At 63.1% G+C, this 42,845-nt stretch carries 46 protein-coding genes, 1 tRNA gene and 2 pseudogenes; 27 read left to right on the plus strand and 22 right to left on the minus strand.

What is annotated here, in order from left to right:
* From LCM4576_RS35395 to LCM4576_RS29930, 4 genes are all read right to left on the minus strand, one after another.
* Positions 1–237: DUF4372 domain-containing protein (locus LCM4576_RS35395; RefSeq protein WP_407067412.1), on the minus strand; the 237-nt coding region annotated here is incomplete at its 3' end.
* 231 nt (positions 238–468) lie between these two features.
* On the minus strand, positions 469–1,074 hold the full coding sequence (locus LCM4576_RS29920) for a transglutaminase-like cysteine peptidase (RefSeq protein ID WP_071036015.1): 606 nt from the start codon (positions 1,072–1,074) through the stop codon (positions 469–471).
* 239 nt (positions 1,075–1,313) lie between these two features.
* Complete coding sequence (locus tag LCM4576_RS29925; RefSeq protein WP_071036016.1) at positions 1,314–1,931, minus strand: PilZ domain-containing protein; 618 nt, start codon at positions 1,929–1,931, stop codon at positions 1,314–1,316.
* A 175-nt stretch (positions 1,932–2,106) separates the two neighbouring features.
* Positions 2,107–2,745 (minus strand): PAS domain-containing protein, encoded by a 639-nt coding sequence (locus LCM4576_RS29930; protein ID WP_071036042.1) that lies wholly within the window; start codon positions 2,743–2,745, stop codon positions 2,107–2,109.
* Positions 2,746–3,170: 425 nt separating this feature from the next.
* Between LCM4576_RS29930 and LCM4576_RS29935 the strand changes: the two genes are divergently transcribed.
* Together LCM4576_RS29935 and LCM4576_RS29940 are read left to right on the plus strand one after the other, a co-directional pair.
* A complete protein-coding gene (locus LCM4576_RS29935; protein WP_071036017.1) occupies positions 3,171–3,908 on the plus strand; it encodes a rhomboid family intramembrane serine protease in 738 nt (245 codons plus the stop codon).
* Positions 3,909–4,133: 225 nt separating this feature from the next.
* A complete protein-coding gene (locus LCM4576_RS29940; RefSeq protein ID WP_040983461.1) occupies positions 4,134–4,565 on the plus strand; it encodes a CBS domain-containing protein in 432 nt (143 codons plus the stop codon).
* 53 nt (positions 4,566–4,618) lie between these two features.
* Here the strand turns inward: LCM4576_RS29940 and LCM4576_RS29945 are convergent, their stop codons facing one another.
* The gene (locus LCM4576_RS29945) at positions 4,619–4,876 is read right to left on the minus strand and encodes a YjhX family toxin (protein ID WP_041008562.1); all 258 of its coding nucleotides are present in this window, start codon (positions 4,874–4,876) and stop codon (positions 4,619–4,621) included.
* A 281-nt stretch (positions 4,877–5,157) separates the two neighbouring features.
* Here LCM4576_RS29945 and gatB point away from each other — a divergent pair, with 281 nt between their 5' ends.
* The 3 genes from gatB (at position 5,158) to LCM4576_RS29960 (ending at position 8,081) form a co-directional block, all read left to right on the plus strand.
* Complete coding sequence (gatB, locus tag LCM4576_RS29950) at positions 5,158–6,657, plus strand: Asp-tRNA(Asn)/Glu-tRNA(Gln) amidotransferase subunit GatB (protein ID WP_071036018.1); 1,500 nt, start codon at positions 5,158–5,160, stop codon at positions 6,655–6,657.
* A 4-nt stretch (positions 6,658–6,661) separates the two neighbouring features.
* Positions 6,662–7,150: a GNAT family N-acetyltransferase gene (locus LCM4576_RS29955; RefSeq protein WP_071036019.1), complete on the plus strand. Its 489-nt coding sequence runs from the start codon at positions 6,662–6,664 to the stop codon at positions 7,148–7,150.
* A 232-nt stretch (positions 7,151–7,382) separates the two neighbouring features.
* On the plus strand, positions 7,383–8,081 hold the full coding sequence (locus LCM4576_RS29960) for an AIM24 family protein (protein WP_041006316.1): 699 nt from the start codon (positions 7,383–7,385) through the stop codon (positions 8,079–8,081).
* 42 nt (positions 8,082–8,123) lie between these two features.
* On the opposite strand, the gene panC is transcribed toward LCM4576_RS29960, so the two are convergent.
* The gene (panC, locus tag LCM4576_RS29965; protein WP_071036020.1) at positions 8,124–8,975 is read right to left on the minus strand and encodes a pantoate--beta-alanine ligase; all 852 of its coding nucleotides are present in this window, start codon (positions 8,973–8,975) and stop codon (positions 8,124–8,126) included.
* Positions 8,972–9,811 (minus strand): 3-methyl-2-oxobutanoate hydroxymethyltransferase, encoded by an 840-nt coding sequence (gene panB, locus LCM4576_RS29970; protein ID WP_071036021.1) that lies wholly within the window; start codon positions 9,809–9,811, stop codon positions 8,972–8,974. Before panB ends, panC begins: the two co-directional genes overlap by 4 nt.
* Positions 9,812–10,087: 276 nt before the next feature.
* On the opposite strand from panB, the gene LCM4576_RS29975 reads away from it, so the two are divergent.
* The 3 genes from LCM4576_RS29975 (at position 10,088) to LCM4576_RS29985 (ending at position 11,688) form a co-directional block, all read left to right on the plus strand.
* The gene (locus LCM4576_RS29975) at positions 10,088–10,486 is read left to right on the plus strand and encodes an NADH:ubiquinone oxidoreductase subunit NDUFA12 (protein WP_040983126.1); all 399 of its coding nucleotides are present in this window, start codon (positions 10,088–10,090) and stop codon (positions 10,484–10,486) included.
* A 127-nt stretch (positions 10,487–10,613) separates the two neighbouring features.
* A complete protein-coding gene (locus LCM4576_RS29980) occupies positions 10,614–11,246 on the plus strand; it encodes a DUF2155 domain-containing protein (protein WP_244508403.1) in 633 nt (210 codons plus the stop codon).
* A 58-nt stretch (positions 11,247–11,304) separates the two neighbouring features.
* Positions 11,305–11,688, plus strand: coding sequence for a hypothetical protein (locus tag LCM4576_RS29985; protein WP_071036022.1), 384 nt, complete (start codon positions 11,305–11,307; stop codon positions 11,686–11,688).
* Positions 11,689–11,691: 3 nt separating this feature from the next.
* On the opposite strand, the gene aat is transcribed toward LCM4576_RS29985, so the two are convergent.
* The 6 genes from aat to LCM4576_RS30015 form a co-directional block, all read right to left on the minus strand.
* The gene (gene aat / locus LCM4576_RS29990; RefSeq protein ID WP_071036023.1) at positions 11,692–12,309 is read right to left on the minus strand and encodes a leucyl/phenylalanyl-tRNA--protein transferase; all 618 of its coding nucleotides are present in this window, start codon (positions 12,307–12,309) and stop codon (positions 11,692–11,694) included.
* Positions 12,310–12,321: 12 nt separating this feature from the next.
* Positions 12,322–13,665, minus strand: coding sequence for an acetyl-CoA carboxylase biotin carboxylase subunit (accC, locus tag LCM4576_RS29995; RefSeq protein ID WP_071036024.1), 1,344 nt, complete (start codon positions 13,663–13,665; stop codon positions 12,322–12,324).
* A gap of 19 nt (positions 13,666–13,684) precedes the next feature.
* Positions 13,685–14,149 (minus strand): acetyl-CoA carboxylase biotin carboxyl carrier protein, encoded by a 465-nt coding sequence (gene accB, locus LCM4576_RS30000; RefSeq protein ID WP_071036025.1) that lies wholly within the window; start codon positions 14,147–14,149, stop codon positions 13,685–13,687.
* Positions 14,150–14,175: 26 nt separating this feature from the next.
* Positions 14,176–14,610, minus strand: a complete 435-nt coding sequence (gene aroQ / locus LCM4576_RS30005; protein ID WP_040983116.1) for a type II 3-dehydroquinate dehydratase — start codon at positions 14,608–14,610, stop codon at positions 14,176–14,178.
* Positions 14,611–14,741: 131 nt separating this feature from the next.
* Entirely contained in the window at positions 14,742–15,569 is an 828-nt protein-coding gene (locus LCM4576_RS30010; RefSeq protein WP_071036026.1) for a DsbA family protein, read from the minus strand.
* Positions 15,570–15,628: 59 nt separating this feature from the next.
* Positions 15,629–17,041, minus strand: coding sequence for a M48 family metalloprotease (locus tag LCM4576_RS30015; protein ID WP_071036027.1), 1,413 nt, complete (start codon positions 17,039–17,041; stop codon positions 15,629–15,631).
* A 184-nt stretch (positions 17,042–17,225) separates the two neighbouring features.
* On the opposite strand from LCM4576_RS30015, the gene LCM4576_RS30020 reads away from it, so the two are divergent.
* Together LCM4576_RS30020 and LCM4576_RS30025 are read left to right on the plus strand one after the other, a co-directional pair.
* A complete protein-coding gene (locus tag LCM4576_RS30020; protein WP_071036028.1) occupies positions 17,226–18,374 on the plus strand; it encodes a pyridoxal phosphate-dependent aminotransferase in 1,149 nt (382 codons plus the stop codon).
* Between the two features lie 5 nt (positions 18,375–18,379).
* Positions 18,380–19,309 (plus strand): glutaminase, encoded by a 930-nt coding sequence (locus tag LCM4576_RS30025; protein WP_071036029.1) that lies wholly within the window; start codon positions 18,380–18,382, stop codon positions 19,307–19,309.
* Between the two features lie 101 nt (positions 19,310–19,410).
* Here LCM4576_RS30025 and LCM4576_RS30030 read toward each other — a convergent pair whose 3' ends face one another.
* Positions 19,411–22,404, minus strand: coding sequence for an Rne/Rng family ribonuclease (locus LCM4576_RS30030; RefSeq protein WP_071036044.1), 2,994 nt, complete (start codon positions 22,402–22,404; stop codon positions 19,411–19,413).
* 92 nt (positions 22,405–22,496) lie between these two features.
* Between LCM4576_RS30030 and LCM4576_RS36435 the strand changes: the two genes are divergently transcribed.
* From LCM4576_RS36435 to LCM4576_RS30070, 9 genes are all read left to right on the plus strand, one after another.
* The gene (locus LCM4576_RS36435) at positions 22,497–22,766 is read left to right on the plus strand and encodes a hypothetical protein (RefSeq protein ID WP_131803322.1); all 270 of its coding nucleotides are present in this window, start codon (positions 22,497–22,499) and stop codon (positions 22,764–22,766) included.
* 283 nt (positions 22,767–23,049) lie between these two features.
* Positions 23,050–24,303 carry an N-acetylmuramoyl-L-alanine amidase gene (locus LCM4576_RS30035; protein WP_071036030.1) on the plus strand — a complete coding sequence of 418 codons (1,254 nt, stop codon included), beginning with the start codon at positions 23,050–23,052 and terminating at the stop codon, positions 24,301–24,303.
* Between the two features lie 225 nt (positions 24,304–24,528).
* Positions 24,529–26,985, plus strand: a complete 2,457-nt coding sequence (locus LCM4576_RS30040; RefSeq protein WP_071036031.1) for a penicillin-binding protein 1A — start codon at positions 24,529–24,531, stop codon at positions 26,983–26,985.
* A gap of 127 nt (positions 26,986–27,112) precedes the next feature.
* Positions 27,113–28,244 (plus strand): peptide chain release factor 2 gene (gene prfB, locus LCM4576_RS30045; protein ID WP_116398047.1). Its coding sequence is split into 2 segments (ribosomal slippage): positions 27,113–27,178 and positions 27,180–28,244, totalling 1,131 coding nucleotides; the frame shifts between segments, so codons are not numbered across the junction.
* A gap of 16 nt (positions 28,245–28,260) precedes the next feature.
* A complete protein-coding gene (locus LCM4576_RS30050; protein ID WP_071036033.1) occupies positions 28,261–28,680 on the plus strand; it encodes a GFA family protein in 420 nt (139 codons plus the stop codon).
* Positions 28,681–28,977: 297 nt separating this feature from the next.
* On the plus strand, positions 28,978–29,355 hold the full coding sequence (locus tag LCM4576_RS30055; protein WP_040983454.1) for a hypothetical protein: 378 nt from the start codon (positions 28,978–28,980) through the stop codon (positions 29,353–29,355).
* Positions 29,356–29,507: 152 nt separating this feature from the next.
* The gene (locus LCM4576_RS30060) at positions 29,508–29,876 is read left to right on the plus strand and encodes a GFA family protein (protein ID WP_071036034.1); all 369 of its coding nucleotides are present in this window, start codon (positions 29,508–29,510) and stop codon (positions 29,874–29,876) included.
* Between the two features lie 136 nt (positions 29,877–30,012).
* Positions 30,013–30,663 (plus strand): OmpA family protein, encoded by a 651-nt coding sequence (locus tag LCM4576_RS30065; RefSeq protein ID WP_071036035.1) that lies wholly within the window; start codon positions 30,013–30,015, stop codon positions 30,661–30,663.
* 251 nt (positions 30,664–30,914) lie between these two features.
* Entirely contained in the window at positions 30,915–31,523 is a 609-nt protein-coding gene (locus tag LCM4576_RS30070) for a hypothetical protein (protein WP_071036045.1), read from the plus strand.
* A 79-nt stretch (positions 31,524–31,602) separates the two neighbouring features.
* On the opposite strand, the gene LCM4576_RS30075 is transcribed toward LCM4576_RS30070, so the two are convergent.
* The 5 genes and pseudogenes from LCM4576_RS30075 to LCM4576_RS30090 form a co-directional block, all read right to left on the minus strand.
* Complete coding sequence (locus tag LCM4576_RS30075; protein ID WP_071036036.1) at positions 31,603–33,156, minus strand: DEAD/DEAH box helicase; 1,554 nt, start codon at positions 33,154–33,156, stop codon at positions 31,603–31,605.
* Positions 33,157–33,346: 190 nt separating this feature from the next.
* Complete coding sequence (locus LCM4576_RS30080) at positions 33,347–34,120, minus strand: NAD kinase (protein WP_071036037.1); 774 nt, start codon at positions 34,118–34,120, stop codon at positions 33,347–33,349.
* A 427-nt stretch (positions 34,121–34,547) separates the two neighbouring features.
* Positions 34,548–34,697 (minus strand): annotated as a pseudogene (locus LCM4576_RS35400) (MBL fold metallo-hydrolase); the annotation flags it as partial.
* A 50-nt stretch (positions 34,698–34,747) separates the two neighbouring features.
* Complete coding sequence (locus LCM4576_RS30085) at positions 34,748–35,353, minus strand: carbonic anhydrase (protein WP_071030189.1); 606 nt, start codon at positions 35,351–35,353, stop codon at positions 34,748–34,750.
* Positions 35,354–35,464: 111 nt separating this feature from the next.
* Positions 35,465–35,701: a hypothetical protein gene (locus LCM4576_RS30090; protein ID WP_131803323.1), complete on the minus strand. Its 237-nt coding sequence runs from the start codon at positions 35,699–35,701 to the stop codon at positions 35,465–35,467.
* A gap of 108 nt (positions 35,702–35,809) precedes the next feature.
* On the opposite strand from LCM4576_RS30090, the gene LCM4576_RS30095 reads away from it, so the two are divergent.
* The 3 genes from LCM4576_RS30095 (at position 35,810) to LCM4576_RS30105 (ending at position 37,643) form a co-directional block, all read left to right on the plus strand.
* Positions 35,810–36,790 (plus strand): manganese catalase family protein, encoded by a 981-nt coding sequence (locus LCM4576_RS30095; RefSeq protein ID WP_041006287.1) that lies wholly within the window; start codon positions 35,810–35,812, stop codon positions 36,788–36,790.
* A gap of 5 nt (positions 36,791–36,795) precedes the next feature.
* Positions 36,796–37,014: a DUF3606 domain-containing protein gene (locus tag LCM4576_RS35405; RefSeq protein WP_052457751.1), complete on the plus strand. Its 219-nt coding sequence runs from the start codon at positions 36,796–36,798 to the stop codon at positions 37,012–37,014.
* 119 nt (positions 37,015–37,133) lie between these two features.
* Positions 37,134–37,643 (plus strand): ferritin-like domain-containing protein, encoded by a 510-nt coding sequence (locus tag LCM4576_RS30105; protein ID WP_071030202.1) that lies wholly within the window; start codon positions 37,134–37,136, stop codon positions 37,641–37,643.
* Positions 37,644–38,154: 511 nt separating this feature from the next.
* On the opposite strand, the gene LCM4576_RS30110 is transcribed toward LCM4576_RS30105, so the two are convergent.
* A tRNA-Thr gene (locus tag LCM4576_RS30110) sits at positions 38,155–38,230 on the minus strand.
* Between the two features lie 151 nt (positions 38,231–38,381).
* On the opposite strand from LCM4576_RS30110, the gene LCM4576_RS36130 reads away from it, so the two are divergent.
* The 3 genes from LCM4576_RS36130 to LCM4576_RS30120 all read left to right on the plus strand — a co-directional run bounded on the left by LCM4576_RS36130 (position 38,382) and on the right by LCM4576_RS30120 (position 39,420).
* A complete protein-coding gene (locus LCM4576_RS36130; RefSeq protein ID WP_095767587.1) occupies positions 38,382–38,549 on the plus strand; it encodes a hypothetical protein in 168 nt (55 codons plus the stop codon).
* A gap of 166 nt (positions 38,550–38,715) precedes the next feature.
* The gene (locus tag LCM4576_RS30115) at positions 38,716–38,913 is read left to right on the plus strand and encodes a hypothetical protein (protein ID WP_041010644.1); all 198 of its coding nucleotides are present in this window, start codon (positions 38,716–38,718) and stop codon (positions 38,911–38,913) included.
* Positions 38,914–39,114: 201 nt separating this feature from the next.
* Positions 39,115–39,420 carry a BA14K family protein gene (locus tag LCM4576_RS30120; protein WP_041010643.1) on the plus strand — a complete coding sequence of 102 codons (306 nt, stop codon included), beginning with the start codon at positions 39,115–39,117 and terminating at the stop codon, positions 39,418–39,420.
* A gap of 85 nt (positions 39,421–39,505) precedes the next feature.
* On the opposite strand, the gene LCM4576_RS30125 is transcribed toward LCM4576_RS30120, so the two are convergent.
* Positions 39,506–39,880: a hypothetical protein gene (locus tag LCM4576_RS30125; protein ID WP_244510956.1), complete on the minus strand. Its 375-nt coding sequence runs from the start codon at positions 39,878–39,880 to the stop codon at positions 39,506–39,508.
* A 207-nt stretch (positions 39,881–40,087) separates the two neighbouring features.
* On the opposite strand from LCM4576_RS30125, the gene LCM4576_RS30130 reads away from it, so the two are divergent.
* Complete coding sequence (locus LCM4576_RS30130; RefSeq protein WP_071030183.1) at positions 40,088–40,447, plus strand: hypothetical protein; 360 nt, start codon at positions 40,088–40,090, stop codon at positions 40,445–40,447.
* Here the strand turns inward: LCM4576_RS30130 and bhcR are convergent.
* Positions 40,444–41,265: pseudogene (gene bhcR, locus LCM4576_RS30135) on the minus strand (HTH-type transcriptional regulator BhcR). The gene LCM4576_RS30130 and the pseudogene bhcR sit on opposite strands and share 4 nt — an antisense overlap.
* Positions 41,266–41,468: 203 nt before the next feature.
* Between bhcR and gcl the strand changes: the two are divergent.
* A partial coding sequence (gene gcl / locus LCM4576_RS30140) for a glyoxylate carboligase (RefSeq protein WP_071036041.1) occupies positions 41,469–42,845 on the plus strand: 1,377 nt, incomplete at its 3' end.

Genomic DNA, 42,845 nt, shown 5'->3' on the forward strand with positions numbered 1-42,845 from the left:
GCTCGTCGCGCCGCTGAGCTGAGCATAGATCAACACCACCAGATGGTCCCAGCTCTTGAACGATTTGTCATAGGCATCGCCGTCATGGCTATCCACAATCGTCTGGAAGCGGCGACGATTGATCGGTTCAACCAGCTTGCCAAGAATGCTAGGCCTATAGCGCATGCCCCGTTCCCTTTCTGAGTCTCGACAACCAGAAGGTAGACGGAAAATCCCCGTCTTACGGGGCATGCACATGCGGCATTTCGATTCACCTGCGACCTTCCCCGGACAGCCCTGCCACGCTCGGGAAGGGCGCCCCGGCCAGTGGCGTTCGGCAGGCGCCCGAAATGGCGGAGCCGGYCCCGGGGACAGGGGCCGGCTCCTAAAACCCGGTCGTTGGGGACGGGGAGGGTGGGGACTCGACCGGGCTTTCTCCCTGGGCACGCCGCCGCGCGTAACCGCGCCGTGCCCGATCGCTTTGGCGCCTTAGCGGACGCTGGCGACCGCGTCCTCGCGGCCGTCGTTGATCGTCACCCAAACGCCCGAATTCTCGGTCGATTGACGCTTGAGATAGGTGTAGACCGTGTCGTTCCAGGCGAGCACCTTCGGCTCGAGATTGTCGAGGATGAATTCGCCGAGGCTGGTGCGCACAGTCAGCACCGCATGGCCATCGCCATTCGGCTGGCGCACCACCGTCATCAAAAGATCGCCGGCCGGCACGCCGATGGCCATTAGTTCGCGGCGCTTCTCCAGCGCGTAGTCCTCGCAGTCGCCATAGCCGTTGTCGGGATAGGCCCAGTATTCCTCGACGCCGTAGATCTCCATATCGGTGCGCGGCTTGACGCGGACGTTGACGGAATTGTTGACGTTGACGATCGTCGCCCAYAGCTTGCGCGTCAATTCGACCGGCGAACCCTTCGGCGTCCGTTGGGCGCACTCGACCGGAATGCGCTGGCAGAAGTCATAGTGACCGACCGGCTGGGTGGTGCGTCCGCCCGTATGCATGAAAGCAGGTCCCGCGCTTGCCGTGCCCCACGCGGAAAGCTGCATCGCTATTGCCAAGAGCAACAGCTTGCCCCTCGTCATTTTCATTGGTTGTAGTCTCCCCGTTTGAGGAGACTGTGCCACGTTGGGATTTATTTGACGCAAAAACCCGAAGTAGATATTGAGTAAAACGCCAGTAGAATAAACATAAAATTCGAACTATCGCGATCTTGAATTGTTCAGGTTTATGAAGATCTGGTAGGTGCCGAGGCGGCCTGCGTCAGGAGAAAACCGGACAAAAAAACCGGCCGCCGAGGGCCGGTTGGCTTTTCTGCGGAGAGCTTATGTCAGGATCGCGGCGCGTTGAATTCCTGGTCGAGCGTTTCCGGCCGTTGGATGACCGCGAACTCGATGGCGACGCCATCCTCGAAGTGGCGCACCACCTGGCCGCGCATTGTGYCCAGCATGACCTGGACACCGATGGCCGGCTTGACGTCGATCTCAACCGCGGCGCCCGAGAGCGACAGGTCGATGATGYGGCACTGATACTGGCGCCCATCGGTGAGCTGCAGGACGCTCATYGGATTGCGCGGCGCCACGCGTTCGTGGCGGCGATCCTCGGGCAGGTCGAGCTCATGCTTGTTGGCAAGCCAGGTGAGCTGCGCGGCAAGCTTGTCCTTCTTGCGGTCCGAGGCGATGACGGTCATGGCGAAGCCGTCCTGCGACGTGCGCGTCACGATGCCTTCGACCCGGCCGATATGGTCGATATAGGCGATGACCTTCTCGCCCGGCTTGCCGATGCGGTCCGTGCGCAACGCGACGTTGCCCGGCGACATATCGATCACCTGGCACGCATGTTCGGTGCGGTCTTCCAGCATGAAGCGTCCGTAGATTTTGACGCGGACACGCTGGAAATTGCGCCGCTCAGCTCGTGACGGTGCATATTCTACCGCCGCTGACCTCATGACTGCCTGCACCCCGTTGGCATTCCGCGCGACGATGCGAGGAATTTCGCTCAGAAAAACTACAGCCAAGCAGGTTAACAAAYGGGAAAAATCGGCCGCAAAAGCCTGGGCTTGGGGGCTCGCGGGACGCGGAAAAATTAACCGTGAGGAAAGCGCAAGTCCCGCGGAGCCAGGCTCACTCGTGACGCCCGCCGTCGAGGACGACGAGATGGCGGATGCGGCGCACGCGGCCGAGCGCCGAAATGGTTTCCGGAGGATCGAATTCGGCCGGAACGAGCGAGGGAACGTCGATCGCCGGACGGTTCTTCAGGAACATCGGCTCCTTGTCGGGGTCTATCACCCGGATCGTATCGATGAGCGCGTCGGCGATCGGATCGGCGCCGAGCCAGAAGGGCTTGTCGGCGGTGCTGATGATGCCGAGGCAGCGCTGGTTCTCGGCCCCCCCATCCAGCGGCAGCGACAGGAGCTCGAATTTGTTGGAGCGGCCGTTGCGGCTGAAGCCCTCATAGGTCATGAGCAGGACCGACTTCTGATCGAAAACGCCTTGCATCAGCCGCGACATCAGCCGCTGGTCCTTCTCGCGCCAGAGCGACGGGAAGGAGAAGCCTTTGAGCTCCCGGCCGTAATAGGCGCAGAGCCTTGTGCCGGCCAGCCGGAACACCGCTTCGCCGCGCGTGTCGCGCTCGAGGATGAAGGTGTCGGCCAGGAGCGACTTGATGTCGGCCGGCTCCACCTCCGATCGCTTCGGGGCGAGGCGACCATCACGCAACTGGTTCCAATATTGGAACAGCGCGATCRATCCTTTTTCGTTCATTTCCATTCCGCTCCGCACAATCTGTCTTTTGATGTCCCATCGGCGAACAGACAGGGCGCCCTCCGATGACCTTCATGCGGTGCGGAGCAGGATGCGTGCCAGTATCGTTAACGTTTGTTCACGCCTCGGAGTCGTTAAGGTTAACAAGTGGTTTACGTTGCGCGCCGCTGAGGCCTGTGGCACACCAAAACCACTCCAAAACGGTCGTTCTCGCAGCGATCGGCAGCACTTCAGTCACGAGTTTATGGGGAGAGGGGACTCGACCGGCCGTCCAGGGGAATCCTGGACGGCCTTCTTTTTGATTCGTCGCTGTTCTGATTCGCCCTTTTTTCCGCGCGCCCGCTGTGGCGAATAGCCGTTTGTGATTCGAAAGGGCGTGATCTACATGCTCGTCGAAAGCCCGAGTCCCGAACCTGTAAGGGTGCATGAGCGAGCCCGTAAGCCCCACTGAAAACGAACCGTTGCCGGACGAGGCATCCGAGCCGCCGCGCCGCGAACCCGTGTTCAACCTGCCGCCCGCCGTGCTGGCGGTGATCGGCATCTGCGTGGCTGTCCATCTGGTGCGTGTCTATCTGCTGACCGACGACCAGGATTTTGCCCTGCTCGTCCGGGCGGCCTTCGTCCCCATTCGCTATTCCGGCCGGTACGACCTTGATTTCTATGCTTTTTCGAGCCCCTTCACCTATGCGTTCCTGCATGGCGGCGTGGCGCATCTGTTGATCAACATGATCTGGCTCGCCGCTTTTGGTTCGCCACTGGCCAATCGATTTGGCACGCTGCGCTTCGCCTTGTTCTTCGCGGCAACGAGCCTTGCTTCGGTAGTACTCTTCTGGGCGCTGCATCCGCTTGGCGAGATGCCGCTGGTCGGTGYGTCGGGCGCGATCTCCGGCATGATGGGCGCGGCGGCTCGCTATGGCTTCCGCGTCGACCGTTCGTCCGGCAAGGCCGCTTTCGCCGGCGAGCCACTGCCGATCGCCGCGGTGTTGCGCTCGCGCGGCGTCATGACCTTTCTGGGGGTCTGGATGGTCATAAATCTCGCCACGGGCCTGCTCGGCTTCGCGCCGGGAATAGACGGCCAGATCGCCTGGGAAGCGCATATCGGCGGCTTCGTGGCCGGCTTTTTCGGGCTGCGCTTCTTCGACCGTCCGCCGGCTGCCTCTTAGAGCAATTCCAGGAAAAGTGCGCAGCGGTTAAGTTCGGCGTCTTCGCCGTAACCTTCCGTCCGGAATTGCGTGAAAACAAAGGCATGGAGCGGTTCGCCCTTTCCGTGAAACGGTGAAACGCTCTAGTCCTTAGGCGCACTTGAAATGCAACCAATGACGGCGCACCATGTTGGGGCTGAAAGCCGGTCGGGGCGGGAGCCGGCGTCAAAGGCTGTGGAGGACGCCATGACGGTTAAGGCAATTCTTGAAAGCAAGGGCCATGACGTGTTCACGCTCGGGCCCAATGAGAAACTCAGCGAAGCCATTCGCATGCTGGCCGAGCACAGGATCGGCGCGCTCGTCATCACCAATGGCGACCGAAAGATCGTCGGCATTCTCTCGGAACGCGACATCGTCAGGGTCGTGGCCAAGGAGGGCGCCGCCGCGCTCGACATCGCCGTGCGCTCGGCGATGACTCCGAAGGTCAAGATCTGCAACGAAAACCACACGGTCAACGAAGTCATGGAGATCATGACGAGGGGCCGCTTCCGCCATCTCCCCGTGGAGAAAAACGGGCTGCTCGACGGCATCGTCTCCATCGGAGACGTGGTCAAGCGCCGCATCGAGGATGTCGAGCGCGAGGCCGAGGAGATCAGGGCCTATATCGCCACTGCCTGAGCGGCGATAGCCGCCGGCCGTTTTCCGGCCGGCGGAGCACGGCTCGCACGCCGCTATCTGTTGTCGAGTTCGGCGCGGACGAGTTCCAATCCGCGCCGGGTGATACGGTAGGGGCCGCCGCCCGAAGAGGATACGGCCTTCTTCCGCCTCAGTTTTCGAAAGAGCTCCAGGTCGAAGCCCGGATAGCGCCAGCCGTCGCGGGTCAGGCACTGGACCGAGGCGATCTTCTTGCTCTCGTTCTTTTCGATTTCGATACGCCCGCCCTGCGCGAGCAGATGCAGTATGCGCTGTTCGTTGCGCGATATGTCCATTGGAGAAAGTCCTGGGAAAAACAACAAAAGCCGCCGCCGCGAGACATCGCGGCACGGGGTTTCAGGTTTTTCTGCCCTGCCTCGTAGGAGGTCAGGGCTTCACCGGGACTGAGCGTAAGTGGACATCCACTCTCCATTGGAATGGACGCTTCTTAGGCGAGAGCCGCAGAAAAGGCCAGTAGGCGGCTTTGCGCTTGTCTCGCAGGGCGGTTTGCACTAGCGAAGTTGCTCGTCAATTATCCGTTCGCGCATATTCGCGAATTCACAGTACGTAGGCCTCCATGAGCATCATCGACACCCGCACCCCCGACGCGAAACGTCTGATCCCCGGCGCCACCGGCGACTGGGAGATCATCATCGGGCTCGAAGTGCATGCGCAAGTGATCTCGGAAGCCAAGCTTTTCTCTGGCGCCTCGACCTCGTTCGGCGCCGCGCCCAACGCCAATGTCAGCCTGGTCGACGCGGCGATGCCGGGCATGCTGCCGGTCATCAACGAGGAATGCGTCAAACAGGCGATCCGCACCGGGCTCGGCCTGAAGGCGGCGATCAACCACAAGTCGGTCTTCGACCGGAAGAACTATTTCTATCCGGACCTGCCGCAGGGCTACCAGATCTCGCAGTTCAAGCAGCCGATCGTCGGCGAGGGCAAGGTGATCGTCTCCGTCGGGCCCGACCGTCAGGGCGAGTTCGAGGATATCGAGGTCGGCATCGAGCGCCTGCATCTGGAACAGGATGCCGGCAAGTCGATGCACGACCAGCACCCGACCATGTCCTATGTCGATCTCAACCGTTCCGGCGTGGCGCTTATGGAGATCGTCTCCAAGCCCGATATCCGCTCGGCCGACGAGGCCAAGGCCTATGTCACCAAGCTGCGCTCGATCATGCGCTATCTCGGCACCTGCGACGGCAACATGGACGAAGGCTCGCTGCGCGCCGACGTCAACGTCTCGGTGCGCCGACCGGGCGGCGCGTTCGGCACGCGCTGCGAGATCAAGAACATGAACTCGATCCGCTTCATYGGCCAGGCCATCGAATACGAGGCGCGCCGRCAGATCGCCATCCTGGAAGACGGCGGCAAGATCGACCAGGAGACGCGCCTGTTCGATCCGGCCAAGGGCGAGACGCGTTCGATGCGCTCCAAGGAAGAAGCGCATGACTATCGCTATTTCCCGGATCCCGACCTGTTGCCGCTGGAGTTCGACCAGGCCTATGTCGACGCGCTCGCCAAGGACCTGCCGGAGTTGCCCGACGACAAGAAGACGCGGCTGGTCGATGTGCTCGGCCTTTCGGCCTATGACGCCTCGGTGCTGGTTTCGGAAAAGCCGATCGCCGACTATTTCGAGAAGGTGGCGGCAGGGCGCGACGGCAAGCTCGCCGCCAACTGGGTCATCAACGATCTCTTGGGCCAGCTGAACAAAGCCGGCAAGGATATTGAAAATGCTCCGGTTTCGCCCGAGCAGCTCGGCGCCGTCCTCGACCTGATCAAGGAAGGCACCATTTCCGGCAAGATCGCCAAGGACCTGTTCGAGATCGTCTGGAACGAGGGYGGCGATCCGCGCCAGATCGTCGAGAGTCGCGGCATGAAGCAGGTCACCGACACCGGCGCCATCGAGAAGGCGGTCGACGAGGTGATCGCCGCCAACCCGGACAAGGCCGAGCAGGCGCGCGCCAAGCCGACCATGGCCGGCTGGTTCGTCGGCCAGGTGATGAAGGCGACCGGCGGCAAGGCCAACCCGCAGACGGTTAACGACCTCGTCAAGGCCAAGCTCGGCATCGAATAGGCCGATGTTCGTCCGCACCGCCAGCGAGCGCGATCTTGTTGCGGTGCGTGCGTTGCTGGTCGAAACGTGGCGCGCAACCTATGACGCCGTCCACGGTGCCGAACAGGTTGCGGCGATCACCGACGACTGGCATTCGATCGCCTCGCTCAAGGCGCGGCTGACGCGGCCGAATTCCGAATTCCTGGTCGCCGACGATGGCAAGAGGCTCGGCGGCATGGCCTTCGCCGCCGCCACCACGGACCCGAAGATCGTGCTTCTGCACCAGCTCTACCTGCATCCGGCCTGCCAGCGGCAGGGGATTGGCCGGTTGCTGCTCGATGAGGTGGAGGCAAGCTTCCCGGAGATGCGTAAGCTGCGCCTTGAGGTCGAGGAGGCGAACGCCGTGGCGATCGCCTTCTACGAGGCGAACGGGTTCAGGCGCGCGGGCAGGACCGCGGATTGCGGCGGCAGTTCGGGATGGCCTGCGCTCATCCTGGAAAAGCGGCTCGGCTAAAGCAATTCCAGGAAAAGTGTGGGCGGTTTTCCGTTCGGAATTGCGTAAAAACAAAGAAATAGAGCGGTTCGCCGTTTCTGTGAAACGGTGAAATGCTCTATGTCGCAGGCGGGCATTCCATCTCATCGCAAGGTTTTGATTTGATCGCGCCGTTACGCGCGATCAAGGCTGCTCGTCGCCGGCGTCGCGCCCTCCATAAGGCAGGGGCGTCGTCCGCAATCGGGGGATTGYCATGCCGAGCTTGCCGGAACTGATGCCGACCGAGGTGTCGGAGGAGACTTTTGGCGGCGTGACCTATCACGTCGCCGGCGAACTGGTGCCGGTGCTGTCGGTCGATGTGACCAACATGCCGGTCTATTTCGAGCACCACATCCTGCTCTGGAAGAACACCACGATCACCATCGGCCTGAAATCGCTGAAGGGCGCGCTGAAGCGCATGATCGCCGGCATGCAGATCTTCGTCACCGAGGCGTCCGGGCCGGGCGTCATCGCCTTCAGCCGCGACGGGCCCGGTCATATCGTGCCGATCCATCTCCGGCGCGGCGAGGAGATCCAGGTGCGCGAACACCAGTTCCTCGCCGCCACTGCCAGTGTCGACTACTCTTTCGAACGCGTACGCGGGCTGGGAACGATGCTGTTCGGCCAGAGCGGCTTCTTCATCGACCGTTTCCGGGGCGAGACAGGCGACGGCATCGTCTGGCTGCATGGCTACGGCAACGTCTTCGAGAAGGTGCTGGCGCCCGGCGAGACCATCGATATCGAGCCGGGYGGCTGGCTGTTCAAGGACGCGTCGGTCAGGATGGATACGAGGATCGACAAACTTTCCAGCGGCTTCTTCGGCGCCGCCATGAACTTCGTCGTCAACCGCTTCACCGGGCCAGGCCGCGTCGGCATCCAGTCGATGTACCTGCATATGCCGTCGGAAGAGTAGCGTCATAGAGCGCCGCGGCGACAGCTCGCGGATCGTGGGCGCTCAGGCGGAGGGAATCTCCACATTGTCGATCAGCCGCGTCGTACCGAGCCATGTCGCAGCGAGCAAGCGGCCGTCGTGCCCGCGCTGCCAGGGGCCGAGCGTGACGCTCGCGCGGGCGGCGACATAGTCGACCTTTTGGAAGCCGGCTGAGACAAGCGCCTTCGCGGCATCTTCGGTAGCGCCGGCCTCATCCGCGCCGGCTGAAAGCGCCGCTGCGGTGCGGCGCAGGACCAAATTGAGCTTGCGCGCAATGTCGAGTTCGGCTTCGCCGAGATAGGCATTGCGCGACGACATGGCGAGGCCGTGGGCGTCGCGCACTGTCGGCGCGCCGACGATCTCGACGGGCAGGTCGAGATCGCGGCAGAGCTGCCGGACGACGCAAAGCTGCTGGTAGTCCTTCTCGCCGAACACGGCGCAATCGGGCGCCGCCTGCAGGAAGAGCTTGGCCACCACGGTGGCGACGCCGTCGAAGAAACTCGGCCTGAAGTCGGTTTCCAGCCCGCGGGAGGGGCCGCCGACCGAGATCTTGCTGGCGAAGCCGGAGGGATGCATTTCGCTCACGCCCGGCGTGAAGGCGAGATGCGCGCCGGCGTCCCGCAACCGGTCGAGATCGCGCGCCAACTGGCGCGGATATTTGTCGAGATCTTCCGTCGGCGCGAACTGCGTCGGATTGACGAAGATCGAGACGAGACAGCGCTCGGCCCGTTCGAGCGCGATCCTGACCAGCGAGATATGGCCGTCATGCAGCGCCCCCATCGTCGGCACCATGGCGACCTTCAGGCCGGCTTGCCGCCAGTCCCGGACCTGCGCCCGAAGGGCTGCGACGCTATCGACGACGATTGGCGCGTTCATGTCTTGTCCTTGGCGGAGGCCGTCGTGAAGACGTGGTCGGGACCGGGGAAGGCGCGGTTGCGCACCTCGGCGGCGTAGCGCGCTGCCGCATCCGCTATCACGCCGCGCAAGGCGGCGTATTCCTTGACGAATTTCGGTACACGGTCGACGGTCATGCCGACCATGTCGTCGATCACCAGGATCTGGCCGTCACAGTCGGCGCTGGCGCCGATACCGATCGTCGGTATGGAGATGTGACGGGTAAGCTTCGCGGCCACGGCCTCCATCGTGCCCTCGATGACGACCGAGAAGGCGCCGGCTTCTTCCACCGCCTCGGCATCGCTGAGCAGGGCAGCGATGTTGTCCTGCGTTCGGCCCTTGATCCTGTAGCCGCCGTCCTTCTCCACCGACTGCGGCTGCAGGCCGATATGGCCCATGACCGGTATCCCTTCGGTGACGATCGCCGCGATCCGGGAGGCCATGTCGACGCCGCCCTCGAGCTTCACGGCCTGGCAGCCCGTTTCCTTCACGATCCGCCTCGCCGCCGCCACGGCCTGCGCCGGCGAGACCTCATAGCTGCCGGCCGGCATGTCGACCACGACGCAGGCCCTGGCCGAGCCGCGCATCACAGCCTGGCCGTGAGCAATCATCATCTCCAGCGAGGCGCCGAGCGTGGTGGCATGGCCATGCAGGACCATGGCGACGCTGTCGCCGACCAGGAGCAGGTCGACATGTGGATCGAGCAGACGGGCGATCGGATAGGTGTAGGCGGTGAGGCAGACGATCGGCACGCCGCCCTTGCGGCGGCGAATGTCTTCGGCGCTGATCCGGCTGTCGGCGGACGGATCCCGGGTCAATCGTCACCTCCCCAGAGCATGATGCCGAAAAGCGTGAAGCGGTTTTCGGACGACATCATGCCCTATCTCTTTGATTTAGAGCGCCCAAAACGGGGCGGGCCGAGCTTTAGAAAGACGGGCCGCGCTTGGCAAGCGGCGCTGCCRCCGGTAGCAGCGGTGCATCGATTTAGCGCACGAAGCATTTACATTCCGGGCGCGGCAAAACCCTTGCCATCGCGGCGGCGTGACRCCATAAGCAGGGGAAAGGCAGGAGCCGCTGCCGCCGCGAGGATTTGGATGAAAACTTTCCTGCTGCAGTTTTTCACCTGGTGGAACAGCCAGACGCTCGGCACCCGCTTCCACACCTGGCGCTTCGGCAAGAGGGTCGGCGAGGACGAAGCAGGCAACGTCTATTACGAGGGCGGGGTCGATTCGGAAGGCCGCACGCGCCGTTGGGTGATCTATCGCGACTATTCGGAAGCCTCGAAGATCCCGCCGGGCTGGCATGGCTGGATTCATCATCGCGTCGACACCGCTCCGGCCAGCGAAAGCTACAAGCCGCGCGAATGGCAAAAGCCGCATCAGGCGAATCCGACCGGAACGCCGTCGGCCTATCGGCCGAAGGGTTCGATCCTGACCAACCAGCATCGTCCGCAGGTGACCGGCGACTACGACGCCTGGACGCCCGGATCGTAATCCGCGTCCACGACGCCGCTTCGGTCCTTTATCGCCACAATTGGCATTTAGCTGCTTGCTGACTGCGCAGCTATGACTAGCCTTGGGCGTTGAGAGAATCACCCGGGCGCAACCACCGGTATTTTGCATGAGCTCTTCGAGGCAATTCCAGGAAAAGTGCGCAGCGGTTTTCCGTCCGGAATTGCGCTCTTGGATTCCAGGCCAAACCTCAAAGGCGCTGATCGCGGGGGCGTCCCTTCTGCTCGCCTCGACGGCAGCCTTCGCCGCCGCGCAGGCACCGGCCCCTGCACCCGCGGCCTCCGACCGCGTCACCAATCCAGTGGCCGAGTTCGCCGGCATCGACAAGATCACCGGCCGCATCATCACCTTCGACGTCTATATCGACGAGACCGTTCAGTTCGGCGCTTTGCAGGTGACGCCGCGCGTCTGCTATTCGCGGCCGGATACGGAGCAGCCCAAGACCGATTCCTTCGTCGAGGTCGACGAGATCACGCTCGACCGCAAGATCCGTCGCATCTTCACCGGCTGGATGTTTGCCGAAAGCCCCGGCCTCAACGCCGTCGAGCATGCCGTCTATGACGTCTGGCTCAAGGGCTGCAAGCAGAAATCGGACGTGCCGCCGCCGACCGCGGCCAAGGCCGACACGGGCAAGCCTAAGACCCAGGCCACCAAGCCCAAGGCTCCGGCGCAGCCGGCCGACGCTGCGCCCGAGCCGGCTGACGCGGCGCCGGAGCCGGACGACACGACCACCACCAACTGATCTCGGAACCTGCCCGCCCTTTGTCCGTTCAAATTCGGCAGGCGAGGAGGATTCCGCGATGACCGCCACGAAGCCGATCACCGCCAACAGGCAAGAGCTTCTCGAACTTGAAAAAGGCTTCTGGACCGGCGATTCCGCCTACTACCAAGCCAATGTCGATGTAGAGTGCTTGGTCGCGTTCCCGCAGATGGCGCAGGCGATGACCAACGCGGAACTGGCCGCGACGGCCAGCAAGCCCAACCGCTGGCGCGACCTCGACATTAAACTGAAGGGAATGGTCGAGCCGGGTAGCGACATCGTCATGCTCACCTACGAAGCGCGTGCGACGCGCGAGAATGGCGAGCCTTATGCGGCGCTCGTCAGCACCGGCTACGTCCATCGCGCCGACGGCTGGAAGATGATGTTCCATGCGCAGACGCCGATCGACGCGGCACGGGACTGATCCTCAAGGATAGAAGACAGCTTCGCCTTTAAGCGCCTCGGCGAGCATTTTCTCGTACTGGCCGCGCGGCACGTCGACAGCGCCGAAGCGCTTCAGATGCTCTGTCGTGAACTGCGTGTCGAGCAGCGCGAAGCCGCGCGCCTTCAACCGTTCCACGAGATAGTAAAGACAGGTCTTCGACGCGTCGGTCTCCCTGGCGAACATGCTTTCGCCGAAGAACACGCGTCCGAGCGACACACCGTAGAGGCCGCCGACCAGTCGGTCCTCGCGCCACGCCTCGACCGAATGGYAGTGCCCAAGCCGATAGAGCTCGACATAGGCTTCGCGGATCGGCGCGTTGATCCAGGTCGAGCGGCGCTCCTCGCGCTTTTCGGCGCAGCCGTCGATCGTCGCCTCGAAATCGAAATCGTAGCGGATCTCGAAGGGATGCCTGCGGATCGTCTTCTTGAGGCTGCGCGGCGTATGGAACCCGTCCAGCGGAATGATGCCGCGCGTTTCTGGCCGCACCCAGAACACTTCCGGGTCGTTGGCGCTTTCGGCCATCGGGAAGACGCCGGAGGCATAGGCCCGAAGCAGCAGGTCGGTGGGAATGCGATAGCCTGGCGCGTAGGGGCGGGTCATCGCATCCCCGTGCTATTCACCCTTGGCCAGGTATTTTTCCAGCCAGTGGATGTCGTAGTCGCCATTGGCGATGTCGGGGTTGCCGACAAGGTCGCGGAACAGCGGCAGCGTCGTCTTGATGCCGTCGACGACGAATTCGTCGAGCGCGCGGCGCAGCCGCATCATGCATTCGACGCGGTTGCGGCCATGCACGATCAGCTTGCCGATCAGGCTGTCGTAATAGGGCGGGATCTTGTAGCCGGAATAGACGCCGGAATCGACGCGGATGCCGAGGCCGCCKGGCGTGTGGAAATGCGTGATCGTGCCGGGCGAGGGCGCGAAGGTGCGCGGGTCCTCGGCGTTGATGCGGCACTCGATGGCGTGGCCGTTGAACTTGATGTCTTCCTGCCTGACCGACAGCCCGCCGCCGGAAGCAACCCGTATCTGCTCGTGCACAAGGTCGATGCCGGTGATCGCCTCGGTCACCGGGTGCTCGACCTGCAGGCGCGTGTTCATCTCGATGAAATAGAACTCACCATTCTCGTAGAGGAACTCGATCGTGCCGGCGCCGGAATAACCAAGATCGGCGATCGCCTTGGCGCAGATGTCGCCGATGCGAGAACGTTCCTCAGCATTGAGCGCCGGCGAATTGGCTTCCTCCCAGACCTTCTGGTGGCGCCGCTGCAGGGAGCAGTCGCRCTCGCCGAAATGCACGCCGCGGCCGGCGCCGTCGCCGAACACCTGCACCTCGATATGGCGCGGCTTTTCCAGATATTTCTCGATATAGACGGCGTCGTCGCCGAAGGCGGCGCCCGCTTCCGACTTGGCCGTCTGCAGCGCCACTTCAAGGTCCGCTTCGGTGTGCGCCACCTTCATGCCGCGACCGCCGCCGCCGGCGGAGGCCTTGATAATCACCGGATAGCCGATCTCGGCGGCGACGCGCTTGGCTTCCTTGTCGTCGCTGATCGCGCCGTCCGATCCGGGCACGACGGGAATGCCGAGACGCTTTGCCGTGCGCTTGGCCTCGATCTTGTCGCCCATGATGCGGATATGGTCGCCCGACGGGCCGATGAAGGTGATGTTGTGGGCCGCCAGGATGTCGGCGAACTTGGCATTCTCCGACAGGAAGCCGTAGCCCGGATGCACGGCGTCGGCGCCGGTGATCTCGCAGGCGGCGACGATCTGGTGGATGTTGAGGTAGCTTTCGCGCGACGGCGGCGGGCCGATACACACGCTCTCGTCGGCAAGCCGCACATGCATGGCGTCGGAATCCGCGGTGGAATGGACGACCACCGTCTGGATGCCGAGCTCCTTGCAGGCGCGCAGCACCCTCAGAGCGATTTCGCCGCGATTGGCGATGAGGATCTTCTGGAACATCTCTTGGCTGTTCCCGGCTCTACTCGAGGACCACCAGCGGCATGCCGTACTCGACCGGCTGGGCGTCCTCGATGAGGATCGCCGTCACCGTGCCGGCGCGCGGCGAGGGGATCTGGTTCATCGTCTTCATCGCTTCGATGATGAGCAGCGTCTGGCCTTCCTTCACCTTCTGGCCGATCTCCACGAACGGCTTGGCGTCGGGCGAGGGCGCCAGATAGGCCGTGCCGACCATCGGCGAGGGCACGGCGTTCTTCGACGGATCGGAGGGCGCAGCGGCCGCGGCGGGTTGAGCCGCCGCAGCTACAGGAGCCGCGGCGATCGCCGGCAGCGGCGCCGCGACCGCGTGAACGGCCTGCGACTGGCGCGACACGCGCACCTTGAGATCGCCGAGCTCCACCTCGATCTCGGTCAGATTGGTGTCGTTCAGAATGCCCGCCAGGTCGCGGATCAGTTGCTGGTCAACACCGTTCTTTTTTATCGACATTTTCGAGCCTTCTGTTTGGGGGCCGGTCACAGGCGTGCCGCCAGTGCCTGCAGCGCGAGCGTGTAGCCGAGCGGCCCGAACCCGCAGATCATGCCGACAGCGACCGGCGCGACCATGGAGACGTGGCGGAAGGGCTCCCGCGCGTGGATGTTGGAAAGATGGACTTCCGCGACGGGCAGCGGCGCAACGGAGCGGATGGCGTCGTGGATGGCGATCGAGGTGTGGCTGTAGGCGCCGGGATTGATGACGATTCCGGAAGCCTTGTCGCCGGCTTCCTGGATCCAGTCGACCAGATCGCCCTCATGGTTGGACTGGCGAAAATCGATCTCGAGTCCGAGCGCGGCGCCTGCCGCCTTGCAGTCCTCCTCGATGGCCGCGAGCGTCTTGCCGCCATAAATCCCGGGCTCGCGTTTGCCGAGCGCGTTGAGATTGGGACCGTTGAGGACGAAAATCGTTTTCAATATGGCGACCTTGTTCCACGCCGGCCCCGAGCCGGCGCACTGGCCTCTATAATGGGCATAGCCGCCCGCGAAAAGAGCGCAAGTGCGTTCTTGCGCTGTCCACAGCGGCCGGCTTCTGCATCCGCAAGCGCCTACAGCGCGCTCTTGGCCTGTTCGATCTTTTCCGCCAGAACCTGCTGGCCGAGCGCTCCGAAGATCACCTCGTTGCCGACCACATAGGACGGCGTGCCGGTGATCGACAATTTCGTCGCAAGGTCATAGGTGCGCGACAGCGTTTCGGCGATGCGTGGATCCTTCATCTTCTCGCGCAACGCCGCCTCGTCGGCGCCGAGCGAAAGCGCCACCTTGATGGCGGTGGATTCCGTGGCCCGGCCCTGGCCGCCGAGCAGCGCGGTGTGGAATTCGCCGTATTTCTCCGGATGCATCAGGTGGAACGCCATGGAGACGACGCTGGCCTTCTGCGAATCCGGGCTGAGGATCGGGAACTCCTTCAGCACGAAGCGCAGGTCCGGGTCGGACTTGGTCAGCGCCTGCATGTCCTCGATGGCGCGTTTGCAGAAGCCGCAATTGTAATCGTAGAACTCGACGATCGTGACCTTGCCCTTCGGGTTGCCGACGACGCCGTCGAAGGTGGAGTTGAAGATCTCGTCCTTGGAATCCTTGATGACGCCGAGCGCGGCGAGCCGCTGCTCTTCCTTCTGCTTGGCCTCGAGCGCGTCCTGCACCTCGAGCAGAACCTCCGGGTTCTTCAACAGGTAATCGCGGATGATGCCCTCGACCTCCTTGCGATCGATCTTGGTGTCGGCGGAAGCCTTGGTATCGGTGGAGGACGTGACCTGCGCTACTTGCACGGTGTCGGCCTTAGCGGCCTGCGGGTTTCCCGCCACGAAGCCGAAGGCCAGCATGCCGAGCGCCACCGCCAGACCGCCAGCACTGCYAAGCAGGATTGCCTTGTTCATGATTGTCGATCCTTTTGCCTTTCCTGGTGCGCCTTGGTCGCGGCCAACGCCCGGGAGGTTCATTTGAGTTTGTTCGATGGCGTGTAGTTTATAATATCCTGAGCGCGGACCCAGCGGGGTTCGCCGCGCTTCAATTTCTGTTGAGCGCGCATGGCGAAGATCTTGGCGTTCTTGTAGTCGCCCGAATAGTAATGGCCCTCGGCGGTGGCGAGATCTGCGGCCGGAACATCGCCGAGTTCGCCATAGGCCTGCGCCAGAAAGCGATAAGCATCGGAATTCTCTTTGTCCCGCCCGACGCCGTTGTTGAGCTGGGTGACGGCTTTCCTGAGCGAATCTGGTGTACCGACCRCCATCAGCGCCTGGCCGAGGGAGACCAGCAGCAGGCCGGAGCGTGCGGGATCGAGGCTGACCGCCTTGGCATAGGCGTCCGCCGCGTCCTTCGGCTTGTTGATCTTCATCAGGATGTCGCCGCGCAATTCCTGGAAATAGGGGTTCTTCGGCTGTTCCTTGATCAGCGCTGCCGTCTTGGTCAGCGCCGCGCCTGGATTGCCATAGAGATAGGTCTGCTGCGCGTCGCCATAGCGCGAGGCGAGGCTGGCCGGGTTCTTTCGCATCAGCCGCGCAACGGCCGCCTGACCCTGCATGTAGGCGGCGATCTTGATGCGCATCATGTCGTGCCGCTGCTGCAGCGCCGGCGGGTCGATCGTGTTGACGAAGGGGCTCTGCTTGACGAGCACCTCGAGGTTGGCGATGCGCTCCTGCGGCATCGGGTGGCTGATCCGGTAGGGATCCACCTGAGTGYCGGCGAGCGACAGCGCGCTCTGGAAGCGGCCGAAGGTCTTCAGCATGCCCATGCCGGACTGGCCGGTGGCGTTGAGATAGGCGATCGCCGAACGATCGGCGGTGATCTCTTCGGTGCGTTGATAGGCAAGGATCGAGCGCTGCGCCATCTCGCCGCCGCCGGCGGCGACGCCCACGCCGGCGCCGGCAAGGCCGCGGCTGTTGGTGGTGGCGCCGGCCACCATGGCGCCGGCGCCGAGCAGCGTGGCGATGATGGCCATGGTCTTGGCACGGTCGAGCTGGTCGCGCAATTTCTGCTGGTGGCCGCCGGCAATATGGCCGGCCTCGTGTGCGATGACGCCGATGATCTCGTTCGGGGTCTCGGCGGTCACCAGCGCGCCGGTGTTGATGAACAGGCGGCGTCCGGTGACGAAGGCATTGAAGCTCTGGTCGTTGACGAGCACGATGTCTATGCCGTCATTGGCGAGCCCCGCCGCCTTGAAGATCGGCCGGGCATAGTCGCGCACCAGCGCCTCGATCTCGGCGTCGCGCACCACCGGCACGCCTTGCGCGAAGGCGYTGACCGAGCTCGACACGGCAACGGCCGCGGCAAGCATAAGCGTCGCGAAACCGCGCGCGGCTCGGCTGAGGGGGGGCGATTTGCCAATCGATGGTCGGGGTCGGCTCAACATAGGTCCACTGGTAGACGAGCGGGCGAAAGATGAAAAGTCGGCGCCGGCAACTTCCTGCGCGCTTGTGATCCCCACATCAATCGGGCATTTGTGCGGCGCTGTCCCTTTAACTAGGGCAGCTCAAGGGCAAGTCTGCGCTGCTTGCTCCGGAATTCACCGAAAATAGGCAGTTGGAAGAGGTCAAATGGTCGTTTCGCTTTCGCGCCGGGGGGAAGTCGAGCCGTTCCACGCCATGGACATCCTGGCCGAAGCCAACCGGCTGAAGGCCACCGGCGTGCCCGTCGTGTCGATGGCGGTCGGCCAGCCGTCGGACCCTGCGCCGGTCGGTGTCCGCGAGGCGGCAGCCGCGGCGCTCAGGCACGGTCGCATCGGCTACACCGATGCCTTAGGGCTGGCTGATCTGCGCAAGGCGATCGCGGCGCATTATGGCGAGCATTACGGGATCGACGTCGCGCCGTCGCGCATTGCCGTCACGACCGGTTCGTCGRCCGCCTTCAACCTGGCCTTCCTGGCCATGTTCGATCCGGGCGACCGCGTCGCCATCGCCGCGCCCGGCTATCCCGCCTACCGCAACATCATGGCCRCGCTCGGCATCGAGATCGCCGAGATCGAGCTCGGCACGGACGCCTACCTGCACGCTGCGCATCTGAAGGCCGCGCATCGCGAGAAGCCGCTGAAGGGCGTGTTGTTMGCCAGCCCCGCCAATCCGACCGGCGCGGTCATACCGGCGCACGAGCTCGCCGCGCTGGYCAAGACGGCCGAAGTGCTCGGCATCGCCGTGATCTCGGACGAGATCTATCACCGTCTGGCCTATGCGGCTCCCGATGTCACCGCGCTGGCGCATGGCGCCGGCGTCACGGTGATCAACTCCTTCTCGAAATATTATTGCATGACCGGCTGGCGCATCGGCTGGATGGTGTTGYCGGAAGAACTGGTGCGGCCGGTCGAGCGCGTCGCCCAGAGCCTCTACATCTCGCCCCCGGAACTGTCGCAGATCGCGGCGATCGAAGCCTTCAAGGCGACGGAGGAGCTGGAAAGGGTGAAGGCGCGGTATGCCTGGAACCGCGACCTTCTGATGACGCGTCTGCCGGAACTCGGCTTTGCGCTCGCAGCACCCATGGACGGCGCCTTCTATGCTTTCTGCGACGTCACCCGCCACACCAATGACAGCATGGCCTTTGCCCGCAAGATGTTGGCCGAGGCGCATGTCGCGGCGACGCCCGGTCGCGATTTCGACCCGTTGCAGGGCCATCGAACCATGCGCTTTTCCTATGCCGGCAGCCATGACGACATGGTCGAGGCGCTGGCGCGCATCGAACGCTGGCTGAAATAGAAGCCATGGCTGAACTCGAGCAAGCACTGGCGGAGGTGGCCGCCGAAATGGCGGAGCGCACCGATCGCGGCGAGGTGGCGACCTACATCCCGCAGCTCGGCAAGGTCGATCCGAAGAAATTCGGCATCGCCGCAGTGACCAATGACGGCCGCGTCATTCTTGCCGGCGACGCCGACCAGYCCTTTTCGATCCAGAGCGTCTCGAAAGTCTTCACGCTCACGCTGGCGCTGGGCAAGATCGGCGATGCGCTCTGGCATCGCGTCGGCCGCGAGCCGTCCGGCAATCCATTCAACTCGATCGTCCAACTCGAGCACGAGAACGGCATCCCGCGCAATCCGTTCATCAATGCCGGCGCCATCGTCGTTTCCGACGTCCTGCTCGCCGGCCATCAGCCGCGCGAGGCGATCGGCGAAATCCTGCGCTTCATCCAGTTCCTCGCCGATGACGAGACGATCATCATCGACCGCGAGGTCGCGGCATCCGAACGGGCCACCGGCTATCGCAACTTCGCTCTTGCCAATTACATGAAATCCTTCGGCAATCTCCATCACGAGCCGGAGTTGGCGCTGGGTGTCTACTTCCACCATTGCGCGATCGCCATGAGTTGCCGCCAGCTTGCCATGGCCGGCCGGTTCCTGGCCGATGGCGGCAGGAACCCGGCGACCGGGCATTCCGTCGTGTCGGCCGAGCGGGCCCGCCGCATCGGCGCGCTGATGCTGACCTGCGGCCACTATGACGGCTCCGGCGATTTCGCCTTCCGCGTCGGCATTCCCRGCAAAAGCGGCGTCGGCGGCGGCATCCTCGGCATCGTGCCCGGAGTGGCTTCGCTCGCGGTGTGGTCGCCCGGCCTTAACGAGAACGGCAACTCCAAGCTCGGCTCCATCGCCTTAGAGAAGCTCGCCCGGACGATGAATTGGTCGATCTTTGCGCCTTAAAGCAGTTCCAGGAAAAGTGCGCCTGACCGGCGCGAAATGAAAAATCCCGCGCCGATGTGGCGCGGGATTCTTTTAGAAGATCAGTCTAACGGCCTGAAGGCTTAGAAAAAGCCCTTGCGCTGCCACCAGCCGGCGCGCTTCGGCTTGTCCTCGGCCTTGGCCTCGTCAGACACGTTAGAGGACACCACGGGTACAACCGGTGCGTCGATCGACTGTGGCTTGCGCCGCGTCGGATGCGCGTTGGCGGCAGGCTCGGCCTCTGCCGCCGCGGGAGCRGCAGTCGCCGGCTCGGGCTCGACAGCCACGGGCGCGACCTGGGCTTCCGCCACAGGCTCCGGCACCGTCTCGGCCACGGTTTCCTCGGCTGTCTTCTTGGCCCTCGAACGGCGGGGCTTCTTCGGCTTCTCGGCCGCCGCGACCTCGGCGTCGTCATTGGCGGCGGCGGGAGCGGCAGGCTGCTGGGGCGCGGCCGCCACGACCGGCTCGCCGGCAGCATCCTCGCTTTCCGCCACTTCGTCCTCGGTGTCGCCGACGGTCTCGCCGGCAACCGCCTCCGAAGCCTCGTCCTCGCGGCGGTTGCGCTTGCCGCCGCGCTTGCCGCGCCGCCGCTTCTTGGCTGAGCTGTCCTCGGCAACTGCCGCCACGGCTTCGCCGCCGGCGGTCACGTCCTGAGCGGCTTCTTCCGTTGCACCGGTCGCATTGGCGTCAGCTTCGTCAGCCTCCGCCGGCGCGGCCGTGGCATCGCCGGTGTGCTCACGGTCGCGGTCCCTGCCGCCGCGCCGCCGCCGGCGCTTGCGGCGCCTGCGGCCTTCGCCGTCCTCGGAGCGCTGCTGATGCTGGCCCTGCTGCTGCGGGTGGCGCGGTTGTTCGGCCTGCTCCGAAACCTCTTCTTCCTCTTCCTCGACGACGATCTCGTCCTCGGGCTCTTCCGGCTCGACATAGGCTGGGAGGCTGCGCACCTCGACAAAGCCTTCCGGCTTCTCGGCAACGGCGCCGCGGAAGATCGCGTAATGCTGGGTGCCGAGCGTTTCGTCTGCCTCGATCGTGATGGTCAGGCCGAAACGGGCTTCGAGCTCGACCAGGTTGGCGCGCTTGTGGTTGAGCACATAGAGCGCGGTCGCCGACGGTGTGCGCACGATGATGTGGCTGCGCGAATCCTTGAGCAGGAATTCCTCTATCGCCCGCACCACCATCAGCGCCACGGAAGAATCGGAGCGAACATGGCCGGTGCCGCCGCAATGCGGGCAGGGCTTCATGGTCGATTCCAGCACGCTGGCGCGGATGCGCTGGCGCGACATTTCCATCAGGCCGAAATGCGAGATGCGGCCGACCTGGATGCGGGCGCGGTCGTTCTTGAGGTGATCCTTCAGCCGCTTCTCGACGGAGCGGTTGTTGCGGTTCTCCTCCATGTCGATGAAGTCGATGACGATGAGGCCGGCAAGGTCGCGCAACCTCAACTGCCGCGCGACCTCCTCGGCCGCTTCCAGATTGGTGTGGAGCGCGGTCTCCTCGATCGAATGCTCCTTGGTGGAGCGGCCGGAGTTGACGTCGATCGAAACCAGTGCCTCGGTCTGGTTGATGATGATGTAGCCGCCGCTCTTCAGCGTCACCTGCGGCTGCAGCATGCGGTCGAGTTGCGCCTCGATGCCGTTGCGCACGAAGATCGGCGTGGTGTCGCGGTAAGGCTGAACCACTTTGGCATGGCTCRGCATCAGCATGCGCATGAAGTCCTTGGCCTCGCGATAGCCGTCCTCGCCGGAGACCAGGATTTCGTCGATATCCTTGTTGTAGAGGTCGCGCACCGATCGCTTGATCAGGCTGCCTTCCTCATAGACCAGGGCGGGAGCCGACGACTGCAGCGTGAGGTTGCGGACGTTTTCCCAAAGCCGCATCAGATATTCGTAGTCGCGCTTGATCTCGGCCTTGGTGCGGCTTTCGCCGGCGGTGCRCAGGATCACGCCCATGCCCTGCGGCACTTCGAGGTCGRCCACGACCTCCTTCAAGCGCTTACGGTCCTGCGCGTTGGTGATCTTGCGCGAGATGCCGCCGCCTCGCGCCGTGTTCGGCATCAGCACCGAATAGCGGCCGGCAAGCGAGAGGTAGGTGGTGAGCGCCGCGCCCTTGTTGCCGCGCTCTTCCTTGACCACCTGCACCAGAAGGATCTGGCGGCGCTTGATGACTTCCTGGATCTTGTACTGGCGGCGCACCGGCTTGCGGCGGTTGCGGATTTCCTCGAGCGCGTCTTCGGCGCCGACCGATTCGACTTCGTGCTCGTCGGAATGCACGGCCGAGACATCCTCCAGCATGCCGCGATCATTGTCGCTGGCGGCAGCTTCGCCGCTCTGCTCGGAACTCGTCTGCTCGGGCTGATCTGTCTGCGGAACCGCTTCGGAGATCACGTCGGCGTCGACGCTCGCGGCGATCGACGTGGGGCCGCCTTCGGACGGTTTGGCGTCCTCGTCGTCGGCGGCATGGTCGGCCGCTGCGGCGTCGCCGCCGGTCTCGGCAGCGGGCTCTTCAGACGTTTCCGGTTCGGCCTCGGAGACTGTTTCGGAATTTTCAGCCCGGGCATCGGCGGTTTCGGCGCCGGTATCCTCGCTTCCGGTAACCTCGGCAGCGGTGTCGTGGGCCTCTGCGGTTTCAGCCTGGCTTTCGCCGCTTTCCGGGGAAGCCGCGATTTCAGCATCGTGCTTGTGCTCGCCGCGGTCGCGATTGTTGCCGCCGCGACGCCGGTTGCGCCGGCCGCCGCGATCGCGCGCCTGCTGTTCTTCGCCGGCCTCGGCCTCGTCGTCGTCTTCGTCCTCGGCTTCCTGCGCTTCGGCGCGCAGCAGGGCCTGACGGTCGGCGACCGGGATCTGATAGTAGTCGGGGTGAATTTCACTGAAGGCGAGAAAACCGTGACGGTTGCCGCCATACTCGACAAAGGCTGCCTGGAGGGAAGGTTCGACGCGGGTTACGCGGGCGAGGTAGATGTTTCCTTTGAGCTGCTTCTTGTCCTGGGATTCAAAGTCGAATTCTTCGATGYGGTTACCGCGAACGACGACAACGCGTGTTTCCTCCGGGTGGGAGGCGTCTATCAGCATCTTGTTGGGCATTATTTTGTTTCCTGCCGGCAGCCGACAGCCGCAGCTGGCGTGGCAATGCCCGCCGCTGCGCATCTGTATTTCCATGCATGCCGGATAATTGAATGTCCGCTAGCCGCCGCTTCAGCGCGATGGCGGTGCCGCCCGCAGCCATTATGGCGCGGTTCGATGCGGACCTTTCCATGATTGCGCTTGAAGCCATCGGCACCCAGCAGAACCTTTTGAACCAAAGCCCGGGCTGTGCCGGACCAGCTTGTTTGCTCACGAAGAGCCGGCGCRGGGCAAACCCGGCCGTTTTCCTCACGCAAGCGATTCCCCCGCCACGAGGGCACGCCTGCGAAAATCGTCGCGACCACCTGAGCCTGGAAGGATAACGGAGCCGCCTTTGCATCCGACCTTTGGCAGGAAACTGCTGAGGCGAGCGGTTCCAGGATTGCAGTGATCCAACGTCGCTTTTATGATTTGGCGGGATGGAAGGCAACCCCGATTTCGGATGCCGGCAAAAAGCGCTTCCGCTGGGGAAGGTGCCTTTCGTCGCGCCCCATGAAAGGCTTGGTTAACCTTCTCTGAATACCAATCGTTAATCGAGTTGGTGTCCTGACAGGCACTGCCGGAAGGCTGGGCGCGATGCGTCAAACCTGGAGCGACGAATAAGAGATGGGATCGGCGGGCACCGCGGACAAGAGGGGTAGGGCCGCCGGGCGTTTCCTGCGCCTGGCCTCGAGCGCCTTGCTGTTGACCATCCTGTCCTGTTTCGCCTCCGCGTACGCGGATACCCTGCTTGGCGCGACCGGCTACAAGATGGCCGGCGACGCCACAAAGATGCGCATCGTCGTGAATTTCGACCGCGAGCCGGACGTCAAATGGTTCCTGCTGCGCGGCCCCAATCGTCTGGTCATCGACCTGCCGCGCACGCGATTCGCCCTTGACGCCAAGGATGTTAAGCCGCGCGGCCTTGTGCGCGCTGTCCGCTACGGCGATCAGGGGCATGGTTCGCGCCTGATCCTCACCGGCAAGGGACCTTTCGCCGTCGACAAGCTCGACGTGCTCAAAAATGACGATGGCGGCGGCTACCGCGTCGCCATCGACATGTCGGCCGCTTCCGAGCGGGAATTCGACGAGGCGCTGGCCAACCAGTCGCTGACGACGGGTTCGACCGTTTCGACCGAAAAGGGCGAGCGGGTCGGCACCGGACCGGTTTCGGCGCCCGGCCATCGCTTCACGGTGGTCATCGATCCGGGCCATGGYGGCGTCGACGGCGGCGCCGAAAGCTCCGCCGGCACGGTCGAGAAGGACGTCACGCTCGCCTTCGCCAAGGAACTGCGCGACAAGCTGGCCGCGGCCGGCAAATACGATGTCTACATGACGCGCGACAACGACGTGTACCTGGCGCTGGACGAACGCGTGCGCATCGCGCGCCAGCACGAGGCCGATCTCTTGATCTCCATCCACGCCGACACGATCGCCGTCAAAGGGCTTCGCGGCGCCACGGTCTACACGCTCTCGGACAAGGCCTCCGATCCGGAGGCCCAGGCGCTTGCCGATCGCGAGAACCTCTCCGACCAGTTCGCCGGGATGAAGATCGAGGACGACAACAAGGAAGTCACCGACATCCTGATCGACCTGATCCGCCGCGAGACCCACAGTTTCTCGATGAGCTTCGCCCACACGCYCGTCGGTCAACTGTCGACCAACGTCGGCCTCATCAACAATCCGCAGCGTTCGGCTGGCTTCAGGGTGCTCAAGGCTCCCGACGTGCCGTCGGTCCTGGTCGAGCTCGGTTATCTTTCCAACGTCAAGGACGAGGCGCAACTGCTTAATGCCGATTGGCGCGGCAAGGCGGCRCAAAGCATAACCAACGCGGTCGCCTTGTTTGCCGCGGCCAAGGCCGGGACCGCGACGGGCGGCTGACCCGCCGCACCCACAACCGCCGGACGACTACAACCACAAGCAGCGTTGCATGAGGACAACACCCGGCGTTATTATTCGGGAACCGAGTCCTCAAATTTCGCGCTGCCGTATTTTGTCCACATGGTCGCGACATGGGTTTTTGATTGCGGATTGGGACCGCCCCGGGAAGCTTGCGCGACTGTCGGCTTCGTTTAGGAAATTCCCGAACCTCGGACTGGAGCGGGCATGATTCGTCTCATCGGCTATTTCTTTGGCATCGGCACGACGCTGGCGCTGCTGGTGGCGGGCGGCCTTGCCATCTATATCAGCCATCTGACGAAGGACCTGCCCGACTACGAGGTTTTGGCCAAATACGAACCGCCAGTGACGACGCGCATTCACGCCTCCGACGGTTCGCTGATGGCCGAGTATGCGCGCGAACGACGTCTCTATCTGCCGATCCAGGCCATCCCGGACCGCGTCAAGGCCGCCTTCATGTCGGCCGAGGACAAGAATTTCTACAACCATCCCGGCATCGACATCACCGGCCTCGGCCGCGCGATTGTCGTCAACTTGCAGAACTTCGGCTCGGGCCGGCGCCAGGTCGGCGCCTCGACGATCACCCAGCAGGTGGCGAAGAACTTCCTGCTGACCTCCGACCAGACCTATGAGCGCAAGATCAAGGAAATGATCCTGGCCTTCCGCATCGAGCAGGCTTATTCGAAGGACCGCATCCTCGAGCTCTATCTGAATGAAATCTTTTTCGGCTTTGGCGCCTACGGCGTTGCAGGCGCCGCGCTGACCTATTTCGACAAGTCGGTCAACGAGCTCACCGTTGCCGAGGCCGCCTATCTGGCCTCGCTGCCGAAAGGCCCGAACAACTACCATCCCTTCAAGCATGYCGACCGCGCGCTGGAGCGCCGCAACTGGGTCATCGACCAGATGGTCGCGAATGGTTACGTCACCCATGACGAAGGCGAAAAGGCGAAGRCCGAACCGCTCGGCGTGACGCCGCGCCGCAACGGCTCCTATCTGTTTGCCGGCGAGTACTTCACCGAGGAAGTCCGCCGCCAGATCATCGCGCGCTATGGCGAGAACGCGCTTTACGAGGGCGGCCTGTCGGTGCGCACCACGCTCGACCCGAAGATCCAGCTCATTGCGCGCAAGGCGATGCAGAACGGCCTGCTCAAATACGACATGCTGCGCGGTTATCGCGGACCGGTGAAGCACATCGATATCTCCGGCGACTGGGGCGTCCCGCTCGGCAATGTCAAGGGCCTCGAAGACGTGCCGGAATGGACGCTTGCCGTGGTGCTCGACAGTTCGGCGAGTGGTCTCACCATCGGCCTTCAGCCGGCGCGACAGGTTTCCGGCGACCTCGTCAAGGAACGTGTCCAGGGGACCGTCAGCAAGGAAGACATGGGCTTCGCCATGCGCCACTTCGTCAACGGCAAGTCCGTCAGGGCGAAGTCCCCGGCGGAGGTGCTGGAGCCCGGCGACGTGATCTTCGTGCAGAAGAACGAAGGCTCCGACAACACCTACATGCTGCGCCAGGTGCCGGAGGTCGAGGGCGGCCTCGTCGCCATGGATCCGCATACCGGCCGCGTGCTCGCAATGGTCGGCGGCTTCTCCTATGCGCAATCCGAGTTCAACCGCGCGACCCAGGCGATGCGCCAGCCCGGCTCCTCGTTCAAGCCGATCGTCTATTCGGCGGCGCTCGACAATGGCTACACGCCGGCATCCGTCATCATGGACGGTCCGATCACCATCCAGAGCGGCAACACCACCTGGACGCCGAAGAACTATGACGGCACGGTCGCTGGCCCGGCCACCTTGCGCTCCGGCATCGAGAAGTCGCGCAACCTAATGACGGTGCGGCTTGCCAACGACATGGGCATGAAACTGGTCGTGGAATATGCCGAGCGCTTTGGCGTCTACGATCATCTGGCGCCCTACCTGCCGATGGCGCTGGGCTCTGGCGAGACGACCGTCATGCGCATGGTTTCGGCCTATTCGATCATGGCCAACGGCGGCAAATCGATCAAGCCCTCGCTTATCGACCGCATCCAGGACCGCTACGGCAAGACGGTGTTCAAGCAGGATGAGCGCGGGTGCGAAGGCTGCAACGCCACCGAATGGAAGAACCAGTCCGAGCCGGAACTGGTCGACAATTCCGAGCAGGTGCTCGACCCGATGACCGCCTACCAGATCACCTCGATGATGGAAGGCGTGGTGCAGCGCGGCACTGGCGCCACCATCGGCGAGCTCGGCCGGCACATCGCCGGCAAGACCGGCACGACCAATGACGAGAAGGACGCCTGGTTCATCGGCTATACGCCCAACCTCGTCGTCGGCCTCTATATGGGCTACGACACGCCGCGCGGCCTCGGCCATGGCGCCACGGGCGGCGGTCTCGCGGCGCCGATCTTCAAGGACTTCATGCGCGTGGCGCTCGACGGCAAGCCGAACACCGACTTCCAGGTCCCCGACGGCATGAAGCTGATCGCCATCAACCGCAAGACCGGCATGCGCGCCGCCGAAGGCGATCCCAACACCATCGTCGAGGCGTTCAAGCCCGGCACCGGCCCCGCCGACAGCTATTGGGTGATCGGCATGGGCGCCGATGGCTCGAACGGCTCGGGCGGGGCGTTGTCGCCCCAGGCCAACCAGGCCATCCAGGACGGCGGCGGCGGCCTCTACTGACCTCCTGCATTCTATAGCGGGCCGGCGAGAAACCGCCGGCCCATTTCGCTTTACAGGCCGCGACGGCGTGCCTATGTATCGCGCCTATTCCGAAAAGACCGAAAAGAACAGGACCGAACGAAAAGCCATGCGCGCGGAAACGCTCAACATTGTCGACGAGATCAGGCAGGCGATAACCCTGCTGAGGAGGCATCTTTGACTGGGATCAGGCTGTAAAGCGGCTTGAGTACCTGAATTCGCGCGCCGAGGATTCCAGCCTCTGGAATGATCCGATCGAAGCGCAGAAGCTGATGCGGGAGCGCCAGGAGCTCGAGGACGGCATCGCCGCCGTCAAGGGACTGACCCAGGCGCTGGAAGACAATATCGGGCTGATCGAGCTCGGCGAGGAAGAGGGCGACGAGGGCATTATCGYGGAAGCGGAGGCGGCGCTGCGTTCGATGCAGGGCGAGGCGAAGGCCCGCCAGGTCGAGACGCTGCTCTCCGGTGAAGCCGACGCCAACGACACCTATCTGGAAATCCATGCCGGYGCCGGCGGCACCGAAAGCCAGGACTGGGCCTCCATGCTTCTGCGCATGTACACGCGCTGGGCCGAGCGCCGCCGCTTCAAGGTCGAGGTGCTCGAAGTCCACGATRGCGAAGAGGCGGGCATCAAGTCCGCGACCGTGCTGATCAAGGGCCACAACGCCTATGGCTGGCTGAAGACCGAGTCCGGCGTCCACCGCCTGGTGCGCATCTCGCCGTACGACAGCAACGCGCGGCGCCACACGTCCTTCGCCAGCGTCTGGGTCTATCCGGTCATCGACGACTCGATAGAGATCAATGTTTCCGAAGCCGACGTGCGCATCGACACCTATCGTTCCTCGGGTTCGGGCGGCCAGCACGTCAACACCACCGACTCGGCGGTGCGCATCACCCATCTGGCGACCGGCATCGCGGTCGCCTGCCAGGCTGAGCGCTCGCAGCACAAGAACCGCGCCAAGGCCTGGGAAATGCTGCGCTCGCGCCTCTACGAGGAAGAGCTGAAGAAGCGCGAGGCGGTCGCCAATGCCACGGAGGCGTCGAAGAGCGACATCGGTTGGGGCCACCAGATCCGCTCCTACGTGCTGCAGCCGTACCAGCTCGTGAAGGATCTGCGCACGGGCGTCGAAAGCACATCGCCGTCGAGCGTGCTCGATGGCGACCTCGACGAGTTCATGGAAGCCTCGCTTTCGCATCGCATCGAGGGCGGCGCAGGCGAAGCGGTGGCGGACTTGGATTAGGATYCCCCAGCGCTGCATGACGGAGGAGCCGGTGACGCGCAAACTTGCCGGGAAGTGCTTCTGYGGCGCCGTCCACTACGAGGTGGCGGACGAATTCGTTTACGCCGCCAACTGCCACTGCTCCAACTGCCGGCGCACGACCGGATCGGCGTTCAAACCCTTCGCCGGCATCGAGCGCGGCAAGTTCCGTCTCACCGCCGGCGACGACAGGCTGCTGATCTTCGGCGACGAGAGYGGTCATGACGCGCATTGCGGCCRCTGCGGCTCGCTCGTCTATTCATTGGTGCGTGATGGCGCCTATGTCCATGTCGCCATGGGGACATTGACGGACGATCCAGGCATTCGCCCGAGCGCACATATCTTCGTCGGTTCAAAGGCGCCGTGGTTCACGATTACAGACGATCTGCCGCAATATCGTGAACATGTCGACGGCTGAACGCCGGAACTTCCGTCAGCCGAACTTCGTTCTTAGGCACCCTGGGCGCAGGCCTGTCGTTTGGTTCTGCCAGCCAAGTCTGCGCATCTTTCCGTCGCCGAGGCTTGAAGCCCAGCGCGCCGCGATGGCGCGCCCCACTTCTTGCGCTGGCTATGGAATCAGCTCAGCATTCGGGCTGGGGGATAGAAGCATTTATGGCCGGGCGCGGCATAACTGCGACTGACGATCCGGCCGCTGGGAAGACACGTTCCAAGAACGGGCAAGCGAAAACGCTTGATGCTCGAAAGGAACGTTTCGATGTCTGCTGCCATATCAAGATCGGCCCAAGCCGTTCGACCGGCCGGCCGACTTTTGTTCTCCCTGTTCGCTGTTGGAGCCATCGCAGTGCTGGCGCCGCCGGCCATCGCGCACGACGCCCAACCCACGGCCGCCATGCCACAAGGCTGGAAATACCCCTTTGCCTGCTGTGCCAACTTCGATTGCAAGGAGGTGCCGCAGTCGTCCATCAGCGAGCGGCCCGAAGGCTATGTCATAAAGGGCACGGGTGAGGTGGTGGCCTATAGCGACAAGCGGATCAAGAATTCGCCCGACGGCGAATACCACTGGTGCGCGCATCAGGCCGGGCTCGACGCCGGCAAGACCATCTGCCTGTTCGTGCCGCCGCCCTCCTACTGAACTTCGCGAGCCAAACGCGAGGCGCAGGAGAGTCTCGATCGCGCCGGCATATTTGCCGAAGCTGCTGACAGGCAGTTGTCAGGACCGCTTCTTTATGTTGCCCTTCCGCCAGGGGAATCCGGCGTGGCGGTGGACAACGGAGAGGTGAGTTCATGACGATCAAGGGAAGCTGCCACTGCAAGGCGACGACCTTCGAGGTCGCCGAGGCGCCGCAGACGGTGACGCAATGCACATGCTCGTTCTGCTCGAAGCGCGGGTCGCTATGGGCCTATTATGTGCCGTCGCAATTCAAGCTCACAAGCCCGCCGGAGAACGTCTCCTTCTATCGCTGGGGCTCCAAGACCGTGAAGCACGGTTTCTGCGCCATTTGCGGTTGCGGCACCTTCACCGAAACGCCTGACTGGTCGACCGGGAAGCCGGATTTCGACAATCCGAAAATCAGCGTCAATTCGCGCCTGTTCGACGATTTCGACCTGGACAAGGTCGAGGTGGTGGTGATCGACGGCAAGAATTTGTGGTAGAGGCGAAATGGGAACGGCCACCGGGCTTTGCGGCCGCATTCCCGTTCCGTTTTTCGCCGCATTTCATGCTACAAGGCTGCGGAAGGGCTGATTTGGCGTGGCCGCAAGGGCCGCGAATTGGAGAGGGACCAATCTTATGAAAAAGACCGTGCTCGTCGTCGTGGCGACGGCTGTGCTGGTGAGTGCCTGCACCACCACCGATCCGTACACCGGCGACCAGAAGATTTCCAACACGGCGGCCGGTGCCGGCCTTGGCGCGCTGGCAGGCGCCAGCCTTGGCCTGCTCGCCGGCGGCAATGACCGCCGCAACGCCTTGATCGGCGCCGGCATCGGCGCTCTCGCCGGCGGCGCGATCGGCGCGACCATGGACCAGAACGAGGCCGAGCTTCGACGCCAACTGCAGGGCACCGGCGTCAGCGTCACCCGCAGCGGCGACCAGATCATCCTCAACATGCCGTCCGATATCACCTTCAATGTCGACCAGGACGCGGTGAAGCCGGGCTTCTATCCGGTGCTGAATTCGGTCGCGCTGGTGCTCAAGAAGTTCCGCCAGACCACGGTGGACGTGTTCGGCCACACCGATTCGACCGGCGGCGACCAGCACAATTTCGATCTGTCGCAGCGGCGCGCGCTTGCCGTCGCCAATTATCTTGCCGGCCAGGGTGTCGATCAGCGCCGCTTCGCCGTCACCGGATTCGGCAAGACGCGGCCGATCGCATCCAACGCGACGGCCMAGGGCCGCGAGCAGAACCGGCGCGTCGAGATCCAGCTGTCGCCGCTCACCTGAGCACACCGCGCAAAGCAGCGAAGCGCCACCAAACCAGAACGGCCCCACGTGGGCCGTTTTTTATTGGGGCGGTCTGAAGATAGGTCGAAGGGCTTAGGACATTAGCTTCTGCTAAATGATACTTTTCCAGACCCTGGAAAAAGATTACCATTCCACTGTTCCAGAGGGGATGGGGTGGTCAATCGGCCGCGCAATCAACATCTGCCGCCCCGGTCTTGCACGGCCAGATCAAGGGAATCTGGGAGGAATGCATGACAAGAACAGCTCGCCTCGGGCGCTGCGGCGTCCTCGTTTTGACTGGYCTTTTAGGCGCATGGCTCGGAGCCACCACGGCTCGGGCCGAGGACGCCAACAAGGCCGATATCGAAGCCCTGAAGAAATCCCTGGCCAAATATGAGGATTACACCGCCGCCGTCCGCGATCTCTATTTGTCGACCGTCGGCTGCGTCCACTACGCTGGCGAGAAGATAGCCGGCGCGATGTACTATCCGAAGGGTGCCATGGGCATCCATTTCGTCAACGTGCCGAGTATCGGCAAGCCGCTCGACCCGATGAAGCCTAACGTCCTGATCTACGAGCCGACGAAGAAGGGTTTGAAGCTGGTCGGCGTGGAATGGCTGGTGCCGCTGACCCCGGACGTGAAGGAGGTTCCGACGCTGTTCGGCCAGAAATTCATGGGGCCGATGGAGGGGCATTATCCGCTCATTCCAAGGGAATTCGTCCACTACGACCTGCATGCCTGGCTGTTCAKGGACAATCCGAACGGCATGTTCACCCCGACCAACCCGAAGGTGACGTGCAACAAGGCCGATTTCCCGATGCTGGAGAAGCCTACCAAGATGATGCCGGGACCGATGTAGGGCAGGGCGGGCAAGACAGCTTAAAAGGAAACGGCCCCGGACGGGGCCGTTTTCATTTCTGCCTGGACTGGCGGAAGCTTCAGACCTTCGCGACGATCCGCATGAAGGCCGGCACGTCGTCGCCAAAGCCGACGGTCGCGTCGTCTTCCTCCTGACGGTGGCGGCCGGGGCGGTCGCGCTGCGGCCGGGCATCGCCGCGCTGCTCGTGACGATTGCCGGAGCCCTTGCGCTCGTTCTCGGAACGGATCGCATCTTTGCGGGCGCGGCGTTCGGCAATATCGGCCACTTCGGCGACAGGCTGCTCGTCGCGCGCGGCCTCGGGTGTCTCGTCGCGCTTGGCGTGACGGTCCTTCTTGCGCTCGCCGCGTTCTTTGCGATCGTCCTTGCGGTCCTCGTCCTTGCGGCCGGCCCGGCGCGGCGCGCCGCGGCCACGGCGCGGCGCATCCTCGCCCTCGCTTTCGGTCACGGTCGACAGGTCGCCGTCATGCCATTCGATCTTGGTGCCGATCAGCCTCTCGATGGCGTCGACATATTTGGTGTCGGCGCGCGTGGCGATGGTGAAGGACTTGCCCGCGCGTCCGGCGCGGCCGGTGCGGCCGATGCGGTGGACATAGTCCTCGGCATGAATCGGCACGTCGTAGTTGAAGACGTGGCTGACATCGGGGATGTCGAGGCCACGCGCGGCGACGTCGGAGGCGACGAGATAGCGCAGCTTGCCGTCGCGGAAATTGTTGAGCATCTGCATGCGCGCGCGCTGGTCCATGTCGCCATGCAGGGCGCCGGCATCGAAATCATGCTTCAGCAGCGAGCGGAACAGTTCCGACACCTCGACCTTGCGGTTGCAGAAGATGATGGCGTTCTTCAGGTCGGCGTCTTCGGCCTTGATCAGATTGCGCAGCGTCTCGCGCTTTTCCCATGGCTTCGTGCCGGACTTCACCAGGCGCTGCGTGATGCTGGTCGCGGTGGACGCAGCCTTCGAGACCTCGACGCGCACCGGCGCATGCWGGAATTTCTCGGTGAGCTTGGTGATCTCCGGGGGCATCGTCGCCGAGAAGAACAGCGTCTGGCGCGTGAACGGGATCATCTCGCAAATGCGCTCGATGTCGGGAATGAAACCCATGTCGAGCATGCGGTCGGCCTCGTCGATGACGAGGATCTCCACGCCGTTGAGCAGAAGCTTGCCGCGCTCGCGATGGTCGAGCAGGCGGCCGGGCGTCGCGATCAGCACGTCGGCGCCGCGCTCGAGCTTCTTGTCCTGTTCGTCGAACGAGACGCCGCCGATCAGAAGCGCGATGTTGAGCTTGTGGTTCTTGCCGTATTTGATGAAGTTTTCCTCAACCTGAGCCGCCAGCTCGCGCGTCGGCTCGAGGATCAGCGTGCGGGGCATGCGGGCTCGCGCCCGGCCCTTTTCCAGCCGCGTCAGCATCGGCAGCACGAAGGAAGCGGTCTTGCCGGTTCCGGTCTGGGCGATGCCCAGCACGTCCTTGCCGAGCAACGCATGCGGGATGGCGCCGGCCTGGATCGGAGTCGGCTTGGTGTAGCCGGCATCTGAGACTGCGGAGAGGACTTTCGGCGACAGGCCGAGGTCCGAAAAGGTCAACGCTTCTTGAGCGGTCGTGGTGTCTGAGGACAAGTGTTTGATGTCTTTGGCTGGTTCGGGAAATCGCAACGCGCGCTGCGGCAGGCGCCGCGCACCTGCAAGATTGCGGTTGCAGTTAGGCGCAAGTCCGCGATTTGTCAACAGAAACAGCCGGGAATCGCGGTGATTGTGAAGACGTAACCTTAATCGCGATGCTTAATCGAAACAATCTCGTTTCGCCGGCTCAGTAGCGGAACTGCTCTGCAAGGATACGTTCGTTCCAGGAATGGTTCGGATCGAACAGTAAAGTTGCAGTCGCTGTCGGCGATTCCCGCACGGTGACGGAGGCCACCGCCTTGACCTCGGTATGGTCGGCGGCGGCGTTCACCGGGCGCTTTTCGGCTTCCAGGATGTCGAAGCGCACCGTCGCCTTGTTGGAGAGCAGCGCGCCCCGCCAGCGGCGCGGCCGGAATGGGCTGACCGGCGTCAGCGCCAGCAGCGGCGCGTCGAGCGGCAGGATCGGCCCGTGCGCCGACAGATTGTAGGCGGTTGAGCCGGCGGGCGTCGCGATCATCACGCCGTCGCAGTTCAGCTCCTCCAGCCGCACCTGGCCGTCGACAGTGATGCGGATCTTCGCGGTCTGGTAGGACTGGCGCCACAGCGCCACCTCGTTGATGGCCGGCGCCGAAACGGATTCGCCGTCATGCGTCACGGCGACCATTTCCAGCGGCCTGATCGTCTCGGAGGCCGCGTTGGCGATGCRCTCCTCGAGCCCGCCGGCGCGATATTCGTTCATCAGGAAGCCAATGGTGCCACGGTTCATGCCGTAGACCTTCTTGCCCGTGCTCATCGTCTCGCGCAGCGTCTGCAAAAGAAAACCGTCGCCGCCGAGCGCAATGATGATCTCGGCCTCCGCGACGGGCACCTGCCCATAGCGCGCCGACAGGCTTTCCCGCGCGGCGCGGGCGTCATCAGTGTCGGAAGAGACGAAGGCGAAACGACTGGCGGCTTTGCTCATGGCTCCCGGAGGGCGACCGTCYGCAGGGCCGCGCCGGGGACGGCGTAGCATGCGCCGCCCGTATCTGTGAAGGGTGCTGGGCGGCCGGCGGTCCACCCGACAATCGCGCTTCGTGACAGGCGCGACATGAATGTGATGGCCGCAATGGTTAAGACGAGGCTTAAACACTCGTAAAGCCGGATCGATCATGTTAGCCGACAGTGGATGGGTTAGCGGGGGCTGGCCAGTCGAGAGACCTGTCTATTGCCGGTAACGCGTCTGATCATAGTCTTCCTGATGATGGGAAGTTTCGCGCTGATGTTCGCCGAACTCGTGCGTCATTCGGAAGAGATGAGCCAGCGGCCGCAGCCGACGGCTTCCCGTTGCGGGGACGCCACGGGAACACCTTGCCCGCAAAGGGCGCTGTAGGCCTAACTTTTCCGCTCGCTCAACCACCTTGCAGGTGACAGCCCGGCTTGTGCCTGCCCGCGACATATTCGTCGATGAGTTGCCGGTAGCGCACCTCGCCGAAGCTTGGAAAGTGGCCGCCATGCACGACCGAGACCTCGAGGTCGCGCATGGCTAGCAGCGTCCCGACGACTATCCGTGCAGGCCAATCGCGCCGGGATCGGCCAAGAAACTTGCGGTTCAGCCTTTAGGATTCAGCGGAGGCACGCTGCATTTAAGGTCCGAGATCAATCCATCGGTCAATCCGTAGACCCAGCCGTGAATCCGCACGCGCTTGCCGCGCTTCCAAGCCCACTGCACGATGGGCGTGCGCTCAAGCCGCGCAACCTGGTTGCGCGTGCTCATCTCGCAAACGACCTTCAGGCGTGACGTCAGGTCGGGGACGCGGTCGAGTTCGTCCTTGTTCTGCTCGGCAACATCGCGAATGGGCTGCAGCCAATGGTCGATGATGCCGTGCCGTTCTCCGTCCAGCGCGGCCCGGATGCCGCCGCAACCATAATGGCCGCAGACGATGACGTGTGACACCTCCAGCACGTCGATCGCGTACTCGAGCACCGACAGCAGGTTCAGGTCGCTTGGATGAACAAGGTTCGCCACATTGCGGTGGACGAAGACCTCTCCCGGTTCCAGACCCGTGATCGTGTTGGCCGGCACCCTGCTGTCCGAACAGCCGATCCAGAGGTATTGCGGTCGCTGAAGGTTGGAGAGCCGTTCGAAATAGTGGGGGTCTTCGCGGCGGCGTTCCTCCGACCAGGCCCGGTTTTTCTCAAACAGGTCATTCAGCACGTCATCACCTCGACTCCAGAGCGGCTTTCGCCGCTAGTGCGCATTTGCCTACGCTGCTCGCGTCGGAAGAGCCACGTCTTTCCGCCGTCGCCTAGAAAGCGGCGAATCCGGTCACCCTCCGGACGCCCTGCGCAGCAGCCTTGAGAGATGCGCCCGGTGCAACATCTGCAAATCTTCGAGCAATGCCAGGAACGCCTTCGCTCCATCGGCAGGCTTGCCCGCGGCTTCTAACCCGGCAATGAGTGAATGCTGGCGGGCTATGTGCAACTCGCCATGGCGGACGTGCCGTTCCGCCATCCTGATGTCATCGGCGAGCGCCATTGACAAAAACATCGCCGGGTTCTTCAATGTTCCTTGGCAGCCCCGCGCGGGAGGCACCGAAGCAGTCACGTGCCGTGATGGAACATTCCTCCTAGGGAGGTGTTTGGGGGGCGCCCCAACCCTGGAGAATTTGCAATGTTCATGCACAACAAGCGACTGCAGTACACCGTCCGCGTTTCCGAGCCGAACCCGCGTTTAGCGTGCATGATCATGGAGCAATTTGGCGGCGCCGATGGCGAGCTCGCCGCCGCGATGCGCTATTTCACGCAAGGCCTGGGCGAGGACGATATGGGCCGCAAAGACATGTTGCTCGATATCGCCACCGAAGAACTCAGCCACCTCGAAGTGGTCGGTTCGATCGTCACAATGCTCAACAAAGGTCTTAAGGCACAGCTGGCCGAGGGGCAGATGAAGGAAGCCGAGCTCTATCTGATGGTCGGTGCCAGCGGCACGACAGCCAAGGAATCGATCTTGTTCGGCGGCGCGCCCGCATTGTGCGATTCCGCCGGCGTGCCCTGGACTGCCGCCTATGTCGATTCGCGCGGCGAGCCTACCGTCGACCTGCGCTCGAACATTGCGGCCGAGGCGCGTGCCAAGATCGTCTACGAGCGGCTGATCAACATCACCGACGATCCGGGCGTTAAGGACGCGCTCGGCTTTTTGATGACGCGCGAGATCGCGCATCAAAAATCATTCGAGAAAGCGCTGTACGCCATCGAGCACAACTTCCCGACCGGCAAGCTCCCCGGCGTTGAGAAATTTGCGAGCATGTACGTCAACACCTCCCAGGGCGAAGGGGATACCAACGGGCCGTGGAACTCGGGAGATGAATGGGATCGCGTGGACGATCTGGAGGAAGTTATGCCGGCGGATGGCGGCGACGGGACGGCAACGGTCAAGCTGGCGGCCAAGGACATGAAAGTGGTCGCCAAGATGGGCGAGCGGACGCTTTCGGATCCCGCTTCCGACCCGACTACAGGCGCGGACATAGGCGCCGGTCCTGGGGCCGGACGGACCAAGAATGGGGATATGGGCGGAGCCGCCAACATCAACGAGGCTCCGGCGCAGGCGGAAGCGGCTGCCAGGAAGAAAACATCGAAGGCGAAGTCCCGGTAAGCTCAATGGCAGACGACAGTGCCGAGCATGTTTTTCGCAATCCGAACCGTGTTTCGGCGGATGAAGCCTATGAAGTCGGCTACTTTGCAGGCGTGAATGGCATCACGGAAGACCAGGTACGCGCGCTGATCAAATTGCACGGCGAGGATGTCGTGGTTCTCGTCATTGAAGCACGGAAGCTTAGGGAACCCGAACAGCATCCTTTGCCGTCCGTTCCGCTTTAGGGCCAAGGCGCGTCCGGCCTCTAACGCCGGTCTTCGCCCCGCCGGCGTTCTGGGCGGCCTTGGGGAACAAACAGCAGGTTCTGTTGTTCGGGGCCGGCGACGAAAAAGGAGAGACTGCAATGCCTGAGTCACGCGAATGGCTTATCCAGTGGCTGAGGGACGCTCACGCCATGGAAGAGCAAGCCGAGACGATGCTCTCCGGGCAACTGAGCCGGCTCGACAGTTACCCGGATCTTAGCGAGCGTATACGAATCCACCTCGACGAAACCAAGGAACAGGCTCGGCGCTTGCAAGTCTGTCTCGATGGTTTGGACGAGGGTTCCTCAACCCTCAAGGATGCTGGCGGCAAGCTGGCGGCGATGGCGCAATCGATCAGTGGTGTCTTCGCTGGCGACGAAGTGATGAAAGGCTCTCTTGCCAGCTACACCTTCGAGCATATGGAGATAGCTTCGTATGCGATCCTGATAGCGGCGGCCAATGAACTGGGTGAAGCCGAGATCGCACGCGTGTGCGAGCAGAACCTGCGCGAGGAGGAAGCCATGGCGGAGTGGCTGAAGAACAATCTTGCTCAGGTCGCGGCGACGTTTCTTACTCGCGCCGAAGCTGACAGCGACGCAGCGAAGCGCTAATCTATCGGCTTCCAGTATGCGCGGGGATGGACGCCATGGCATGCTTCGACGACAACCCAAGGCATCGTGGCCCTGGTGTCGGATATCAGGCTGGGCAACGGGCCCACGGAATGGGATGTCGCGCGCCACGTAGAAGAGTCAGTCCAGACCTTCCCGTGATTTATATGAGCGGTGACGGCGCGGTCGACTGGGCATCCATGGGGGTCCCCAACAGCATCATGATCGCCAAGCCCTGTGTGATGCAGCAGATCATCGTAGCCCTGGCAACCTTGCTTAACAGTGGGGGTCCTTTTCCGCGTATCTGATCGACGTGGCTGGCCTTGTGGCACGCTGTGAGGTGCGCCACGTGCCCTGAAAGAACGGTCGGATTCGTGCGAAAACACCGCAACAGAGCGTCTTTCTCTTGCACATATCCTTACACAATCGCCCGGTACACGTGCCGCTGGCTGATAATCACGATTGAGAGCATGTCAGATTATGACTGTAAAACAGGGACTTACATTCAGAAGGATGGTGCCCCCGGCAGGGATCGAACCCGCGACCTTCGGTTTACAAAACCGCTGCTCTACCAGCTGAGCTACAAGGGCACGGCGCTCCGGTAGCATATTTCGTGCGCCAGTAAAGACAAAACTCCGTTTCGGTTCGCTAATGGACGCCGTGGCTTGGCCGGCATGCTGAAAAGCGGAGCGCCGCTTCCTACATGCTGTTCAGGTGCAATCGCATCGAACGGGGTGCCGCATGATCAGATTCGTCATCATCCTGCCACTCATCGTCGTGACCTGGCTTCTGCTGGTGAAGGTCGTCAGCGATCTGAAGAAGGCCAATATCGACTGGACCGGCGTCGCCACTTTCGTCGGCTTCATCGTGCTGGCCTTCTGGTTGAGGCATGTCACGGGGATGGGGTGAAAAGAGTGAGTGGGGATTAGGCAGTAGGCAGTGGTAAAACTTCAATCTCCCTACTGCCTATTCCCTACTGCCTAATCCCTCAAACCTTCGAACCTTTTGCCGCTTCGCCACGACTGATCTCCCGAGAGGCGAATGGTCGCCTCGATCAAGGATCCAGGAGATCATCATGTTGAAGCGTACCCTTACCTCAGGCCTCGTCGCCGTCTTCGTCGCCACCGGCGCGCTGGCCGCCACGGTCGAAACGTCCTCGGCTCACGGCAACCACCACCATCATCATCACCACAAGCATCACAAGAACTTCTGGTGGTGGCACAACCATCATCACAAGCATCACCACCACGGCAAGGTGATCATCTTCCTCTGACGAGAAGACCATTTGCCTTCGAAGGGCGGCTCTCGGGCCGCCCTTTTTTCGTTCCGGGCGACCAGCAGCCGGAGGCGGGGGAAAAGCCCGAAGAATCGTCGACGAAAAATTTCAAAAAAAACTTCGAACCATTTTCCGACTGGCGGCGACCCATGATCAAGAGGCGGATGGTTCGCCTCTCCATTGAAACAGGAGATCGTCATGTTCAAGCGCACCATCGTTTCCGGCCTCATCGCCACCACCGTCGCCGCCGCCACGCTGGCCGGCACCGTCCAACCTTCGGCCGCCCACGGCCATCATCACCGCGAACTCGGCATCGGCATCGCAGCCGGCGTCGGCGGCTTCGTTCTCGGCAGCCTGCTCGCCCAGCAGCCCCGAACCGTCTATGTCGAGGACGATGGCTACGACTCGATCCACGTCCGCCGCTGCTATGCGCGCTATGCCAGCTACGACGAGCGCACCGACACCTATATGAGCTACGACGGCCCGCGCTATTGCAGGCTCTAGGAGGGAGCAAGATCAACGACAGGAAAGAGGGGCTGCACGCGGCCCCTTTTCTTGCGTTTGACCGTTAGCGGATTCGCCAGATGGGTTAATTGGAAGCGGACTTCGCCTCCGGCATCGCCAATCCCGCCGCCTTACAGGCGCCGCTGACCGAAACGTCGTTTATCGCGACGAGTTCGAAGTTGTTTCCGGCATCGGGATAGATCTTGCCGATGAAAGGCTCGGTGCCGCCGGGAGAGCCCTTGTCGTCCACATAGCCGCACACCACGATCTCGTGGCGACTGTCCAATGTGCGCTCTCCGGCAAGCATCGATCCGAACTTTGCGGCAATGGGGTTCTTCAGATGCTGGCGGACGCCGGCGGTGATGATCTCCTCCAGGGCCAGTGAAATCGGAATGGGATCGACGCGCGGGTTGCCGCTGGGTGCAGCGATCGRCTCGACCGGCGCCGGTGCCGCCGCCACGCAGCCGCAAAGGGAAGCGACGGATAGGAGGAAAACTGTTTTCCGCATCCCGTGCCCTTTCGCACGCATGCCAACGCCCCGGCAAGACGGTCAAGTCCGGCGTTCGGCCTGCCTATGCCCCGGTCGGCCTTCGCCAGGCAACCAGCGATGTACAGCGATTTTGCAAGCGTTTAGGCTGGCTTCCGCGCCAAACGAGGGGAGGGTGGCATGAACGAGCAGGATCCCAGGGAAGAACGGGTCGAACCGGTTTTCCGCAACGGCACCATCACCATCGTCGGCATCCTGCTTGCGTTTTCGCTAGGCTTCATCACCCATTGGGCGRYCAACCCGATCCCATGGCAGACCTACCATCTGATTGCCGTGCTRCCGATCCTGGTCGGCATTGCACTGCAGATCCGGGCGCTTGCCATTCTGCTCGACATCAAATCCCTGCAGCGGAGCATTCATGACCGCGCCAGTCGGATATTCATCGCCGGCCTCATCTTGGCGGCCTGTGGCGTCGGACTGGCCATCCTGCTCGATTTCTTCGACATATCGGCCAAGAGCGCGTTGCCGGGCGCGTCCTAATAAGCTTTCACGCCGCCGATCATCTTCGTCACCTCGACCGCGGCCTCGCGCACCAGCGGACCGATCTCGGCCAGTCGCTCGGGCGTGACCCGAACCGTCGGGCCGGACACCGAAACGCCGCCGATCGGCTCGCCATATTCGTTGAAGATGGCGGCGGCCACGCAGCGCATGCCGGGATGGCGTTCCTCGTCGTCCACCGACCAGCCGCGATGCTTGATGGTCGCCAGATCGTGGGCGAGCGCAGAGATATCTGAGAGCGTCTTGTCGGTGTAGCGCTGCAGGCCCGCCTTGCGCAGGATGGCGGCGACCCGTTCCGGCTCGAGATGCGCCAGGACGGCCTTGCCGATACCGGATGCATGGAAGGGGCTGCGCGTACCCGGCCGGAAGAAGGCGCGGATCGCCTGGTGCGTCTCGACCTGGCTGACAAAGACGACGCAATCGTCCTCGGCGAAGCCGAGATTGGCCGTCTCGCCGGTCTTCTCCATCAGTTCCTGCATGACGATGCGCGCGCGGTCGACCAGCTTGCGCCGGCGCAGGAAGGCCGCACCCATGCGGTAGGTCTCGACGCCGACGGACCAGAGCTGGTCGGTCGTATCGAACTCGACCATGCCGTGGTTCTCCAGCGTCGTCAGCATGCGATAGGCGGTGGACGCGGCAATGCCGCTTTGCGCCGCGATTTCACTCAGCGACAGGCCGCTGGCCTCGGCGACGATGGCCAGGATCCGCAGCGCCCGGTCGAGCGACTACACCGACGCCGCTTCGGACGGACCATTGAAGGCGCGCGGCCGGCCGCGTTGGCGTTTTTCCGTCGTTTCCATGCCCGTCATTCTCGCCGATCTGATGCCGGATGCAATGAAAAACTTTTTCAGTCGTTGCTGCGATAGTTTTTCTGGAAAACGAAAAGTGAAGTGAAATCAGTGGATAAAAGCCATTTTCTAGAAATGAAAAAATATTCTGAAAAAATTGAAAAATCAAAGGCGCGCTGGCACTATCAAGCCAACCAACGAAATGGAGGCTTGTCATGGCCAGGATGCGCGCTGTCGACGCGGCGGTTCTCGTTCTCGAAAAGGAAGGCATCACCAATGCCTTCGGCGTGCCGGGCGCGGCAATTAACCCGCTCTATTCGGCGCTGAAGGCGCGCGGCACCATCCGCCATGTGCTCGCCCGCCATGTCGAGGGGGCCTCGCATATGGCCGAAGGCTACACGCGGGCCAAGGCCGGCAATATCGGGCTCTGCATCGGCACGTCCGGCCCGGCCGGCACCGATATGATCACCGGCCTTTATTCGGCCTCGGCGGATTCGATCCCGATCCTCTGCATCACCGGACAAGCGCCGCGCGCGCGCCTCAACAAGGAGGATTTCCAGGCCGTCGACATCGCTTCGATCGCCTCGCCCGTCGCCAAATGGGCGGTCACCGTCATGGAGCCCTATCTGGTTCCGATGGCGCTACAGAAGGCGTTCCACCTGATGCGCTCCTCGCGCCCGGGTCCGGTGCTCGTCGACCTGCCCATCGACGTCCAGCTTGCGGAGATCGAGTTCGACATCGACGCCTATGAACCGTTGGCTCCGTTCAAACCGGCAATGACGCGCGCCCAGGCCGAGAAGGCGCTGGCGATGCTCAACGAGGCGGAAAGGCCGCTGATCGTCGCCGGCGGGGGCATTATCAATGCAGACGCTTCCGATTTGCTGATCGAGTTCGCCGAAGTCACCGGTGTGCCGGTCATCCCGACGCTGATGGGCTGGGGTTCGATCCCCGACGACCACCGGCTGATGGCGGGCATGTGCGGCCTGCAGACCTCGCACCGCTATGGCAATGCGACGATGCTTGCCGCCGACTTCGTCTTCGGCATCGGCAACCGCTGGGCCAACCGCCACACCGGCTCGGTCGATGTGTACACGAAGGGGAAAAAATTCATCCATGTCGACATCGAGCCCACTCAGATAGGCCGCGTCTTCGCGCCGGATCTCGGCGTGGTCTCGGATGCGGGCGCCGCTCTGAAGATCCTGCTCGATGTCGCCACCGAATGGCGCACGGCCGGCAAGCTGCGTGACTGGTCGGGCTGGGCCAAGGAATGCCAGCAGCGCAAGAAGACCATGAAGCGCAAGACGCATTTCGAGCAGGTGCCGCTGAAGCCGCAGCGCGTATACGAGGAGATGAACAAGGCCTTTGCCCGCGACACCACCTATGTCACCACGATCGGCCTGTCGCAGATCGCCGGCGCGCAGTTCCTGCATGTCTACAAGCCGCGTAACTGGATCAATTGCGGTCAGGCCGGCCCGCTCGGCTGGACGCTGCCGGCAGCGCTCGGCGTGCGCGCCGCCGATCCGGACCGGGATATCGTCGCGCTCTCCGGCGACTACGACTTCCAGTTCATGATCGAGGAAATGGCCGTCGGT

Source organism: Mesorhizobium sp. LCM 4576 (assembly GCF_001854815.1).
GTDB classification, from domain to species: Bacteria; Pseudomonadota; Alphaproteobacteria; order Rhizobiales; family Rhizobiaceae; genus Mesorhizobium; species Mesorhizobium plurifarium.

Coding starts and splice junctions, on each gene's coding strand:
- LCM4576_RS29940 (WP_040983461.1), top strand. CDS start 4,134: ATGACGGTTAAGGCAATTCTTGAAAGCAAGGGCCATGACGTGTTCACG.
- LCM4576_RS29945 (WP_041008562.1), bottom strand. CDS start 4,876: ATGGACATATCGCGCAACGAACAGCGCATACTGCATCTGCTCGCGCAG.
- LCM4576_RS29955 (WP_071036019.1), top strand. CDS start 6,662: ATGTTCGTCCGCACCGCCAGCGAGCGCGATCTTGTTGCGGTGCGTGCG.
- panC (WP_071036020.1), bottom strand. CDS start 8,975: ATGAACGCGCCAATCGTCGTCGATAGCGTCGCAGCCCTTCGGGCGCAG.
- LCM4576_RS29975 (WP_040983126.1), top strand. CDS start 10,088: ATGAAAACTTTCCTGCTGCAGTTTTTCACCTGGTGGAACAGCCAGACG.
- LCM4576_RS29980 (WP_244508403.1), top strand. CDS start 10,614: ATGAGCTCTTCGAGGCAATTCCAGGAAAAGTGCGCAGCGGTTTTCCGT.
- LCM4576_RS29985 (WP_071036022.1), top strand. CDS start 11,305: ATGACCGCCACGAAGCCGATCACCGCCAACAGGCAAGAGCTTCTCGAA.
- accB (WP_071036025.1), bottom strand. CDS start 14,149: ATGTCGATAAAAAAGAACGGTGTTGACCAGCAACTGATCCGCGACCTG.
- LCM4576_RS30055 (WP_040983454.1), top strand. CDS start 28,978: ATGTCTGCTGCCATATCAAGATCGGCCCAAGCCGTTCGACCGGCCGGC.
- LCM4576_RS30060 (WP_071036034.1), top strand. CDS start 29,508: ATGACGATCAAGGGAAGCTGCCACTGCAAGGCGACGACCTTCGAGGTC.
- LCM4576_RS30095 (WP_041006287.1), top strand. CDS start 35,810: ATGTTCATGCACAACAAGCGACTGCAGTACACCGTCCGCGTTTCCGAG.
- LCM4576_RS35405 (WP_052457751.1), top strand. CDS start 36,796: ATGGCAGACGACAGTGCCGAGCATGTTTTTCGCAATCCGAACCGTGTT.
- LCM4576_RS30105 (WP_071030202.1), top strand. CDS start 37,134: ATGCCTGAGTCACGCGAATGGCTTATCCAGTGGCTGAGGGACGCTCAC.
- LCM4576_RS36130 (WP_095767587.1), top strand. CDS start 38,382: ATGATCAGATTCGTCATCATCCTGCCACTCATCGTCGTGACCTGGCTT.
- LCM4576_RS30115 (WP_041010644.1), top strand. CDS start 38,716: ATGTTGAAGCGTACCCTTACCTCAGGCCTCGTCGCCGTCTTCGTCGCC.
- LCM4576_RS30120 (WP_041010643.1), top strand. CDS start 39,115: ATGTTCAAGCGCACCATCGTTTCCGGCCTCATCGCCACCACCGTCGCC.